We start from the raw sequence: 57502 nt of genomic DNA, 5'->3' as shown, positions 1-57502 counted from the left end.
GTATTATCTGAAAATGGGCGAGGAGGTTATCGTAGGGACGTCGCCGGAAGCGCTCGTTAAAGTAAACGGCGACCGGGTGGAAACCCGTCCGATTGCAGGCACCAGACCGCGCGGCAAGACGGAGGCAGAGGACAAGGAGCTGGAGCTCGAGCTGCTGGCAGACGAGAAGGAGCGCGCGGAGCATTTGATGCTGGTCGATCTGGGCCGCAACGACATCGGCCGCGTTTCGGAGTTCGGCACCGTCAAATGCGACTCCTTTATGGAAATCGAACGTTATTCCCATGTCATGCACATCGTTTCGAACGTGTCGGGTAAACTGAGCAAGGATAAAGATTTCTTCGATGCATTTATTTCCTGCTTGCCGGCCGGAACCGTATCCGGAGCTCCGAAGCTGAGAGCGATGGAAATAATCGCCGAGCTTGAGAATGAAGCAAGGGGAGCTTACGCAGGCGCGATCGGATATTTGGGATTCGGCGGCTCTATGGATACATGCATAACGATCCGCACGATCATCTTTAAGAATGGCAAGGCATACGTACAAGCCGGTGCGGGAATTGTATGGGACTCCGTACCGGAGAGCGAATACATGGAAACCGTGAACAAAGCAAAAGGCATGCTTAAGGCGATCCGCACCGCGGAAGCTTTGTTCGCCGGCCAGAGCCGGAAGACGGCCGGCTTCGGGGAAATCAACAGCGATTATTATGTCAAAGCGGGAGAGGGGCTCGGACAATAATGCAGGCTAGCGAAACGTATACCATGCAGCAGGCGCTTGGTCAGCTCATAGGCGGCAAGGACCTGAGCAGGGAGCAGGCCAAATCGGTGATGAACATTATCATGAGCGGGGAGGCGACGGCGGCTCAGATCGCGGGCGTCATTACGGCCATGAGAATCAAAGGCGAGACGAAGGACGAAATTACGGGCTTCGCCGAGGTGATGCGCGCTCATTCCGGCCGGGTGGAAGCGGAGCAGGAAGGCTTGCTTGATACTTGCGGCACCGGAGGCTCCGGCATTCACAAGTTTAATATTTCGACGGCTTCGTCGATCATAGCCGCGGCAGCGGGTATCCGGGTCGCCAAGCACGGCAACAGGGCGATGTCGGGGAAAGCCGGCAGCGCGGACGTGCTTGAAGCGCTCGGCGTGCAGATCAATATTGCCCCCGAGCAGGCTGCTCAGTGCTTGAACGAAATCGGCATTTGCTTCATGTTCGCCCAGCTGTATCATCCTTCGCTGCGCCATGCGGCCGTTCCGAGAAGGGAGCTTGGCATCCGAACGATTTTTAACATGCTCGGACCGCTAACGAATCCAGCAGGCGCGGACCGCCAGCTGCTCGGTTTGTATGACCGATCGAAAACGGATACGGTGGCCGAGGTGCTGCACGAGCTTGGCCTGAAGCGCGCCATGGTCGTAAGCAGTCATGACGGATTGGATGAGATCAGCATTTCTGCACCGACGCAGGTTTCCGAACTGCTGGAGGGCAAAGTGCGCACATACGATATTACGCCGGAGGAGCTCGGATTGACGCGGTACCCGATTACCGAGGTAATGGGCGGGGAGCCGTCCGTCAACGCATCGCTGATCCGTGCCGTCTTTTCGGGCGAGCAGCGCGGGGCATACCGCGATATCGTGCTCGCCAATGCGGGAGCATGCATCTATGTAGGCGGAAGCGCGGATTCACTGCGCGAAGGCGTACTCCTCGCTGCGGAGGTCATTGATTCGGGACAGGCTGAACGCAAGCTGGTCAGCCTCATTCAAAGGACGGGAGAGTTGGCTCATGTTTCTGGATAAAATCGTGGCAACCAAAAAAGCCGAGGTAGAGGAGCTGTCCGCCGGGTTTCAGCTGGCTGAGGCCGAGAAGTACATTGCGCAAATGGAAGCGTGCAGGGGCTTTGAGCGTGCGCTGTCGGCGGCCGGCCGCAAACGCGATATGGGGCTGATCGCGGAGGTGAAGAAGGCTTCGCCTTCCAAAGGGCTCATCCGCCCCGACTTTGAACCGGCCGTGCTGGCCGCCGCATACGAAGCTGCGGGCGCGGATTGCATTTCCGTGCTGACGGACCGGGATTATTTTCAAGGCTCGAATGAATTTTTGAAAGCTGTAAAAAGCACCGTTAACGTTCCGCTGCTCAGGAAGGACTTTACGATCGATTACCGTCAAATTTATGAGGCCCGCATGATCGGCGCGGATGCGATTTTACTGATCGCGGCGATACTGACTCCGGCTCAGCTTGGCGATTATCACGATTTGGCGAAGCAGCTCGGCTTGGACGTGCTCGTAGAGGTCCATAACCGCGAGGAGCTCGAAACTGTGCTTGAATTCGGCAAGGCGACGCTGATCGGCATAAACAACCGCGACCTGAAATCATTCGTCACCGATCTGCGCGTAACCGAAACGTTGATCGGCATGATGCCGGCCGGCGTAACGGTCATCAGCGAAAGCGGCATCGCAGGAAGGTCCGATATGGATTACCTGCAGCGGATCGGCGCTCACGGCGTATTGATCGGCGAGCATTTCATGCGCCATGACGACGTCGGCGGCGCTGTCCAAGATCTGATGGGCCCGGTGAAGGCGCGATGACGCAAAGTCCGCGGATCAAAATATGCGGGCTGAAAGACGTCCCGACCATCGAAGCGATGAACGGACTGCCGATTCACGAAATCGGCTTTGTGTTCGCGCCAAGCAAGCGGCAGGTTAGCAAAGAGACGGCTTCCCGGCTTATACAAGCCGTTCGTGCCCTTCAGGCTGCGGACGGAAAATCGCCGAGGACCGTCGGCGTGTTCGTGAACATCAGCTTGTCAGAATTAAAGTCGGTCATAGACGCCGCACCGCTCGATGTCGTTCAGCTGCATGGCGACGAAACGCCGGAATATTGCAACGAGGTCAGGAGAGGGTTAGGTGTTCAGGTGTGGAAAGTGTTTTCGATAAAAGGCGCGGAGACAGACGGGAAAACCTCAGCCGCCGAAGAACGGCTGGCCCCGTACAAAAATGCAGTCGACGCGATTTTAATCGATGCGCCGGGCGGCGGCACGGGACAAACCTTCGATTGGGATATGATCAATGACTATCGGCAGGCATCCGGTAAGCTGGGGCTAACCCTGTATGTCGCCGGCGGTCTGCACGAGGGCAACGTTCAAGAGCTGCTTAGAGCCTATTCCCCGGGCGGAATCGACGTGTCGAGCGGCGTAGAAACGAATGGAAGCAAGGATATCGATAAAATCCGATTATTTGTAAGAAGGGTGATGGAAGCATGACACAGGTGCCTGATCAGAATGGACGGTTCGGCAAGTTCGGCGGCAGATATGTTCCTGAAACGCTGATGAACGCATTACTGGAGCTGGAGGAAGCTTACCGGCATTATTCGAAGGACCCGGCGTTTCAGGACGAGGTCCGCTACTTATTGCATAAATATTCGGGAAGGCCTACTTCGCTTTATTATGCCGAGCGGCTGAGCCGCCATTTGGGCGGAGCGAAAATTTACTTGAAACGCGAAGATTTGAACCATACCGGCGCGCACAAAATCAATAATACGATCGGCCAGGGCGTGTTAGCCAAGCGGATGGGAAAATCGAAGATTATTGCGGAAACAGGCGCCGGTCAGCATGGCGTCGCATCGGCGACGATTGCGGCTTTGCTCGGGCTTGAATGTAAGGTGTTCATGGGAGAAGAGGATATGAAGCGTCAGCAGCTGAACGTGTTCCGTATGCAGCTGCTCGGCTCGGAGGTCGTTCCGGTTGTGTCCGGCACGAGAACCCTTAAGGATGCCTGCAACGAAACGCTCCGATACTGGGTTAGCCACGTCGATGATACGTATTACATTTTGGGCTCCGTAACGGGGCCGCATCCGTACCCGATGATGGTCCGCGATTTCCAGAGAATTATCGGTGACGAAGCACGCCAGCAAATTTTGACGGAGGAAGGCAGACTGCCGGACTACGTCGTAGCGGCGGTCGGCGGCGGCAGCAATGCTATGGGTATTTTTTACCCGTTCGTCCAGGATGAGGCCGTCCGCCTGCTCGGCGTCGAAGCGGCCGGACGAGGCGTCGATACGACCGAGCATGCGGCAACGATGACCAAAGGCCGCCATGGGGTATTCCAAGGCTCAATGAGCTACGTCCTTCAGGACGAGCATGGCCAGGTGCAGCCGGCTCATTCGATTTCCGCAGGACTCGACTATCCGGGCATTGGGCCGGAGCACTCTTACCTGAAGGATTCCGGGCGCGCCGAATACGTTCCGATTACGGATGCGGAGGCGCTGGAGGCGCTACAGCTGCTCTCCCGTACCGAAGGCATTATTCCCGCGCTTGAGTCCGCGCATGCGATCGCACAGACAATTAAGCTCGCGCCGACCCTCGATAAGGACAAAGTCGTCGTCGTAAGCTTGTCCGGACGCGGGGACAAAGACGTGGAAGCGATTATGGGCTATTTGGGAGGCAGCGTAAATGAATCTCATTGATACAGCGTTCGCACGCTTAAAAGCGGAAGGCAAGACGGCGTTAATTCCCTTTTTGACGATGGGCGATCCGGATCTTGCAACTTCGATCGATATAATCAAGACGCTGGAGGAAGCCGGAGCGGACATGATCGAGCTCGGCGTTCCTTATTCCGATCCGCTGGCGGACGGGCCCGTTATTCAGCGGGCGTCCGAGCGCGCATTAACGAACAGCATCACTTTGACGGACTGCATTCAAGTGGCGGAGCAAGCCCGCGAGGCGGGCGTGAAAATTCCATTTATTTTATTCACTTATTATAATCCCGTATATCAGTTCGGATTGGATGCGTTTTTCGAGCTGGTCAAAAGCAAAGGCATCAGCGGACTTATCATTCCGGACCTGCCGATCGAAGAGGACGAGGAGGTCAGGCAGCTTTCGGAGTCTGCCGGCGTCCATCTGATTCCGCTTGTGGCGCCGACCTCGAACGACCGCGTGACCCGCATTTCCCGCAAAGCAAAAGGCTTTGTCTACTGCGTTTCCTCGCTTGGCGTAACGGGGGAGAGAGCCGATTTCCATACCGGCATTAACGATTTCCTCGGGACGGTGCGACAGGCGACCGAGCTGCCGATCGCGGTAGGCTTCGGCATTTCGAGCAGGGAGCAGGTAAAGCGTTTCGAGAAGCTGTGCGACGGCGTCATCGTAGGCAGCGCAATCGTCCGCACGATCGAAGAGGCGATTCCGCTCCTGAAAGAGGAGAGCAGCCGGGCGGCCGGTCTTAAACAGATCGGCGATTTCGTAGCCAAGCTTAAAGGATAATATTTTGACTCTTACCAGGAGCCGTTCCGTTCGTCCGATTACTCGGACCCCGCGGAACGGCTCTCTTCGTTCAAATCGAGAAAAGACTTTAAAAGGCACAACAGATGTGAGACAATGAATGACGAACATAAGACCAGCTTATTATTAAAAAGAGGTGAAAGGCTCATGCAGCCCAAAAGCAATATCGTCCACCTCCCTGTGTATCAGCCGGGCAAGCCGGTTGACGACGTGAAGAGGGAGCTGGGATTAACCGAGGTCATTAAGCTTGCTTCCAACGAAAATCCGTTCGGATGCTCTGAGCAGGCTAAAGCGGCCGTGGTGGCAGAACTTGCGAACTTTAATATTTATCCCGACGGGGCAAGCCTTGAGCTGACGAATGCGCTTGCAAGGAAGCTTGGGGTCGATAACAACCAAATCATTTTCGGGGCCGGCTCCAGCGATATTATTTTAATGATAGCAAGGGCTTTTCTTGTTCCCGGCGACGAAACGATTATGGCGGACGAAACCTTCCCGCAGTACAAGCATAATGCCGAAATCGAGAATGCACGGATCGTTGAAGTCCCGTTAAAGGATGGAAAACACGATCTGCCTGCCATGCTGGCAAAAGTGAACGGCCGGACGAAGATCATCTGGATCTGCAATCCGAACAATCCGACGGGAACGATCGTCACGAAGAGCGAGCTGGACGAGTTCCTGAAGCAGGTGCCGAGCGACGTGCTTGTCGTGCTGGATGAAGCCTACGGCGAATACATCAGCGATCCCGAGTTTCCGGACGGCATTGAATTTCTGCGCGATTACCGCAATCTGATCGTGCTTCGAACCTTTTCGAAAATTTTCGGTTTGGCCGCGCTGCGGATCGGTTACGGGGTCGGCCATGCCGACGTCATCCGCTTTACGAACCAGGTTCGCGAGCCGTTTAATACGTCGAGAGCGGCCCAGGCGGCAGCAACAGCCTCGCTGGCGGACGATCAATTTATTGCATACTGCCGCGAACAGAACGCGGAAGGCCTTCGTTACTTTTGCGAGCAGTTTGACCGGATGGGTCTTAAGTACTTCCCGGCATACGGCAATTTCGTTATGGTCGATGTGAAGCGTCCATCGCCGGAGGTGTTCGACGCCCTGCTCCGCAAAGGAATCATCTCCCGCGCCCGCTGGACGTATTATCCGAACCATATCCGGATTACGGTAGGCACTCGCGAGCAGAACGAAAAATTCATACAGGCGCTGGAGCAAGTATTGCAGGAAGCGACGGTGCAAGGATAACGTTATGACAACTGTGGCGATTTTCGGGGTAGGCTTGATCGGAGGGTCGATCGCCCTTTGCTTGAAGGGCAAGCCGGATATTACGGTGATCGGGCATTCGAACCGGCCTTCCCAGGTTGACAAATATATACAGAGAGGGGTCGTCGATTACGCGACGACCTCTATGCAGGAAGCGGCAGAGCAAGCGGATTTTATATTTATTTGCGTGCCGGTCGGCAACATCGAGGAGTACATTGAGAAGCTGAGCAAGTTCCGGTTGAAGCCGGGCTGCATCATTTCCGATGCCGGCAGCACCAAGACGTCCGTCATGGCTTGTGCGGAAAGGCTGGATTTCGGAGGAGCGGTGTTTATCGGAGGACATCCGATGGCCGGCTCGGAGCGTTCGGGCGTGGAAGCGGCATCTTCTTATTTGTACGAGAACGCATTTTATGTTTTGACTCCTTCGGTCAATACGCCTGCCGATGCGCTGGATCGGCTCATCGGGCTGTTAAGCTATACGAAAGCGAATATCGTGCATGTAGACGCCAAGGAGCATGACGAAATCGCGGGAGCGATCAGTCATTTGCCGCATATGATCGCCGTGTCGCTCGTCAATCAAATTCGCGGATATAACGAACGGAACGGGTTGTATGAGTCATTGGCGGCAGGAGGCTTCCGTGATATTACACGAATCGCTTCGAGCGATCCGACCGTTTGGCGCGATATTTTGATCAATAACAGGTCGGTGCTGCTGCCGCTGCTTCAGGATTGGAATGCAGAAGTCAACAAATTCGTCCAAATGCTCGAATCTGCGGATGGAGAGGCAATCGCGCGGTCGTTCGCGCAGGCGGGACAATTTCGAAACCGCATGCCGGAGCGGCGCAAGGGGATCATCCATTCGACGTTTGATTGTTATGTCGACGTTCCCGACCATCCCGGCATCATCGGCAAAATTACGAGCGAGCTTGGCAACAGCCGGATCAATCTCAGCAATATTCAAGTGATCGAGAGCAGGGAGGACGTCCCAGGCATACTGAGGCTTTCGTTCCGTACGCAGGATTATTTGGATCAGGCTATTGCACTGTTGACGGCGAACGGCTATGACGTACACCTTTAGGGGTGTACGTTTTTTATTTCGTCTTAAAACGGTTGCAAAAATGTTCAAAGAAAAATGAAAACGCTTATTGACAAGTTGGAAGCGTATACATATAATAAAAGTACAGTATGGTTTCTCTCCACTCCTATCCAAATCCTTCGCACTATGTGCGGACCACCTTTATAGGTGGTTTTTTTTTGCCCTTTTTTCTGCGTGCAGGGCCTTTTCGCCTAGTCGTAAAAACCTTTTGTCGAAAGAAGCAGGAATTTAGTCGCGAAACTCGAATATGATAACTACTCGTGTTTTTTTGCATACTGACCGCAACTTTTCGTCCGCGGGCCGGTACAATGTAGTATACGGTCCGGGAATTATAATCCGCAGGTGGAGGAGGTTCGCCTGTCATGACTGATTCCCAATTGATACGTGAGATAAAGGACGGCAATGTCGAGCTCTATTCCGAGCTGATGCGGCGTTATCAACGTAAAATATTGGCTTTCATTTATCACATGCTAAAGAGCGCCAAACTGGAGCCGCTCGCCGAGGATTTGTGCTCGGAAACTTTTTATAAAGCTTATCGCAGTCTTCACTCGTTCCGCGAGGTGGATGCTTCCTTTTCGACCTGGTTGTACACGATCGCGCGCAATACCGTTCTAAGCGAGCTGCGCAAGCAGAAGTCGGGGCATATGTCGCTTGACGAATCGGGCTTTGAGCCGGTTGCCGCGCCGGACGCGGTACCCGAGCAGCACGTCCTTCGCAATGAACGGATGGAGATGGTGCGGGATGCCATCAACAATTTGCCGGAAAAACAGCGCTCTGCACTTATTCTTCGGGAATATGACCAGCTTGACTACCAGGAAATCGCGAATATATTAGGGCAAACGGTCAGTTCCGTCAAATCGCTGCTTTTCCGGGCCAGAGCAAGCGTGAAAACGCAGCTGGAGCCGTATTTCGGACGAACGCCGCTGATGGAAGAATTCGAGGGGATGAATACACGATGAAGTGTAACGAAGCGCAAGAAAAATTCGGGGAATATTGGGATCTGTCCGAGCAGGATCATGAACGGAAAGCGATTGATCTTCATCTGCTCGAATGCGAAGCGTGCGCGGAGCAATTTCGGGTCTGGGAGGAAAGCGAAGATCTGATCCGCTTCTTGTCCGAGGAAGAGAAATTTCTTGGTCCGACGGAGCACGTGAACCGCAGTGTGATGGAACGGATTTATGCGGAGGATTCATGGCTCATGCCTGCATCGCATAAGAGCTATCAGTTCACCAAATCGTTCCGCCGGAACCTTGCGATCATCATTGCGGCGTGCATGGCGATGTTTGTCTCCGCTTTTGTCGTATTTGTGTTCGACCATGAGGGCGGAGCGTCCAAGGTGGAAATTTCCGAGCTGTCCGGATTGATGGATACGGCGAATGTATCGGGGGACGGTGTGGTGGTGACCGCAGGCTTCTTTGCGGAAGTTCCGGTCGCAAGCATAAGCGATCCGTTTGTCCTGAAGGTCGTTCCGGCGTTTCCGCAGTATTATGTCGCCCTTTCCTTACTGGGTATTGTCATGACTTTGTTAATATTAAATTGGCTGTCGAGAACGCGCAGCTAAGAATACAGAATAAAAGCTCCCTCGGGAGCTTTTGCTGCATAGAGAGAAGGAGTTGACCGTCACTTTGTTAATCGGGCTAGTGCGTCACGGCAAAACGGATTGGAACGCGGAAGGGAGAATCCAAGGGCAAACCGATATTCCTCTGAACAAAGAAGGGATCAGGCAAGCCGAGGCATTGGCCGGCCGGCTGTTCCGGGAAGAAAGGGTTTGGGATGCCGTCGTATCCAGCGATCTGATGCGGGCGCGGGATACTGCGGCGATCATTGCGGAAAAGCTGGAAATTCCGCTTCTGGAAGGTGATCCCCGTTTGCGCGAAAGATATTTCGGCGAGGCTGAAGGGATGACGGAGGAGCAGCGGCTTGCACGATGGGGCATCAATTGGCGGGATGCCGCCGGTGGGGTGGAATCCGACGACGACATGCGCGCCCGCGGATTGGCGGCTCTACGCGAGTGGCAGCTGGAGCATCCGCAGCTTAAGCTGCTGGTCGTTTCTCACGGAAGCTTTCTGGCGGTTTTCATGTCTGAGCTGTGCAAGGAGCTGGAAGATCAGCATCTGAACAATCTGTCCTACTCGATCATGGAGCTGGATAACGGGAATTGGCAGCCGAAGCTTTATAATTGTACCATACACTTAAATATTTAGAAGTTAAGCGGAAAAGAGACCTTCGCGGCAGCGGAACGGTCTCTTTTTTTGTTGAAACATTATAATTTCCTGTTTGCTCCCGGTTATAAAATAGAACCGATCTTCCCATAATGGTACTAAATAAGGCTTATCCACCGCAAAATGGACTGTAGCAGCACGTTCCTCAGCAAAAAGAAGCGGAGCTTTACAGAAAGGAGAGAGCTATGAATTTATCGGATATGCTAGGTTATGCGGATATTCAGCAGCTTAGCAGAATTGCAGACGTTTACCGATGCGAGTGCAATGGAAACTCGAAAAACGATTTGATTCAATCCATTCTCTCTACCGTAAGTCGAACAGAAGTGTTTGAAGCGCAAATAAGCAGCATGAAGCTGGAGGATTTACGATTTTTAAACTCATTGTTGTTTGAGCCGCGAAGCTCTTACAGCCTGGAGGACCTGATCGCGCGCGTCCAGCAGTGCAGATTCGGGGAAGACGAAGCAAAAACGGCGGAGGAGCAGCAGCCCAAAAAATCCAGGCGGACCAAAAAAAACGCGGATACGGAGCCAAAGGCTGCAAGTCCTAGAGAAATGATCGCCAAATTCAAGCATCACGGATGGTTGTTCAACGGATACAGCGGACCAAGCAGGTATTTGTTTCAGGTGCCGAACGATCTGAAAGTAAGATTCCGCGAAACGCTGGCCAAAAGATTTGCAGCCGAGCTTCAATTTACGGAAGAGCCGCCCGTATACCGCGACGAGCAGCTGCTGATCCACGACGACATTACACATTTTCTCTATTATGCACGCCATAACGAAGTGCAGCTGACCGCTGACGGCTCGATGTACAAACGGTTTATGCTGCAAATTCTCGATAAATTCGGCGTACAGGAGGAGCTGCCGGGCAAAGGGGCCTGGCGATTCGGCTACGGCAAGCATTTTAACCAGTACCCGAACCGGTTCTCGTTCATCTACGATTTTTGCTGCTCCAATAAATATATAAGCGAGAACGATACACTTCTTGAGCTGACTGCCGCAGGAGAAGAAAGGCTGCTGTCAAGGCCGCCGGGCGAAGCCGAGCAGCTGTACCGCTGCTGGCTGAAGCTGTATAAGGGACCGATTTCGAATCTGCTCGCGCTGGCGCATTGGATGAACGCATTGGCAGCCGAATGGGTGACGGTCGAATCCTTGCGAAAGGTGCTCGTCTCTTATATCAAGCCGTACTACTATGACGATGCGGAAACGATTTTGGAGAAAAGAATCATAAGCATGATGGTCCATCTCGGGCTTCTCAGGCTTGGCGAGCATCCGGAGTTCGGTTCCGTAGTCAAAATGACGAAGGCGGGAACCGCTATCGTCTCCGGCGTCGGCTTGGATGAGCGGAAGCCGTCCGCTACCAATTAACCGCAGCAAGCTCTTGGTTCGAAATGAAATATAAGCTAGAGTATAAGTAAGACTCTTGCGTAATCTTATATTTTAATTTCAGAGGGAGCGATAGACGCATGTTACTGCCGTATAATGGCTTGATGCCAAAGATTCATGAAGATGTATACATAGCGGAAGGCGCTAAAATCGTCGGAGACGTGACCATTCTAGGCCAAAGCACAGTTTGGTTCAATGCCGTTTTGCGCGGCGATCTTGCGCCAATAGTGATCGGACAGCGCTGCAACATACAGGATGGCGTAATCGGACATGTCAATACGAATCAACCATTACAATTGGAAGATGAGGTTTCTGTCGGGCACGGGGCGATTGTCCACGGCTGCAAAATAGGCAGAGGCACATTAATTGGAATGGGGGCAATCGTACTTAACGGCGCAGACATCGGTGAATATGCTTTAATAGGAGCCGGTTCGATTGTTACAGAGAACAAAAAAATACCATCCTATACTCTATCTATCGGTTCACCTGCCAAAGTCGTAAGAGAATTGACGGACAGTGATTTGCAGCGTATGAGAAAGACGATGGAGAGCTATGTGACGAAAGGAATAGAATATAGGATCTCTTAACGCCGGTTTGGAGGTGTATCCTATGGACAAAATGAAAGTAACGTACGAAGCCATGCTTAGTCTGGCTGCCGAGTTCGTACTCGATGAAGCGGTGCTCAAATTTCAGACGAACCGGATCAATACCGCCATCGATAACGCGCTTGCCGCGAAAGACGAGGATACGTTCTATCGTCTGGCCAAACAACTGCATGACTTAAAAAGATAGCGGCTGCCGCAAACGTCTATTGGCGCGGAGGCAGAGCGGGGCTTCTTTGCAGCATTCGGACAACAGGTCCGCATGTAACGCAAAGAGGCTTTTTTTTGAACTCTAAGAATTATAAGTTTCACACTAATATCCGCTTAGAATTCTCCGCGAAACGAAGCTTCGCCGCCAGAGGACGGCGAAGCCGTATACGCTTGATTGTCGATGCTTTGTTCCGGGCTCGCCGGATTGGCAAAGAAGTGCAATTCGGAGTAACATAGATAGGGCAACAGGGCATAGATGATAAAGGAGTGGGATGGACAGGATGAAGTTTAGTGAAATTACGAGCGGTCAGTGGGAGGAACTCAGTCCCTATTTGGACACCTGCCTGCTTCCGTTAACGGGGATGTCCGGCGTCGAAAAACCTTTCGAAGCGACGGAGAAGCTGGAGCGTCTGCGCGACATCATGGATTTGATTGAAATTCCGTTTAAGGGCAGGGTGGTGACGTATCCGGCCTGGCATTACATATCCGGACGGCAGCCGTTCAAGGAGCTGCTTCAGGATTGGTGCGTATCGGCGAAAAACGGCGGCTTCCGCTTCGTCATCGCGGTAACGGCCGATCCGGCAATCCATAGCGACATCCCGGGTATCGATTTGTGGGTGAAGCCGGATGAAGGCGGCGCTCTTCCTTCCCAGGCGGAGGTATCGGCGGTCATTCGGGAGATGTGGAGCAGACAATCTACATAATCTTTAAGCTTTTGTCGCATAATGTAATCAGATTTAGGGGAAAACAAATGGCAGACAAGGTCAAATGTGACAAAATGATAACAAATTAATGAACGTCATTTTGTTAGCCGCGCAAATATCCGGCCATATTCTTGACGCTCCCAAGCACCTAGGCTATTATAAGTTATGTCCTAGTTCGTCATGCGTTTTTGCCGTGCGGCAAGACGCGAGATATGGTTGGCAAAGGGGGTTAGAATAGAAGATGAGTAACCATGAACATCACGAAAACGCGCATAAACCGGCTCAGCGCAAGGAAATGTCCCGGCGTCAATTTTTGTCGTATACGCTCGGCGGAACGACTGCTTTTATGATGGGCGGCGCGGTATTGCCGATGGTCCGTTTCGCAGTGGACCCGCTCCTTGTGAAGAAGGGCGAAGGCACTTATGTAAAGGTTGTTGAAGAGAGCAAGATTACGAACGAACCGCAGGAGTTTAAATTTACGGTTCATCAGATCGATGGCTGGTACGTAAGCGACCCGGAGCTTTCGGCTTGGATTTCCAAGGACGAGAACAATACGATTTTCGCTCTTTCGCCCGTTTGTAAGCACTTGGGCTGTACGATCGGCTGGAACGTGAAGGGCAAGAACGAATTCGATTGCCCGTGCCACGACGCGCGCTACACGAAAGACGGAAAGAACCTTGCCGTAGCACCGAATCCATTGGATGAATATGAAGTGAAGCTGGAGGACGGATTCGTATACCTGGGTCCGATCAAGCCGAACACGAGAGTATAAGGAGGGCGTACTGCAGATGTTTAAAAGTGTATACAACTGGATTGACGAACGTCTTGACATTACGCCGCTTTGGAGAGATGTTGCCGACCACGAGGTTCCCGAGCACGTTAACCCGGCCCATCATTTCTCCGCGTTCGTATACTGCTTCGGCGGCTTGACGTTTTTTATTACGGTCATCCAAATTTTGTCCGGAATGTTCTTGACTATGTATTACGTTCCAGACATCATCAACGCGTATGCAAGCGTTGACTACTTGCAGCACAAGGTCGCTTTCGGACAGATCGTCCGCGGCATGCATCATTTTGGGGCAAGCCTTGTTATCGTCATGATGTTCCTACATACCCTGCGCGTATTCTTTACGGGCTCCTACAAGGCGCCGCGCGAAATGAACTGGGTTGTCGGAATGCTGATTTTCTTCATTATGTTAGGCCTTGGCTTTACAGGCTACTTGCTGCCATGGGACAACAAAGCCTATTACGCGACTAAGGTCGGTGTTGAAATCGCCGCATCCGTTCCGGTGCTGGGCCCTTATATCGCTGACTTCCTTTACGGGGGCGATATCGTAGGCGCTCAAACGCTTACTCGTTTCTTTGCGATCCACGTCTTTTTCTTGCCTGGCGCATTGATTGCGATGCTTGCAGCGCACTTTATCATGATTCGGAAGCAAGGCATTTCAGGACCACTTTAAGCGGAGGAGGGTTTACTTATGGCGCATGGTCATCATTCGAACGAGAAGGTCGTCTACGTCGGCGACTCGCGTGTGAAGAAAAGCAACCATCCGAACATACCGCCCGACTACACTTCATTCCCGGGTAAATCGGAAGCGTTTATTCCGAACTTCCTCCTGAAGGAATGGATGGTCGGCTGCGTCGTGTTGGTCGGTTTTCTAGTATGGACGATTGCAGAGCCGGCACCGCTCGGTTATCCTGCAGATCCTACTAACGCTTCATTCATCCCGATGCCTGACTGGTACTTCTTGTTCCTGTATCAATTTTTGAAATATCCGTACGTTTCGCAGGACTACATCCTGCTCGGAACGATGGGTGTACCGGCCGTTATGTTCGGCGCTCTGCTGCTTGCACCGTTTCTGGACACAGGCAAGGAACGCCGCTTCTACCGCCGTCCGATCGCATCGTCACTCATGGGGCTTTCGCTTATCGCATCCATTTACCTGACAGTTATCTCCTGGGATCACTATCAGCATATTTTGGAGGCGAACGGCACAATACCTGAGCATATCGAGCGTGAAGAAAAAGCGCGCGAGGCTGCCGAGAAAGGCGAAGAACGGCCTAACTATACGCAGCCGAAGGAAGAAGCTTCACTCGTTGAGGCGAACGACCCGGCGATGGATATCGCGAAGCAGGCTCAATGCGTAGGCTGCCATGCCGCTGACCTGAAAGGTCAAGGCACTACGCCTTCACTGGTTGGAGTAGGCGACCGGTTGTCTAAGGAAGAGCTGGCCGAAGTCATTACGAACGGCCGGAACAACGGCGCAATGCCATCTTTCAAGGACAAATTGTCGGCGGAAGAAATCGACCAGCTGGCGACTTGGCTCTCGAAGCAGAAGGTTGCAGCGGAATAACAAGGGTAACAATGACTTAAGACCTGATCGTATTTATACGGTCAGGTCTTTTTAGAATGAACGGGCAAACGGGCTTTATTACATGCCGAAGGAGAAACGAAATGATTATTTCTTTTTTTTGGAGCAGAGACTTTTTGCTTAACCGCTCATTTTTGTGGCTGCTGTTTGCAGTGAATTTCGCCGGAACGGTATATGGATATATCTGGTACGAAGGCCAGCTGTCTGCTACATTAAACAATCATCCCTTGTGGCAAATCGTGTTTGTGCCGGATTCCCCGACAGCCAGCTTGTTTTTTACTTTGGCTTTGTTATATATGCTGTTTCCTGTAAGTCGAATGTCCCGTGTCGCCATGGCAGGCCGCAAAATAATTGAAGCGCTTGCGGTCGTCTGCTCGGTCAAATACGGCATCTGGGCGGTCGCCATGATCCTCGCAGGCGCCTGGCAGGGATCTGAGCTCGTATGGCAGCATTATATGCTGATGGTCTCCCATTTGGGAATGGCGTTCGAAGCGCTCCTTTATTTCCGGTTCATGAAAGCGGGTGCGGCGGCGCTGACCGTTGCGACGGGATGGCTGCTGCTTAACGATACCGTCGATTATACTTACGAGGTTTATCCTTATTTGGCCGACGAGCTCGATGACGATGTAGCGGCCGTACGCGCTTTTACCTATGGCCTGAGCTTATTCAGCCTAGCGGCGGCTTTACCATTATGGCTGCGTCGCCGGAAAAAAGAATAACCTGGGACATCCCCTCATAGATTGTCTATGGGGGGATGTTCATGAAGCTGCGAATTATCATTCCTTTCGTCATCTGTATCGTCATGACGATCGGTTCAGCGGGCGCCGTATGGGGGAGCTCTTTCGATGCAGGCCCGAATGCTGATGTAACGGCAATGAATTTGCAAAGTGAGCTGTCGCGGCTGGACGAGCTGGCAGGCTCGCTTTATCATGCGGCAAATATAAATAACCGGCAAGCAGGCTATGCCTACCTGCAGCAGCTGCAGCGTCTGCTCGAAGGCGGTCAAAGACCCGGCGGCATGAATGAGGGCTGGGAGTTTATGAAGCTGGATTCGGATGCGATCGGCCGAGCGCTGGTCAGCGGCGACGCTGCAGCCGGATGGACGCGTGAGGCAGCCAGGCTAAGACTGGCGGCGGATGCGCTCGTCAGGCCGGACCATGCTCTGTGGCTGCAATACGAAAGTTTGATGCTGGACGATTTGTCCCGGGTGGAAAAAGCGTGGAAGCGTCAAACCGGCGACGGAGCCGAAGCGGCAAGAGCGGCACTTGGCAGCTTGCAAAGCCATGCGGACCGGATCGAACCGGCCGTTGCCATCTTGTTCGGAAGCATGCATGCTGCCGAATTGAAGGGACGGATCCGTTACACGAATCAGCTGCTTGAATCCGGCACGATGAGTCCTTCGAGCGAGCATTTGGTCAATCAGTCGCTCAAGTCCTTAAATGCCTCAGTGATACGGCTGTTTGACCGGAGCGGCAGCGTAGAGGTGGAACCGGCAGTAGCTCCGATCGCTGCAGCCAATCCGATCAAGTGGACATTAATGCTGGGTGCCGTCATTTCGGCGGTCTTAACCTATACCGGCTGGAGAAAGTACAAAGCCGAGCCTTATGGAGTAAAGCCGATTACGTAAGGTTACTCCTCCTTGAAGCCTTCTCCGAGCACGTCATGCACCTCGTTTATAACAATGAAAGCACGCGGGTCGATATTGCGGACAATCGATTTCAAACGGCGGATTTCCTGCCTTTGGACGACGCAGTAGACGACCTGTTTTTGTTGTCCGGAAAATGCTCCTTTGGCCGGGATCAGCGTCACGCCACGTTCCAGCTCCTTCGTGATTGACAGCGAAATCGCCTCGCCTTGATCGGAGATGATGGAGAAGGCTTTTGCCGCGTAAGCACCGTCTTGAATAAAATCAATCAGCTTGGACGCAATGAATACCGTAACCAGCGTATAGAGCACCTTCTCAATGCTTATATAAAGAAGAGAAATGCCAATGATGACAGCATCAAGCGTTAAAATGATCTGCCCCATGCTTATTCCTCTATACCTCGACACGATGCGGGCAACGATATCGACGCCGCCTGTCGTCCCTCCGAAGCGGAAGACGATGCCGAGTCCCATACCGAGCGACACTCCCGCATATAAGGCGGCCAGCATGTAGTCCGAAGTGCTTTGAAACGGGACAAGAATTCCATTCTCGATCAAGCGCTCGATCAGCGCGAGAAAGGCCGATAAGGATACGACGCCAAGTAGCGTGTACATCATTTGCCCGCGGCCCAATGCTTTCCAGCCCAGCAGAAAAAGCGGAACGTTAAGAACCAGGGTGGACACGGAGAGCGGCCAGCCGGCCGCATAATTCAGCAGTACCGCAATTCCCGTCACGCCGCCTTCCATAAGCTGATTCGGGATGACAAAATAATGGAGTCCGAATGCATAGACGGCCGTGCCGATTAAGATAGGGATAATGATTCGAATTTGCTTCAGCGCTTTGGACATCAGGACGGCGCTCCCTCCGGTTCTATGATTTGGTTGCCTGACTAGCCTAGACGGCATACTACTAGCTAAGGGGTATTTTATGGATTTAACATTGATTTTATTTAGGCGTTTACGTTAACATAGGGATGTGCGGCTACAGATAGAAAGGAAGCTGGAACATGTCGGATAAATCGCTCGCAGATATTCAACGGGAAGTGGATGAGTACATTTCCCAGTTTAAAGAAGGCTACTTCAGCCCGCTGGCCTTATTGGCAAGGATGTCGGAGGAGGTAGGCGAGCTCGCGCGGGAAGTGAATCACTTTTACGGCGAGAAGCCGAAGAAGCCGGATGAAGCGGATAACTCCATAGAAATGGAGCTTGGAGATATATTATTTATTTTATCTTGCTTTGCCAATTCCCTTCAAATTGATTTAACGGAAGCTCACAACAAAGTCATGAACAAATTTGCTACACGCGACGCAAATCGCTGGACGAGAAAATGACCGAACAGTAAACAAGCTCCTGACATATGCTGTACCATCAACCTGTGTACAAGGAGGATGGGCGGATGGATGGAGAAAGCTGTATCCGCAAAGCATACGAATTTATATTTAACAGCGATTTTGAAGAAGCGATTCATTGGTTCGAGCTTGCGATCGAAGCGGAGCCGGACAATGCATCCTACTACCATAAATGCGCTGTATCCTGTGCCAGAAGTGGTAAGTGGACGAAGGCGAAGCAGTATGCGGAGGCTGCGCTAAAGCTGGATCCGGAACACAAGGAATACCAGTATCATTGGCAGACCGTTGAAGCGAGCGTGCTGCTCTCGGAAGCGGATGTGCTTCTTGTAGAGGTACCGCCCAAGCTGGCGGAGGCGGCTGAGCTCCTGAAGCGGGCGGCTTCGCTGGATCCGCTGAGCATGGACGCTTTTTATACGCTGGCAGTCGTATACGAATCGCTGGACCGGCTAGACGAAGCATTAGCGAATGCGCGGGAGGCCGTAAAGCTGGACCCGAGCCACTCTTCGGCAAGAAGGCTGTTCGCCGACTTGAACCGCAAGCGCCGATTGCGCCGGCTGCGCAAATAGGCACGAATAGAAAAAGGAACAGGTGATAAGCATGTCGACACAAAAGATCAAAGTAGCAGTAGCAGGCGCTAGCGGCCGAATGGGACGCGAGGTCGTAAAGATGGTGCTGGAGGATGACGCGCTTCAATTGGTTGCGGCAGCGGCTCCTTCGGCCGGCCCCGTCGATGCCGGGATTTTCGCCGGTAAACCGGAGACAGGCGTCATCGTACGAGCCACTCTCGAAGAAGCGCTGAACGGATCCGGTGCGGATGTGCTGGTCGATTTTACTGTGCCGGCTGCGGCATATGAGAATACGAAAACGTCGATCGCTTACGGCGTACGACCGATCATGGGCACAACCGGCTTTACGCCGGAGCAGATCGAAGAACTGGACAAGCTGTGCAAAGAGAAGGGGATCGGCGGTCTAATCGCTCCTAACTTCTCCATTGGGGCCATCTTGATGATGAAGTTTGCGGCCGAAGCATCCAAATATATGCCGCATGTCGAAATTATCGAATACCATGGTGATCAGAAGCTGGACGCTCCTTCCGGCACGTCGGTCAAAACAGCAGAGCTGATATCCGCGGTTCGTCAAGAGCTCCGCCAAGGCAATCCGAATGAGGAAGAAGTCATTGAAGGCGCACGCGGCGGCTATTACAACGGTTTCCGCATACATAGCGTCAGACTTCCCGGCGTGTTCGCCCAGCAAGAGGTCGTATTCGGCGGACACGGTCAGACGCTAAAAATCAGGCACGACTCCTACGACCGGGCCGGCTATATGCCGGGTGTGAACGTAGCGGTCAAGAAAGTAATGACGTACACCGGGATGATTTACGGCTTTGAACATATTATGGATTAGTTTCATTCGGCAGCGGGAGAGGGGAACGGCATGTTAAATATTGCATTTATCGCACATGATCGCAAAAAAGAGGAAATGGTAAATTTCGTTATCGCTTATGAAAATGTTTTTGTCCCTCATAAGCTGTATTCGACCGGCACGACCGGCACCCGGATTATGGAGCAGACGGACTTGACCATTCACCGTTTCATGTCCGGACCGCTCGGCGGAGACCAGCAAATTGGTGCTCTTGTCGCCCAGAACGAAATGGATCTTATTATATTCCTTCGCGACCCGTTGATGGCGCAGCCGCATGAGCCGGATATTATTGCACTGCTTCGTTTATGCGATGTTCAGGGCATTCCGGTTGCAACGAACGTTGCAACTGCTGAGTTGCTGGTGAAGGCGCTGGAACGGGGCGATTTCGCATGGCGGGAGCTTGTTCACAAATATAAGCCGGGAATTGAAGAATGAGCGAATCATTGGACTTATTGATTTTCGGAGCTCATGCGGATGACGCGGAAATCGGTATGGGAGGCACGATCGCAAAGCATGTGCAAGCCGGCTTCCGGGTTGGCGTTTGCGATCTGACTCAGGCTGAAATGTCTTCGAATGGCACGGTAGACAGCCGTATGCAGGAAGCGGCAGACGCTTCAGACGCGCTTGGACTAACCATGCGCACGAATTTGAAGCTGCCGGACCGCGGACTCGAGCCAACGCGCAGCCAGATCGAGCCGATCGTGGCGGAAATCAGGAAGTATAAGCCGAGGATCGTATTTGCGCCCTATTGGGTGGACCGGCATCCCGACCACGTCGCTTGCAGTCGGTTGATCGAGGAAGCGGTATTTAATGCAAAGCTTCGGCGGTATATGCCGGAGCTGCCTGCGGTACAAGTTGAACAGCTCATCTATTATTACATTAACGACGTAGACAACGTATCGCTTGTTATCGATATTAGCGACGTGTACGAAACAAAGAAGAAATCGCTGCTCGCCTATCGCTCCCAATTCGAAGCCGTCGGGGCGGGCGAGGATAGAGTCGCTACCCCGTTGACGAACAACTACGTGGGGCGGGTCGAAGCGCGCGATTCGCTGCTCGGACAAGCCCGCGGGTGGGCCTATGCCGAGGGCTTTGCTTTGAAGCGTCCTCATGCCGTACAATTATTTTGACAAATCGTACAGCTCTTGTCGAATACAATAGGATGACGTGACGAACACAGGAGGTGCGACAACGGTGGCAAGAAAGTTAAAGATCGGGATAACCTGTTATCCGACGCTGGGCGGGTCGGGCGTCGTTGCTACCGAGCTTGGCAAGCTGCTGGCTGAACGCGGACATGAAATTCATTTTATTACTCACAGCATTCCGTTTCGGCTCGGAAAATTTCATAAAAACATTTTTTTTCATGAAGTGGAAGTTACCGACTATTATGTTTTCCGATACCCGCCGTATGACTTGGCGCTGGCAAGCAAGATGGCGCAAGTAGCCAAGATGCAGCAGCTGGATTTGCTGCATGTCCATTATGCGGTACCTCACGCCGTATGCGCCTACCTGGCCAAGCAAATGAACGGGGACGGGCTGAAGACGGTTACGACGCTGCATGGTACCGACATTACGGTGCTTGCGCATGACGAATCGCTGAAGGATCTGATTCGTCTGGCGATCCATCAAAGCGATGCGGTAACCGCCGTTTCGGCGGACTTGATCAATGAAACGAGGCAGCTGCTGGATATTACAACGCCGATCGATCTCACGTACAATTTTGTTGATAAGCGTGTTTATTATCCGCGGGACACCTCGTCGCTTCGTTCGGATTTTGCTAAGCCGGACGAGAAAATACTTATGCATATTTCGAACTTCCGCCCGGTTAAACGGGTTGGCGACGTTATCGATATTTTCGAACGCGTAAGCAGAAACGTTCCTTCCAAGCTTCTGCTTGTCGGCGAAGGGCCGGAGCTGTCGAAAATGCAGTGCAAAATCCGCCAGCTTGGGCTGGAGGACCGCGTGCATTTCCTCGGCAAGCAGGAGGATGTGGCGCAGGTCATTTCGCTCGCAGACGTGCTGCTGCTGCCCTCCGAGAAGGAGAGCTTCGGGCTCGTGGCTTTGGAAGCAATGGCCTGCGGCGTTCCAACGATCGGCTCCAACGCGGGCGGGATTCCGGAGCTGGTTACGCATGGTGAAACCGGCTTTTTGTCGGATATCGGCAATGTGGAGGAAATGGCCCAAAACGTTGAGCGCTTGCTGAAAGACACGAAGCTGCACGAGCAGTTCAAGCAGGCTTGTTTGTTCAGAGCGAGAAACGAATTTTGTAATGATGTGATTACAACCCAATACGAGCAAATCTATTATCGCGTATTAGGCATCGATGCGGACCTGCCGATGGCGGTTTGCAGCGATTAATCCATACATGCCGTGAAAGGCGGTGTCCGGAATGAAGTTTCCGCTGCCGGAGCCTATCCATGCGGCTTTGCCTATCGTAAGACGGCTTCGGGAGCATCATTTCGAAGCCGTCTTTGTTGGCGGCTGCGTAAGGGATACGGTGCTTGGCTTACCGATCAAGGATGTCGATATCGCGACCTCGGCCCGCCCGGAGCAGGTGCTGGAACTGTTCGACCGTTGTATCCCGACCGGGCTGCAGCATGGCACGATAACGGTGCTGCTGGACAAAACCGGCTACGAGGTAACGACGTTCAGATTGGAATCCGCTTATGAGAAGCATCGCAGACCGGAATCGATCCAGTACATAAACAGCTTGGAGGAAGATTTGCTCAGGCGGGATTTTACGATTAACGCAATGGCATTAAACGAGGAAGGCGTGCTGCTCGATCCGTTTGGCGGCATTAACGATTTATCGGCCTCGGTTCTGCGCTGCGTGGGGGACGCTGACGCCCGGTTTCAGGAGGATGCCCTGCGGATGCTTCGAGCGGTCAGATTCATCGGGACATACCGTTTGAGTCCCGTTCTTGGGACATGGAGAGCGCTGGTTCGCTACAAGCGGCTGATGAATTTCATTGCAATGGAACGGGTTCAGGCGGAGCTGGACAAAATGCTGGCAGGCAAGTCGCCGCAAAGGGCGCTTCACACCGCCGCTGCGAGCGGACTGCTTCTTCATTTAAGAGAACCTTTACCGGCCGAGGTGACGGACGCTGTTGCGGCTGCATACCGGAATAACCGTAATAACCGTAATAACGATACTGGATGCCTAATCGCCCGGCTTGACCGGTTGAACGGCACCGACTGCAGATGGGCGGCTGTCGCCATTGCGCTGAAATTATCCGAGCATGCCTTGATGCAGACCATGAAAGCGCTGAAGCTTTCGAATACAAGAATCAAGCAAATTTCGGATATCGCCGCGATAGCGCGGGATTTCGAGATCGCTGCTGCCCTGGACGAAGCGGAAAGGCGAAAATGGTGGATACGGACGGTCATCCGCTACGGCAAGCAGACGACTACCGTTTGGCTGGATATTATGCGGCTGGCGTATGATACAGATGAAAGCAAGCGAAACGGCCAAGTGGATGAGCTTGTCCGATGGCATGAACAGATCCCGTTGACATCCGTTAAGCAGCTAAAAGTGAACGGCAGCGATCTAAAACGTTATTTTAACCGGAAGCCGGGCCCATGGGTGAGTGAAGTGCTGGCCGAGCTTCTGCTGCTCGCCGCGGCCGGGCAAATTGAAAACGAAAAACAGATTCTGCTACTTAAAGCGGCAGAATGGGACAAAGAGGGCGCAGAGCATGAATCATGAACTTTTGCTGAAATTGTTTGAAGCAAATAAAGGGGAATACGTTTCCGGCGAAAGCATCAGCCATGCGCTCGGCGTCAGCCGTACCGCGGTATGGAAGCAAATCCGCAAGCTGGAGGCGGCCGGCTACAGGTTCGAAGCCTCCAGGCGGCTCGGTTACCGGCTGCTAAGCATTCCGGACAGCTACGATTCCGCCGAATTGTTTAATGTGATGAATACGAAAGTATTCGGACGGAGACTTGAGCTTCACGACACGGTCGAATCCACGCAAAATTTGGCGCGGGCGGCAGCGGAGGCTGGAGCAGCGGAAGGGTCGCTCTTCATAGCGGAGCAGCAGCTGAGCGGCAGAGGCCGAATGGGCCGCGGATGGATTTCGCCGAAGAGCAAAGGAATTTGGATGAGCATGGTGCTGAGACCGTCCGTTCCGATCCATTTTGCGCCTCAGCTCACATTGCTGACGGCGGTAGCGCTGTGCAGAAGCTTAAGCAGGGTCACCTCGCTTGAAATCGGAATCAAATGGCCGAATGATCTGCTGATCGGCGGAAAAAAAATAAGCGGTATTTTGCTGGAATCCGCTGCGGAGGACGAAAGGCTGCGTTATGTCATAGCAGGCGTCGGTATCAGCGTAAATCTGGAGGAATCCGATTATCCGGAGGAGCTGCTCGAAAAAGCGGTATCCTTGCGAATGGCCGGCGGCCGCAAATGGGACCGTACTGCAATCGTAGCCGATTTTTTGGGCGAGTGGGAGAGGCTGTATTTTCTTTATCAGGAGCAAGGCTTCGGACCGATCGTAACGTTATGGGAAGCTTTGTCCGTCTCGCTTGGCAAGCAAGCTAGACTGATTACTCCGCAGGGAGATATTATCGGCGTACCGGTAGGCTTGGAGGAAAGCGGTGCGATCAGGATCCGGCTGGCTGACGGCACCTTGAAGTCCGTTTTTTCGGCCGAAATGGGAGAGCCTCAATAATACGACATCTTTCGTTTACGGGAACGGGGATATTTGTTACACTACAGATATCGGGCGGCATTTATCAAGAAGCTGCACTGATCTGCAATTCAATTAAGTGAATGATTGGAAATGCACACTCTGCTCTGAGCCGTCGGGACCGAGACAGAAGGAAGCACGACAAGCAAACGTTTCCTTTTCCGTTTGGGGACCTTTTTAGCAGCGGCTAAAAGGTTTATTTGTGCTTATCCTATCATTAGAACGGGGGATGAAGCTGATGAGGAAACGACTGACGATTACGAGTATGAAGAAAATGAAGCAGGACCGCAATGCGATTTCCGTACTGACAGCTTACGACTACCCATCGGCAAAGCTTGCCGAGGAAGCCGGCATTGATGTTATTCTGGTCGGAGATTCGCTCGGGAACGTCGTCCTGGGTTACGAGACGACGATTCCGGTAACGATCGAAGACATTATCTATCATACAAGAGCGGTGGCAAGAGGAGCTCAGCAAACGTTTATCGTTGCGGATATGCCTTTTATGACTTATGGCATCGGGAGAGAAAGCACGCTCCGGAATGCAGCCCGCATCATGCAGGAAGGCGGGGCGCAAGCGGTAAAGCTGGAAGGCGGGGAGGATATTGCGTCCGACGTATCCGCGCTAGTGAAAGCAGGAATACCGGTTATGGGCCATATCGGGCTGACGCCGCAGTCCGTCCATCAGCTTGGCGGATACAAGGTGCAGGGAAAGCTGGATAAGGAAGCGGAGAAGCTGGTTCAGGACGCCAAAGCCCTTGAAGAGGCCGGCGCTTTCAGTATCGTGCTGGAGCTTGTAACCGAGCCGCTTGCCGAGCTCATCCGGGATACCGTATCGATACCGGTTATCGGCATCGGCGCAGGCCGCGGCTGTGACGGTCAAGTGCTGGTGTATCACGATATTTTGCAATATGCATCGCCTTATTTCGAGAAAAAATTCGTAAAAGTATATGCCGATATCGGCTCTACGATCCGGGATGCAATCGGCTCGTATGTAAGCGACGTGAAATCAGGCTCGTTTCCGCAGCAAGAGCATGTATTTGGGGCCCAGCAGCAGAGCTCGGTAGCCACCCTTTATGGCGGGTCTGAGCAAAGCGGAGAGAAAAAAGCTCCATCAAGCGGCATGCAGGCGAAAGGAGTACCGTCACCATGAACATTGCACGTACAAAAGCGGAGCTCAGAGCTTTGATCGCCGAAGCGAGAAAAGCCGGCCGCAGCATCGGCTTTGTCCCGACGATGGGATTTCTTCATGAAGGCCATGCCAGTTTGCTGCGTCAGGCCAGGAGCGAGAACGAAGTGACTGTACTCAGCATATTCGTGAACCCGCTTCAGTTCGGACCAAATGAGGATCTGGACCGTTATCCGCGCGACGAGGTACGCGATTTGGCGGTTGCCAGGGAAACGGGCACGGATATCGTATTTATCCCCTCCGTACAGGAAATGTACCCGGAAAAGCCGCTTACAAAGGTTATCATAAGCCAAGTAACCGAACAGCTGTGCGGTGCCTCGAGACCCGGCCATTTCGACGGTGTCGGCACGGTCGTCAGCAAGCTGTTTCATCTGGTACAGCCTGACAAATCATATTTCGGCATGAAAGACGCTCAGCAGGTGGCGGTTATTCAGCAAATGGTGGATGACCTCAATTTCCCGGTCGATATCGTGGCTTGTCCGATTGTCAGGGAGCCGGACGGTTTGGCTCTAAGCTCACGGAACGTTTATTTGGGACCGGAGCATCGGCGTCAGGCGGTTGTCCTGTCCAAGACGTTAAAGGAAGCCGAAGAGTGGATCGCACATCCTGGCATGACGGTCGAACGGCTGACCGAAATGGTGAAAAGCCGGATCGGCGAAGCGAGCGAGGCGGTATTGGACTACGCGGAGCTTCTGTATTATCCGGGTCTTCAGGCACCGGACGGAAAAGCTCGTGTATGTGAGCTGAACCAGCCGCTGCTTCTCGCGTTAGCCGTGAAGTTCGGCTCGACGAGATTGATTGACAACCGTTTATTTGAAAAGGCGGAGGTGATGGAAATTGTTCAGAACGATGATGAAATCGAAGCTGCACAGAGCGACCGTAACGGAAGCGAACTTGAACTATGTGGGCAGTATAACCATTGATGAGGACTTGATGGATGCGGCAAACATCTGGGAGAACGAAAAAGTACAAATCGTTAACAATAATAATGGCGCCCGGTTCGAAACGTATGTCATTACAGGTGAGAGAGGCTCGGGCGTCATATGCTTGAACGGAGCAGCGGCGAGGCAGGTTCAGCCCGGCGATCAGGTCATTATCATATCGTATGCGATGATGACTGACGAGCAAGCGAAGGAGCATAAGCCGATCGTGACCATTCTCGACGAGAACAACCGGCCGCTTAAGCTGCTGAATGCCGAGCTTCACTCGACCATCCTTTAGTCTCCATCCGTGTCCGGCAAGCCCCTGCTTTATGTAACGGCTGGCATACCGTATGAAAAACGAAGCGAAAACAAAAAATGTACCTAACACTCCTTAATTCAATGACGAAGGCGGGATGAGGTATGTTTCAGCATATGTTTGCATCGATGAACGAAATGCTCGACTGCATTATCGAGGGCTACGGCAGCGCTAAAGGAAAAGATAAAGAGCAGCTGGAGAAGCAGCTGTCAGAGCTTAAGAACATGAGCGACGCGTTCATTGAACAGTGGCTTGAGTTTGAAGAAAAGTTCGCCGATTTTAAGGAGAAGCATTTGGATCAAAAGGGCATCGGGTCTTCGCAAGTGGATTTGGAGCCAAAAGGAAGCAGCGTACCACATGCTGCCGATAAACCGCCGGTCTCGTCCGTATCCGTGTGCAATGCTGCGGATTTGGAAATACCGGACGAAGCGGCCATGATAATAAGCAGAGGACAAGGCTATTATAAGCTGTTTATGTTTCCGCAAGCGGCGATGCAATTTCAAGCCGCGATGAATCAGGCGCCGGAATGTAATCTGGCAAGGCTGTTTCTGGGCATGACCTATATGCATCTTCAAAACTGGAGTGAAGCGCAGCGTCATTTTCAATTATTAATCGTACTCACGGACTTCCCTAAATGGCTTGCAATGGGCTATAATGCGCTTGGGTGCATTCAAGCCGTGCATATGAATCTTGCCGGGGCCGAGCAATTGTTCATGAAAGCCTATAATGTGTGCCCGAGCTTTAAAGATCCGCTTAATAATTTGCGTTCTTGCCAAGAAACCCCTTCGCAATTATCGTTATATTTTGGTAGCACGGAGCTGTGCTGTTTGTGAGAGGAACGAACCAGAAATGAAATTTGCAGTATTGGATTTAGAAACGACGGGTCACGGCTCGGACGATGATATTATTCAGGTTGGACTGGTCCTTGTATCGGAAGAGCTTGAAATTATCGATACCTTCAGTTCCTTTGTTCGCCCTCATATCCCAATACCTGCTTTTATTAATCAATTGACGGGAATAGGCGATTCGGATGTCGCGGAGGCTCCCGGACTCGAGGAAGTGCTGATCAATCTGATTCCGCTGCTCGATGACGCGATTTTGGTAGCCCATAATGTCGGATTTGATTCCGGCTTCCTTAATCATGCCTTGAACCGCTGCGGCTACGGCCGCTTTGCGGGTCGTAAGCTGGATACGATCGATCTGCTTCGCATTTTATATCCGACCATTAATACGTATCAGCTTGGCGCAGTTTCCGAGCTATTCGGCATCTCCCATGAGCATCACCACCGCGCGGACAGCGACGCGATGGCAACTGCGCTGTTGTTTATCGAATCGGTCAGGAAGCTACGCCAATTGCCGCTGCTTACTTTGCAGCGGCTTTCCGTGCTTATTGATGACGGCAGCGATTTAAGCTGGTTTCTAAAGGAAACGCTTCAAGTCATGGAGTACCGGACGGTATTCGAATCGAACGAATACGATTATTTCAATCAGTTTGCTTTGAAGGTCAAGGAATGGTCCGAGGAGCAGCCGCCGCGATTGGAAAGCGCCGAGGAGCCTTTCCGGGATGTGTCCTTTAACGAGTACCTGGATGAGGTTAGAGCCGGATTTAAACAAAAATTCGAGCAATACGAAGAGCGCGAAGCCCAAAGCGCAATGTTCCAGGAGGTTTACGGCGCGCTCAGCAGCAACCGCCATTTGCTGATCGAAGCGGGAACGGGAACGGGCAAATCATTAGGCTATCTTATTCCGGCTTTATTCCACGGGATTAAAAACGATAAAAAAATCGTTGTAAGCACACACACGATTAATTTGCAGGAGCAGCTGAGGCAGAGGGATCTTCCTTTGCTCGAGGAAGTGCTTCCTTTTCCGTTTAAAGCTTCCATCTTTAAGGGCCGCGGCAATTATTTGTGCCTGAGGAAATTCGAGGGAAAAGTGAATGCGAAGGATTTGGCATCGCCGGTCGAGGATTCTGTAACAGCCGCTCAAATGATCGTCTGGCTCGGAGAAACGGAATCCGGCGATCAAGAGGAGCTGAATTTCGGCAATAAAGGCGCGGAGTTTTGGTCGACTGTCGCTAGCGACACGGATTCCTGCCTGAATAGAGCTTGCCCGTGGTTTAAAAGATGCTTTTACCACCGTGCCAAGCATGAGGCGAACATTGCCGACGTATGCATAACGAACCACTCTATGCTGTTTACCGATATACAAGCGGAGCATCGGCTGCTGCCGTCCTATACCCATTTGATTATCGACGAGGCTCATCATGTGGAGGAGGTCGCGGGCAAGCATTTGGGTATGCAGATCAATTATTTTTCGTTGACGCAGGCTCTTACCCGTCTCTACAAGGATTCCCGTTCGGGACTGCTGCCGGCGCTGCGCCAGAAGCTGATGTACGAGGACGATGCACATCAGGCGTCTTGGCTGGAGACGATCGATACCGTCATTCCGGTCTTTCAGGAAGTGCGGGAGCACTGGGATAAGCTGTTCGAAATGTTTTATGGATTCACGGACGCTTCGGGCGAGCTTCCAAACGATAACGGCCAAGCGGTTTGCCGGTTGAAGAAAAACGAGCTGCCTGCCGGATGGGATGATGCGGCGGGTGCAGAAGGCAACGTACATACGGAGCTGGGACGCGTTGTCCGCACGGTCGAAAAAATGATGAACGATGTGAAGGAGCGTGCGGACGATATTTCGATCCAAGCCGTACTGACGGATCTAAACGGGGCGATCAGGGATTTGACGCGCGTGAAGGATGAATTGCGCTCCTTCATCAAACTGGAGCTTGCCGATTCCGTCTTCTGGATTGAGGCCAGCAGCGTTTACCGATACCGTTCGGTCCAGCTTTACGGCGTGCCGGTCGATGTAAGCGCACAGCTGCAGAAATATTTTTTCGATGTCAAAGAAAGCATCGTATTAACCTCCGCCACTCTTTCGGTGCAGAAATCGTTTCAATACGCCGCGGAGCAGCTCGGATTAAGCGGCTACGAGGAGCAAGGCAGATTGAAGACCGTGCAGCTTCCGTCTCCATTTAACTATAGGGAGCAGGCGCTGGTCGTCATTCCCCGCGATTTTCCGGTACTGAAGGGCGCATCGGTCGACTCCTCGTATTTGGATATGCTCGTACGCTCGCTTGCGGCTTCCGCGCAGGAAACGAAGGGGCGAATGCTGGTACTGTTCACTTCCTACCGGATGCTGAAGCAAGTTTATGAGCCGCTTAAGGAGCAGCTGGCAGAGCACGGCATTCAGGTGCTTGGCCAAGGCATTGACAGCAGCAACCGGACAAAGCTGACCCGCAGGTTCCGCCAAACGCCCGAGTCCGTTCTGCTTGGTACGAGCAGCTTTTGGGAAGGCGTCGATATCCCGGGTGAAGCCTTGATTTGTTTGGCGATCGTACGGCTGCCCTTTCAGCCGCCCAGCCATCCGCTTGCGGAGGCGAAAGCCGAAATGCTGCAAAGGCAAAAGCAAAATCCGTTCATGAAGCTGTCGATCCCGCAGGCGGTCATCCGGTTCAAGCAAGGCTTCGGAAGACTGGTCCGCAGCTCGCAGGATAAAGGGATCGTTATTATTTACGATACAAGAGTCATTGATACGTTTTATGGAAAGCATTTCTTATACTCCCTGCCGGGACCGAAGATTGAGACTATGCATACCGACCAGATGACGATCAGAATGCGGGAATGGTTAAGGGAAGAGAATACTGCCGTTACGGAGGAGAAGGAACGATGAAGCAATCCAAAATATCCGAGGCTGTCGTCAGGAGACTTCCCATTTATCTTCAAGTGTTAAACGAATTGCACACCCGCGACGTTCAAACCGTTTCCTCGCAGGAGCTAGGAGTCAAGCTCGATTTGAATCCGGCGCAAATCCGCAAGGATTTGGCGTATTTCGGCGATTTCGGGAGAAAGGGCGTCGGCTACGACGTTTTCTATCTGATCGAAAAGATCCGGCAAATTTTAAAGGTGGATCAGACGATAAAAGTCGCTTTGGTCGGTGCGGGCAACCTGGGCCATGCCTTATGCAATTACAATAAATATTCGAAAGACAATATGAAAATAACAGCCGTATTCGACGTGCATCCCGGCAAGATCGGCTCCGACATCAATAATTTAAAGGTGCTGCCGATGAGTGAGCTCGCAACCGTCGTTGCCGAACAGAAGATCAGAATCGGCATCATTACGGTGCCCGCGCCGGAAGCGCAAAACGTAGCCAACCAGTTCGTGGAAGCGGGGGTTGAGGGCATACTGAATTTTGCGCCGGCTATCCTGCGGGTGCCCGAATCGGTACGTATTCATAATGCCGATTTTACGAAGGAGCTGCTAAGCTTAGCCTATTATTTAGCCAGTGAAGGAGTAGAGCAAAATGAACCAGATTTGGATTGAGAACGGGACCTTCGTCACGTTGGACGTCTCCAATCACGTTATTAAAGGACATATGGTCGTTACAGGGGACCGTATTTCTTATTTGGGAGCGGATGCCCCTCAAAACCTTGAGGAAGATGTACAGAAGCTGGACGGAAGCCGGCTTGCCTTTATGCCGGGCTTAATCAATACGCATGGACATGCGGCAATGAGCCTCCTGAGGGGTTATTCGGACGACCAAAATCTTCAGGTTTGGCTGGAGCAAAAAATGTGGCCGATGGAAGGCAAATATATCGATCAGGATACGAGAGCCGGCAGCGCTCTTGCCATCGTTGAAATGCTCAAGTCTGGCACGACCGCATTTGTCGACATGTACGACCGGATGGATCAAGTTGCTCAAATGGTCGAGCAGGGCGGCATCCGCGGGATTTTGACGAGAGGAGTTATCGGACTATGCCCGGTGGACGTGCAGGAAGACAAGCTTGCGGAGGCGATCGCCTTTGCCCGTGATTGGAACGGCAAAGCGGACGGGCGGATTTCGACGATGATTTCGCCTCATGCTCCTTATACATGCCCGCCGGCTTACATCGAACGGTTCGTTCAGGCTGCGCACGATTATAATTTGCCTGTTCACACGCATATGTCCGAAACGATTGCCGAAGTCGAGCAAAATGTGAAGGATTACGGCTGCAGGCCGGTTGAGCATCTGGACAAGCTGGGCTTTTTCTCGCGTCCCGCGTTAGTGGCGCATGCCGTTCATCTGAACGATCAGGAAATTGAACTGCTTGCAGCCAAGGGTGTATCCGTCTCGCATAACCCGGTCAGCAATTTGAAGCTGGCAAGCGGGATAGCCCGTGTACCGGAGCTTATTCGCGCCGGAGTGACGGTGTCGCTCGGCACCGACAGCGCAGCGAGCAACAACAATCTGGATTTGTTCGAGGAAATCCGGTTAGCGGCGCTTCTTCATAAAGGGGTGTCGGGAGATCCGACCGCAGTCCCCGCTTTAGATGCGCTTAAGCTGGCTACCGTACAGGGAGCGAAAGCGATTTGGCAGGAGGATCAAATCGGCGTGCTGCGTGCAGGCATGAAGGCGGATTTTATCGCAATCGATATCGAGCAGCCGCACTTTTATCCGAAAACGGATATCGTGTCGCACTTGGTCTATTCCGCTTCGGGACGTGATGTCAAGCATGTATGGGTTGACGGACGTCAGGTTGTCCGGAATAGCGAATGCACCCTGCTTGACGAGGAGAAAATCCGTTATGAGGCGCAAGCCAGCTTCGAGCGGTTGCTACAGGCATGATGCGAGTCATTACAAGGAAGCGGCCGGCATTCATGACGCCTCACCGCTGGATTTTTGTCATAACGGCCACCATTCTGCTGCTAGGTACAGCATTCGGCGTCTATTTCCGGGAGATTCAAATGCCGGAGTGGACTGCCGAAAGCGAAGCCGAGCGGAGGGCCGTCGACGAAGCGGGCCTTGCCGTCGCCGATCGTGTGTATCATCATATTTGGCATCAGGAAAGCTGGATCGTTGAAGGCATCGACAAGACGGACAATGATGTGTTCGTCTGGATTACGGAAGGCAAGCCGCCAAAAGTGATTGCCGAGGACGACGGCGTATCGCTTAGGCAGCTCAAAAATACGTTTCTCGTCGAACAGCCGGATGCAAAGCTCAAACGGATTCAGCCGGGCTTGTTCGACGGCGGGCCGGTTTGGGAAATTTTCTACAGTATCGGAGAAAAGCCGGAGCGTTATTATTACGATTTTTATACCTTCGACAGCGGTACGTTTATTGACAGGTACCGTCTGCCGTCCAAAACGGAGCCGTGAGGCTCCGTTTCCTATTTTTACACCGACCTTGCAGGCTATAAGTATGATATACTTTCGTATAGCGGTGTTGATATACGACTGTCTATCATATACAATAGTAATTATAAATAGCAAGGAGGAAATGAATTGATGATGAGACCACGAGTTATTCCTGTGCTGATTACTGCGGCGATAACCGCTTCCGTTCTGTTCGGGGGCTGGGCTATATATAACCAGGTGGCGATTGCGGCTCCATTGGATAAAGTCGTTAACGATGTGGACGGCGTCATTTCCTCGGGGAAACCGGTTATGACAAAGGATAATGTCGTTATTGACGTCGTGCTTGATCCGGATGCAAACGTCAGAGCGGTTTATGAAGCGATTGCCGCGAACGGCAGCGGCGTCTTCGGCGACCGCAAGCTTGAGCTTAACATTGAAACGAAATCCGACAAGCAGCTGGATGACATCTGGTCGAAGGCCTTATTCCAGGTTGCGGAAGCGATGGAGACAAAAACGTACTCCAACATTCCAGGTGCGGTGAAGGAAGCCGCGGCAGGTTCCGTGGACGTATCCGTATCGACTGAAATGGACGACAACAACGTTTACGTCACATTAAAAAATGGAGATACCGTAAAATATATCGTTTTGCCTCGTAATCCTGCCATGCTGGAGGTGTGGTAAGATGAGAAAATATGTACCTGAAATTTTGATCGGGGCCATCCCTGTCGTGCTGGCTTTTCTCCTGTTTCTCGGACAAAATGTCGTTCCGGTGCTGATGTTCGCGGTGCTGGGCTTCGTTGTGTTTTACGCTTCACGCGGCAGGGGAAAGCTGACGGCACTGTCATCTCAGCAGCGCAGGCCAAGCAAAAAGGAGAATCCTTTCACCTTTGAGCAGATCGGCGGGCAGGAGAAAGCGAAGCAGGAGCTTGTCGAAGCGCTGGATTTCCTGGTGCGTCAGGAACAGATCGCAAAGCTGGGCATCCGGCCGTTGAAAGGCATTTTGCTGGCCGGCCCCCCGGGAACGGGGAAAACGCTGCTTGCCAAAGCGGCCGCTCATTATACGGATTCCATTTATTTGGCGGCATCCGGCAGCGAATTTGTCGAGATGTATGTCGGTGTCGGCGCGGGCCGCATTCGTGATCTGTTTAAAGAAGCCCGTAGTAAAGCGCAGAAGGAGAAAAAAAGCAGCGCCGTCATCTTTATTGATGAAATCGAGGTTATCGGAGGTAAGCGTGACGGCGGTCAGCAGCGTGAGTACGATCAAACCTTAAATCAGCTGCTGACGGAAATGGACGGCATTTATGCGAACGAAGCGCCGCGGATTTTGCTCATCGCCGCGACGAACCGGAAGGAAATGCTGGACAGCGCGCTGCTTCGTCCCGGACGCTTTGACCGTCATATTCAAGTCGATTTGCCCGACAAAAAAGGCAGATTGCATATTTTGAATATTCATGCCAGCAATAAACCGATTGCCGATACCGTCGATCTGGAGCGGATTGCAGCCGAATCGTTCGGCTTCTCGGGCGCCCAGCTCGAAAGCGTCATGAACGAAGCGGCGATTTACGCGCTCCGCGAGGAGCACGAGAAGATCGACGAGAAGCATTTGTCCATGGCCATCGACAAGGTGATGATGGGCGAGAAAACGGATCGTGAAGCTTCGAAGGAGGAGCGCGAGCGCGTAGCGCTTCATGAGCTTGGACATGCGATTATGGCCGAGATCATAAGACCGGGCAGCGTGTCCCAGGTTGCGTTGTCTCCACGCGGAAAGGCGCTTGGTTATGTTCGGCATAATCCGCTGCAGGACCAGTACCTTTATACGAAAGCATTCCTGAACGGCCAGATTATGATCGCCTTGGGCGGAGCAGCAGCCGAAGAAATGTTCTACGGCGAGAGGAGCACCGGCTCGCGGGGCGACTTCGATCAGGCGATGGATATTGTGAAGACGCTGGTCGAATCGGGCTTGACGGAGCTTGGCATTATCGATGCTTCCATGATGACTAAGGAAGCGTGGGCAAGCATTACGCGCACCATTCTGGATGAATTGATGGGTCAGACAAAAGAGACTCTAGAGGCCAAACGCGAAGTGTTTACTCTGTCACTGCAAACGCTGATCCGCGAGGAGACGCTGAGCGGCGAGGAATTCAGACAGCTGCTTAAAGAGAATGCAGCGGCTTGAAGCGTTTACAATATTACAATTTGAAGGCGGAGCAGCTGTCCGCCTTCTATTTTTTTTGAAAACCGTTATAATAAGATTTGACTATAATTGCTGAAAAATCATAATCACAGGTTATAAGTAAATTTTCCAACAACATAAAGGAGCTAACACTTTGAACATAAAAACGGTTGGAGTTATTGGCGCGGGAACGATGGGGCAGGGCATTGCGGAAATGCTTGCATCCAAAGGCTTGGAGGTTATCATCATTGAATGTTCCCGGGAACGCCTCGATTACGGGAAACAAATGATTGAAATCAATCTGGATAAGCAAATCGAGAAGTGGGCGCTCACGCAAGCGGAGAAGAAGCTGATCATGAACCGGATCGAGCCTGCGCTAAGCTACGATCGGCTGTCGGATTGCGAGCTGATCATCGAGACGATAACGGAGGATCTGGACAGCAAAAAAGCCGTCTTTGAACAGATCGACCGGATCAGCAGCCCGAAAGCGATTTTGGCCAGCAACACCTCCACCTTGAGCTTGACCGAGCTTGCCAGCGTGACGGAACGGCCGGATCGGGTCATCGGTTTGCATTTTATATATCCCGTTTCGAAAATCGATCTCGTTGAAATCGTCAGGGGGCTGAAAACGTCCGAGGAAACGTTCGCAGCCACCAAGTATTTCGTTGAGGAGGTTATCCATAAGAAAGGGGTTATGGTATTCGAATCGCCCGGGTTTGTCACGACACGCCTCATCTGCCTGTTCATCAACGAAGCGCTTCATGTGCTTGAAGAGGGCGTAGCGTCGGCCGAGGACATCGACAATGCGATGAGAATCGGTTACTCCTTCCAGCACGGACCGTTTGAAATGTGCGACCGGTTCGGACTCGACTCGGTGCTTGCGGCACTGGAGCGGATGTTCCGCGAGTACGGCGAGTTGAAGTACCGGCCGTCGATCGTACTCAAAAAGATGGTTCGCGCGGGTCATCTCGGCGCCAAATCCGGCGTCGGCTTCTTTAAATACGATAAGGACGGAGATCGGATCCAATGAAAGTACTTGTCATCAATGCAGGGAGCTCATCCTTAAAATATCAGCTATACGACATGAGCAGCGAGGAGGTGCTCGCCAGCGGCCGCGTAGAGCGCATCGGCATGGATTCCTCAATCGTGACCCATGAGCCTTCCGGCAAGCCGGAGGTTCGCAGCGTCAGTGAAATTCTCGATCATGTAACGGCGGTCAAACGAGTGACGGATATGCTGACGAATCCCGAATACGGCGCTATTGCCAATCTGGACGAAATTGAAGCCGTCGGGCACCGCGTCGTACACGGCGGCGAGGCGTTCAGCAGCTCTGTGCTTGTAACCCCCGAGGTGAAATTGGAAATCCGCCGTCTGTTCGATTTGGCGCCGCTTCATAACCCGGCTCATATGATGGGAATTTCGGCAGTGGATACGAATTTGCCGAACGTACCGCAGGCGGTCGTCTTCGATACGGCTTTCCATCAATCGATGCCGAATACCTCGTATTTGTATCCGATTCCGACCGTGCTTTACAGAAGGCATAAAATCCGCCGTTACGGCTTCCACGGCACGTCTCATTCTTATGTAAGCGGACAGGCTGCCGATTATTTGAAGCAGCCGCTTGCCTCGATGAAGATGATCACGTGTCATATCGGCAACGGCGCCAGCTGCGCCGCCATTCTGGACGGCAAATCGTTCGACACGAGCATGGGCATGACGCCTCTGGAAGGGCTGATGATGGGTACACGCAGCGGCGATCTTGATCCCGCGATCGTTCCTTTTGTCATGAACAAAGAGGAATTGACATTAAACGAAGTAAATTCTATGCTTAACAAACATAGCGGAATGCTCGCCATATCCGGCATAAGCAGCGATATGCGCGAAGTGACCGAAGCAATGAACGACGGGGACAAAAACGCCAAGCTGGCGTTCGATATGTATGTATACCGGCTAAAAAAATACATTGGCGCCTATGCCGCAGCGATGAACGGGGTTGATACGCTCGTATTTACGGCTGGGGTCGGCGAAAATTCCGCGGCGCTGCGGAAAGCGGTATGCGAAGGGATTACGTTTCTTGGCATCGAGCTGGACGAGGAGCGAAACGCGCTCAGAAGCAAAGATACGCGAGAAATTTCGACCGATGCTTCAAAAGTGAAGGTTCTGGTCGTCCCGACGAACGAGGAATTGTTGATCGCGAGAGATACGTACAATCTCGTCAAGCAGTCCCAGTCTTCATAACCGCTGCCAATACGGGAGGATTGCAAGCTTTGAATAACGAGATTTGGAAGGCTTATTCGCACGGTATGGCCGCTGCGCTCCAGGAAGGCGGGGTATATGTGTCGGCGATGATGCTTCGCACGTACCGCCTGCTTGACTTGACGGATTCGGAAGCGATGCTGCTTTTGCAGATCATGGCTTACGGGGAGGCGGACAGGAATGAATTTCCGACGCTGGAGGAGCTGGCCGGCAGGATGGGGCTGACGGTGCGTGAAATCGGCCAAATGCTGGCCCGTCTGATGAAAGAGGATTTTCTCGCCATCGATGAATATGTCGACCCTATTACCGGCATGCAAGCCGAGCGTTACAACTGGAGCGGCTGGCTGCATAAAGCGGCTCAACTGACCGCAGAGCAGAAGCGGGAGATTAGAAAGGCGGAGCGGCAGCCGGTCAAGCCGATGACGGCACCGGCTTCAGATTTATTCAGCGTGTTCGAGCAGGAGCTTGGGCGACTGCTGTCTCCGACGGAATGCGAGATTATTACGGGCTGGCTGGATGAGGACCGCTACACGGACGAGATTATCCGGTTTGCCTTGAAAGAAGCCGTTTTTGCAGGCAAGCTCAGCTTGCGTTATATCGACCGGATTTTGATCGAATGGAGCCGCAACCGGGTGACGAACGCGGACGAGGCGCGCGCCCATTCGCAGAAATTTCGGGGAGGAAGAGGCTAAGCCGCCGGGCTTAGCCTCTTTTTTGGTCATCGGCCGCTTCGCTGAAGCAGCTCCAGCCGGTATACATATTCGAAAATGAACTCAAACGCCTCCAGATGGCGCTTCGCTTCGAAAGCATTGGCGCCCCAGGCATAGATGCCGTGCTTGCGCAGCAGGATTCCCGGAATCGTCTTATCGATCCGCTCCGTCACCTCGGGCACTATGGACGGAATATGCGCAAAATTGGAAACGATCGGAATATCGATATGCGCTTCCTCATCCCAAATGTTAAAGCCTTTAATCAGCTCGACGCCGTCGACGGGAACCGATTTACGGTCCCAGAAGTATTCGGAAATGACGCTGTTAAATACGGTATGAACATGAAAAATAGCGCCTGCGCCCGTCAACTTGTAAATTTCGCAATGAATGAGGGTTTCCGCGGAGGGCTTAAGGCGCGTAGCCTCGCAAGGCTTGCCGCTCTGGTCGACGAACAAATAGTCCTCCGGCGTATGAACGGTTTTGTCCTTGCCGCTCGCCGTTACGGCAAAGTGGAACTGCTCCGGCGAGTAATCGCCGATGCGCACCGAGAGATTGCCGCTTGTGCCCGGAAACCAGCCGCGCGAAGCGAACAACTCCTTCACTTCGCGCAGCTCGGCCAATGCGCGCTGTTTGTCTTCCAAAGTAATTTGGTCAAAGCTCATCATCAATCTTCCTTTCGGCATTCATATCGTTAATAATATCGAAGAAGGTTTCGAACTCCCGGTGAGACAACCCCAGCTCCTTGCATTTTGAGGTCAAATGGGAACGCGAATAAACGATATCCGCCAGCTTGGCGCCTTCAAAATCGGTAACGCTGTCGCCGATGATGATCCGTTCGTAACGATCGGCGGGAAACCGCCGCATAATGGCCGTTTTGCACATTCCGCAATCGTTGCTGCAATGCTCGTCGCAAGGATTCGGCCATAAAATTTCGATCCGCTCGCCGCTAAAATCACTACTGTTGCAGTAGATATGATCCCGGTCGATTCCGAACGGCTCAAGAACCGGATAAACAAAAAAATCAATGCCGCCGCTCGTCACGTAAAACTCGATGTCCTGATCGCGGCAGTAGGACAAAAATTCGGCAAAGCCTTCGCGGATGCGAGCGTTCGAAATTCCGAACTCGACAACTTCCTTTTGCAGGGAGGAGGGGAGGAGCCGGAACAGCCGGCCGACTCCGTCCTTCACGGAAAGCTCCTGGGATATCGTCTGCTTGACGATCTTCTCCCAGCCTTCAGGATTAAAATGCTTGATGATTGCGATAATGTTGTCGTTTACCGTAATCGTTCCGTCGAAGTCGCAAAATACGATGCGTTTCATAGCTGTCTTTGCTTCCTTCATGATTCCTTGATCCCCCACGCATCGATTGCGGCCTTAAGCGGCTCATTGCCCGGATGCTCCGCGGCTTCCCTAAGCGGTACGTTGCTTAAGGATGCATGGATGGCCTGACGGAACGCTTGTCCGCCTGCCGCCGTGCCCATCGGATGGCCATGGATGCCGCCGCCCGCATTCACGACAACGTCGGTTCCGAAATCCTTCAGGATCAGCGGAACAAGACCGGGGTGAATGCCCGCGGACGGAACCGGGAAGCTTGTGCGCAGACCGTGCAGCGGAGACATGAGGGCATCCTTTACGGCCAGATTTTCCTCCTTCGGCATGACGACGGAGCCGTAAGGCGAAGGGAAAAGGACTAGGTCCGCGCCGGCGAGGCGCATCAGCTTGCCAAGCAGCAGCGAAGCGCTGATTCCGTAATGCGGCGACGGATAGATCGCACCGGCCATTGCCGGATGCGCTGCGATCGGAACATTGATGGCCGGATCGCTGCTCAGCTCATGCAGCACGTCGAAGCCGTAAGCGAGCACGTTGAACAAAAGGGCATTAGCGCCGGCTTGTATCGCTTTTCGTGCATTTTCGGCAAGCCGGGAGGTCGGACCGGTCAAATTGACCGCATACAGCAGCTTTTGACCTGTCTCTTCTTCGGCTTTACGCGCGGCAGACATACATGCCTCGACGCGTTTCTCGAGCGGGGTCAGCGGATTTTCGAACAAAATTTCATCGTCCTTAATCAGATCGACGCCGCCGAGAGCCTGTTTATAAAATTGATCCTGCAAATTGGCGAGGTCATAGCCGATAACCGATTTGAAAATGCTCATGAGCAAAGGGCGATCCTGGACGCCGAGCAGCTCTCTTACCCCGTTCAGGCCGAATTTCGGACCGGGGAAAGCCGATGCGAAATGTTCCGATACCTCCAGATCAAGAAGCTTAATCCGGCCGTCCATGGACAGCTTGCCAAATACCGTAACGAGCAGCGCGGGAAGGTCGCGGCTGAAGTTAAGATCGGGATAAGCGATTTTAATATCCGCGTACCGTTCGCCCGGAGCGGCCCCGGCCGGCTCGTGCGCATCAATGGAAATAACCTTGCCGAGATGCTTCTCCATATTCGCCTTTTGCGTCTCGGGAAGCTCGGTCCAGCTTCCGACGGTCAGGCCGACGGCGATGGAAAGCGCCTTTTTGCCGAAATCGGCTTTATCGTCGTACGCCCGATAGGTTGCGATGCAATATCCGTTCATTTGTTTATGCTCCTCTCAATAGCTTCGCCCAGCTCGCGCGCGCGTTCTGCGGAGCGGTGCACGGCCTTGACGACTGTGTCTGAAAACCGGTGCTCCGCCATAAGCTCCAGCGCGGCTTGCGTCGTGCCGTTCGGCGAAGTAACTTTTCTGCGCAGCTCCGCCGGCTCCTCGCCCGTCTGCCTGACCATCTCGGCAGCGCCGAGCACCGTTTGCACGACTAGATCCTTGGCCGATTGCTCGGATATGCCGAGCTTTACCGCGGCTTCGATCATCGCTTCCATGAAGTGGTAGACATAAGCGGGACCGCTGCCGGATATGCCCGTAACGGCTTCCTGAAGAGACTCCTCAACGACTGCGTTAATGCCTACGGAGCTGAAAATGGTTTCCGCAAGCAGCTTCTGCTGGGGAGTAACGGACTCCGAATAGCTGATGCCCGTCGCTCCAAGCCCGATTGTGCTTGAAGTGTTGGGCATGGTGCGCACAATGGCCGCCGAATCGCCCAGCAATTGGCCGATCGATTGGATGGAAAGTCCGGCGATGACGGAAATGATCAGCTGTTTATCGGAAATGAAAGGCTTGATTTCAGCCAGTGCAGAGGCGGCGTCCTTTGGCTTCATTGCAAGAAAAATGATATCGGCGCCGCGCAAATAAGCTTCATTGCTTGAACCTTGAATGACGGTTTGGATGCCGTAACGGTCGTGCAGCTCGGCAAGCCGTTCTTTGTTTTGTCTGTTAAGCATGGAAATCCGGTTCGGCTCCACCAGCTTCTGATTGACCAAGCCTCTTACGATAGCTTCCGCCATTGAGCCTGCGCCGTAGAAGCTCAGCTGCAGTGAAGAAATGCCGGTTTGCGTTAAAATGGACATATAAAAATTCCTCCGTTTTATGCCAAAGTCATCGATCGGCAGCATATCTGCGGGATTATCCCCGGATTTGGCCGTTTCCGTAAATGCGGTATTTCGTCGAAGTGAGGGCAGGCAGACCCATAGGACCGCGGGCATGAAGCTTCTGCGTGCTGATGCCGATTTCTGCGCCGAATCCGAACTCAAAGCCATCGGTAAAGCGGGTGGAGGCGTTATGGTACACGGCGGCTGCATCCACTTCCTGCAGGAACCGTTCCGCGTTGCCGGCCTCGCCGGTCACAATGCACTCGGAATGCTTCGTGCCAAAGCGGCGGATATGCTCCAGAGCTTCATCCAGGCCGTTAACGATGCGTATATTCAAAATGTAATCATTATATTCCGTAGCGTAATCCTCATCGGAAGCAGGCTCGGCGGATGGCAGCAGCTCCAGCGTGCGCAGGCAGCCTCTCAGTTCGACGCCCGATTGGATGAAGCGATCGGCCAGCGCTGCCAAGTGCTTATCGGCAAACGCTTCGTGAACGATCAGAGTTTCCATCGAGTTACAGACGGAAGGGCGCTGCACTTTAGCGTTAAACGCAATGTCGGACGCCATTTGGAAATCGGCGGTTGCGTCAACGAACGTATGGCAAATGCCTGCGCCGGTCTCGATGACCGGCACCGTCGCGTTTTCCACGACGTTCCGGATGAGAGAGGCGCCGCCGCGCGGAATGACGACGTCCAGCAAGCCGTTCAGCTTAAGCATCTCGTTCACGGAGGCCCGGTCCGAATCCTCGATCAGCTGAATGGCCGAGCGCGGCATATCCGTAGCGTCCAGCGCTTCCTGAAGCACCTCGACGATTTTGCGGTTCGACTCGATGGCGGCTGATCCGCCGCGCAGCACGACGCTGTTGCCGGTTTTGAGGCACAGTCCCGCCGCATCGACCGTTACGTTCGGCCGCGCCTCGTAAATCATGCCAATCACTCCAAGCGGCACGCGGATTTTTTCGACCTTTAAGCCGTTGGGGCGGTCAAAATGCTCAAGCCGCTCGCCGACAGGATCGGGCAGCTCCACGATTTGGCGCAAGCCCTCTGAAATGGCGGCGACCCGGTCGCCGTTCAAAGCCAGCCGGTCCAGCAAGGAAGGGCTCGTGCCCTGTAAGCGTCCGCGCTCCAGATCAAGCCCGTTCGCTTCAATGATAGCCGCTTGATTCGCGAGCAGCGCCTCCGCCATATGTAGAAGGGCTTTGTTTTTCTGTTCGGTCGTCAGACGGTTCATAATGGCCGCCGCATCCTGAGCCAGCTTTGCCTTTTGTCTCACTTCACTCATGTCGTTCGTTCCTCCTCGTTATTTTAAGGTTACCCATTCGTCGCGGTGAATGACTTCGATTCGCGAAATATCGATTCTCCGCTTCACTTCGTCGGTGGAAAGTCCGGCGACAGCCTGGATTTGCCATGCCGCATAATTGACGACGCCGCGGCCGAGCGTTTCCCCGTAACGGCTTTTGACCTCTACGACGTCACCGGGCAAAAACTCGCCTTGAATGTCCGTTACACCGGCAGGCAACAGGCTTTTACCGCCTTCCAGCAGCGCGTTCGCCGCGCCGTCGTCGACGATGATCCGCCCTTGCGGCATCGAGTGGAAGCCGAGCCATTGCTTCTTCATCGGCAGGCTGTGGAGCTTCGTATCGAAATAAGTGCCGCGGCCGTTTCCTTCCACCGCGCGCGGCAGATCGCCGCTGTCCTGAACCTTGCCGATAAAGGTTTGAACGCCGCCGCGCATCGCGATGCGCGCCGCTTCGATCTTGGAGCGCATGCCGCCGGTCCCGACCGCGGAGCCCGCGCCTCCGGCAAGCTTCATGATGTCGGGCGATATTTGATCGACCCGTTCGATTTTGACCGCTTGCGGATTTTTGCGGGGATCCTCCGTGTATAACCCGTCCATATCGGTTATGATGACAAGCTTTGAAGCTTTCGTCATGGCGGCCACCAAAGCCGACAAGGAATCATTGTCCCCGAATTTAAGCACCAGCTCGTCGGTCGCAACGGTGTCGTTCTCGTTGATGACCGGGATAATGCGCTGTTTGATCAACTCTTCGATCGTCATCTGCGCGTTCTGGATGCGGCGGCGGTTCGAGAAATCCGCCCGAGTCAGCAAAATTTGCGCTGCAACGATTCCAAAGCCGCTGAACGCGTCCTGATAAGCCTGCATCAGGAGCGCTTGCCCGACAGCCGCCGCGGCCTGCTTCTCGTGAACGACCTTCGGACGCGACGAATAGCCGATTTGCCGGAATCCGGCGGCAACGGCACCCGACGTCACGAGCATGACGTCGCAGCCGCCCAGGTGGAGCGCGGCCAGTTCGGAAGCGAAGAAGCGAATCCGTTCCCGGTTTAGTCCGCCTTCCTCCGACGTCAGCGAGCTGCTTCCGATTTTGACTACGATTCTTTCTGGCATAATTGATCCCATCCTATGCTTGTTTCGTGACGGCAAAAAGGCCTCCGTCCATAAAGGACGAAAGCCTCTGCTTCCGCGGTACCACCTTCGTTGATGATCGAATGTAAGGCCGATCACCCAGCTTGAGCCTATAACAGAAGGCGCTGTCCGGCTCATCGCCGGCCGCTCGGAGGTAGGTTCAGCAAGCGGCCTTCGGTAAATTCTCGCAGCCCGTGGAATTTACTCTCTGATCGCGACCTTTCCTGCTTACTAGTCCCGTCATCACGTTTCATGTTCAATTCCTTTAAGCATATCACGATCGATTAGGTCTGTAAAGCAAACGGACAGCCTGATTATCGCATCTTTATCCATGTTCGAGCTTATTTATGGAATAAATTCAGTTTGCCGATCCGCATGACCGCTTCCTGCAGCCGGGCTTCGTTTGTCAGCAGTCCGAGTCTGACATAGCCTTCGCCATGCTTGCCGAAGCCTACGCCCGGAGCGACAACGACGTCGGCCTCCTCCAGGACCAGGTCCGCAAACGATTCGGAGGTATGGCCTTCCGGCACCGGCAGCCAGCAGAAGAAGGAGCCGCCGGGGCGCGCCGCTTTCCAGCCGATTTGCTCGAGCGCGGCGAACAAGGCTTCGCGTCTGCTTTCGTATTTTGCCCGCAGCTCTTCAACGCATTGCTGGGGACCGGTTAAGGCGAGAGCGGCCGCCTCCTGAATCCCGCCGAACAGGCTGCAGTAATAGTGGTCCTGAATCAGATTGATCAGTTTGATGACTTCGGCGTTGCCGAGCGCGAAGCCGACCCGCCAGCCGGCCATGTTGTAGGTTTTGGACAGCGTATAAAATTCAACGCCGACCTCTTTGGCCCCCGGGGTCTGAAGAAAGCTGACCGGCTTCAGGCTGTCGAACCCGATGGCGCCGTAGGCAAAATCGCTGGCGATAACAATATGATGTTTCTTCGCAAATTCGACCGTCTCGGCATAAAATTCGCCGCTTGCAACGGCGCCTGTCGGATTGTTCGGATAGTTCATGAACATCAGCTTGGCGCGTTTCGCAATTTCAGGGCTGACCGCCGAAAAATCAGGCAGAAAACCGTTCTGCTCCGTCAGCGGCATAAACGACATTTCTGCGCCTGCAAGCGCCACTCCCGACCAATAATCGGGATAGCCGGGATCCGGCACGAGACAGACGTCGCCCGGGTTAAGCAGACACTGGCTAATCTCGACAAGCCCTGTTTTGCCTCCGAACAAAATCGCCACTTCTGTGGCCGGATCGACTTCAACGCCGTAATCCTCCATGTAGCGCTTCGCAATGGCTTCCTTCAAAAAAGGATAACCGCTGAATGGTGGGTATTTATGGTAAAGCGGGTTCGCCGCAGCTTCCTGCAGCTTCGCAACAATATGGGGAGGGGTCGGCTGGTCCGGATTGCCTTGTCCCAGATTGATGACATCGCGCCCTTTGGCCGTCTGCGCATTGGCTTTTGCAACCAGCTTGGCAAAAAACTGCGTCGGAAGACCGTTCATCCGATCCGCAGGCTGAAAATGATGTTGACCGATTTGCGTATCCATTCTTCACACTCCACACTGACATTATCGCTATCTCTATTATGCAATAGCTTAAATGTAGCATGAATGAGGAGAGATGAGAAGCGTACCTCTACAAGGCGGGAAGACCGACTTTTTTGACGAATGGGGTGATGTCGGCGCTGAAAAGGAACAAATACGGCTTGCGCTCGCTGTCGAACATAAGTAGAAGCGGCGGCTTGTCCTTGCAATAGAACAGAAACAGGTCGTCGGAGGTTACGGTTATTTCGTTTGCCTTTACCGTAACGGGCTTATCAAGGGGCACCCGATATACATAGCTGCAGCTCGGATCGCTCGTAATTTGCGGCGCGAGTCCCGTTACAGAACCGGTCCAGCCGGCTGCCATGCTTTGGAATTCCGGATCGTTCGGAATCATTTTGACAACCTTCCCGGCGGCGATATCGAATACCTGCACAGGCTTTTGCCCCGGCTCGGCGGATACTTTACTTGGCTTTGAAAAATCGGCCGAAGCGGAAGCGAGCTGTGCGAACAGCAGCAGCGAGCAAATGGCGAGGAGCGCGGCGCTCCATTTTTTTAACGGCATATCGGACATTCTCCTTTGTTTGAACGATTGGGTGTGTTAGGCTCTTCCTTAAGCTTCCCATCTTGACACCATTCCATGAGAAGGTATCATTAGGGAAAAAAAGCAATGCTGGAGGAATGAATGATGGCGGACAAAATGCGGCTTGCTTTGCTGCAAATGCATATAGAGGCCGGGAATCCGGAAGCGAATTTCGCAAAGCTGTCGGCGATGCTGGAAGAGGCGGTAAATGGCGGGGAAAAGCCGGACGTGATCCTGTTTCCGGAAATGTGGAACACCGGCTATGCCCTGACGGAAATCGAAACGCTTGCGGATAAGGAGGGAGCGCGGACGAAGGCATTTTTGTCGGCGTTCAGCCAAAAGCATGGAGTCCATATTATCGGAGGCTCGATTGCGGAGCTGAAAGACGGAAAGGTGCTCAATACGATTTATGTGTTCGACCGTGAGGGAAATGTCACGAGCGATTATTCGAAAATACATTTGTTCCGCTTGATGGATGAAGAAAAATATTTGGCTGCGGGCGATAAGCCGGGCAAACTCCAGCTTGAGGGGGAGGAGGCCGGCATGATGATCTGCTACGACATCCGGTTTCCAGAGCTGGCCCGGAAGCTGGCGCTTGGCGGAGCGAAGCTGCTTTTCGTTCCAGCGGAGTGGCCGCACCCGCGCCTGCACCACTGGCGTACGCTGCTGACGGCGCGCGCAATCGAGAACCAGATGTACGTGGTAGCCTGCAACCGTACGGGCGAGAGCGGCGATACCCGGTTTTTCGGCCATTCCCTTGTGCTCGATCCTTGGGGCGAGACGGTGGCGGAGGCCGGGGAAGAGGAAACGATCGTACGAGCGGAGATCGATTTGTCGCTTGTCGATGCGGTACGGGCCAAAATTCCGGTATTCGAGGACCGTCGGCCAACCATTTATGAAGCGTAGGCCGTCAAGGATCGTCAGGAGCGTATGCTGTTGATCGTCTTGTTAAGCGTGCGGATGAACGCTTCCGCCGCTTTGGACAGGTAACGGCCTTTGCGGCTGGCGACAACAAGAGTTCTTGTCGGTCGCGGATTTAAAGGCAGATAGACGGGAGCGAATTCAGCGCCTTTGGCCCGGGTCAGCATTTTCGGAACAAAGGCGATTCCCATGCCGCCGGCCACCAGCGATTGTATCGTTTCCATATTGCTGCTCTCAAACACGATCTGCGGGGTAAAGCCGGCCTGCTCACACAATTCCACCGTAATTTGGCGGAAGCCTTGCCCCCGCTTGAGTCCAATGAAGGGCTCCTCCTGAAGGTCGGCGATATCCACTGCGCCTTCCCGTCCGGCCAGCGGATGCTGGGGCGAGACGGCCAGGCAAATCTCTTCCTCCATAAAGGGCTCGTAGGATAGCGAGTGGTCGATAAGCGGAAGGGACAACAGGCACAAATCGGTTCCGCCGCTTGCCGTCAGCTGTTCGAGCTTTGCCGTCGTATCCTCGACGAGAACAACCTCGATCTGCGGATATTGAGCGCCGAACACCGGCAGGACGAACGGTAAAATATGCGAGCCTGTTATAGGTAGCGTGCCTACGACAAGCCTTCCGCGCCTCATTTGGGCCATGTCGTCCATTTCCTGCTTCAGCTGCTCGACCGCATCAAGAATCGCCTGTGATTTGTCTACGAATACTTGACCGGCTTGCGTCAGCTCGACGGAGTTAGTCGTTCTGCGGAACAGCAGCACGCCGATTTCCTGTTCGAGCTTGGACAGCTGCTGGCTGAGAGAGGGCTGCGCGATGTGCAGCTTTTCCGCCGCGCGGGAAAAGTTTTTTTCGTGTGCGATCTGAATAACGTAATTCAGCTGTCTAAGCTCCATTTCATTCAATCTCCTTAAAGTGAATGTTCGAACTTCCATTATAGTTATTACCTATAGTCGTTATAGATATTATATCTTGGATCAATGAAGAAAGAAATGCTATAGTAGGTTCAGTTAAGAAACGCAGAAGATTTCATGAAACGATGGGGTGAGCATAATGACGAAAAAGACAATGTTTGAGAAGATCTGGGATAATCACGTCATTCATCAAGAAGAGGGTAAACCGAGCGTTATTTATATCGACCTGCAGCTCGTGCACGAGGTAACGTCGCCGCAAGCGTTCGAAGGCCTTCGCCTGAGCGGCCGTAAAGTCCGCCGTCCGGACCTGACGTTCGCAACGATGGACCACAACGTACCGACGAAGGACCGTTTCAACATTACGGATCCGATCTCAAAGCAGCAAATCGATACGCTGACGCAAAACTGTAAGGACTTCGGCGTAACGCTGTTCGATTTGGACAGCATCGACCAAGGCGTCGTGCACGTTATGGGCCCTGAGCTTGGCCTGACGCATCCTGGCAAAACGATCGTCTGCGGCGACAGCCACACTTCCACGCACGGCGCGTTCGGAGCGCTTGCTTTCGGTATCGGTACAAGTGAAGTAGAGCATGTCCTTGCGACGCAATGCCTTCAGCAATCGAAAGCAAAAACGATGGAAGTTCGCTTTAACGGCACACGCAAACCGGGCGTAACGGCGAAGGACTTGATTCTCGGCGTCATTGCGCAATATGGTACCGACTTTGCTACCGGCTATGTTATTGAATATACTGGCGAAGCGATTACCAGCTTGACGATGGAAGAGCGTATGACGGTTTGCAACATGTCCATCGAAGCAGGCGCTCGCGCAGGCCTGATCGCTCCGGACGAAACGACTTTTGAATACTTGCGCGGACGCGAATACGCACCGGCTAACTATGACGAAGCCGTTGAAGCCTGGAAGCAGCTGACGACGGATGAAGGCGCCGTATACGACACAGTCGTCGAATTCGACGTAGACGCCCTTATTCCACAAGTTACTTGGGGCACAAGCCCTGGCATGGGAACAAGCATTACTTCGTCCGTGCCATTCCCGCAAGACCTTCCGACCGAGAACGAGCGCAAGGCTGCAGAAGCGGCGCTTGAATATATGGATTTGAAGCCGGGCACGCCGATGACCGATATCGCTATCGATTATGTCTTTATCGGATCCTGTACGAACGGCCGTATCGAGGATTTGCGCGCCGCTGCAGAAATTGCCCGCGGCTACAAAGTAAACGAGAAGGTAACGGCTATCGTCGTTCCTGGCTCGGGACGCGTTAAAATCCAAGCCGAGAAAGAAGGCCTGGACAAAGTCTTTACAGAAGCAGGCTTTGAATGGCGCGATGCCGGCTGCTCGATGTGTCTGGCGATGAACCCGGACGTTCTTAAGCCGGGCGAGCGCTGCGCTTCGACGTCGAACCGGAACTTCGAAGGCCGTCAGGGCCGCGGCGGACGCACACACCTTGTTTCTCCTGCGATGGCTGCAGCGGCAGCGATCAAAGGCCATTTCACGGATGTGCGTGACTGGGAAGTTAAAACTGAAGTGTTGAACTAATCGGAAGCGAGAGGGGTATATATCAATGGAACCGTTTAAACAACTTACTGGCATCGTCGCCCCGGTCGACCGGGTCAATGTCGACACTGACGCAATTATTCCTAAACAATTTTTAAAACGCATCGAGCGCAGCGGCTTCGGACAATTTTTGTTCTTCGAATGGCGCTTTCACGAGAACGGCGAGGTAAATGCGGAGTTCGAACCGAACAAGCCGCGTTACGAGGGAGCATCCGTACTGATCTCCCGCGCCAACTTCGGCTGCGGCTCTTCCCGTGAGCACGCTCCTTGGGCGATTCTCGACTACGGCTATAAAGTAATCATCGCGCCATCTTATGCCGATATTTTCTACAATAACTGCTTCAAAAACGGCATTTTGCCGATCAAGCTCAGCGAAGAGCAGGTAGAGGACCTGTTCCAGCGCACAGCTAAGCACGAAGGCTACAAGCTGACGGTCGATTTGGAAAACAAACTTCTGACCGACGAGTACGGCTTGTCGATTTCCTTCGATCTTGACGAGCACCGCCGTCAATTTCTGCTGCAAGGTCTTGACGACATCGGTCTGACGCTTCAGCACGAGGACAAAATTACCGCTTACGAGCAAAAGCACGCAGCTCGCCTGGGTTAGAACGGGTGCTGTCATAAAGGGCAATTCGGCCAATACGGGCGAATTGCCCTTTTTTTCCTCCAAACGCAACTTTTTCTGACAAGCCGCGTCTATAATTTAGTCTGTATTAGTCGAATGCACTCATTCGATGCGGGCAATTTCAGTCATCGAGGTGGGAAATGAAAAGATTTTTGTCCATGTTGTTGTTTATGTCCGTTTTTTTCACGATGTTTGCCACGGTCGGACAAGCTGCCGAAGTCGTCCCCAAGCTGTTCTTAAACGGCAAGCTGCTGTCCTCCGCCGTCAATCCGCAAATCGTCAACAATTCGACGATTGTGCCGGTGCGAACCATTTCGGAAGGGTTGGGCTACCCGATCGAATGGGATAACACCGTCAAGACGGTAACGGTTAATAACGGCAAGGACATGATTAAGCTGAAGCTTAATGACAGCGTTGCATTCGTGAACGGACAGCCGGTTCAGCTGGATACGCCGGTGTCGATTGTGAAAGGGACAACGCTCGTACCGCTGAGATTCATCGGCGAGCATTTCGGCTTGAATTTCGAATGGAAGCAGGCCGAGAAAGAAGTACATATGTTTGAGAAAGAGACGGAGCCGGAAGTGCCGGCAGAGCCTAAAGGCGTGATTACGGAAGTCGCATTCGACGGAATCAGCGCTTTGAAGATCAGCTACACCGGCACGGTGAAAGCGAACGAGCCGCTTTATTTGGACAATCCGAAGCGGATCGTCTTTGATTTACCGGATACGGGCTACTCCGATGAAGTCAGCCTTCTGTTCTCGAATGGACAGGCGGAGAGCATCGTGGCGGACAATCCGTTGCTGCTCAAGTACCGGTATTCCGAATATTCGAGTTCGCCGACAGTGGCGAGGCTGGTGCTGGAGGTCAGCGAGAGCACGGGCGTCGTCAAAACCGAAAGCAACGGTGAAATCCGCTTCGATCTTATGCCTGAAAGCGAATTGCCGGAGCCGGAGAAGCCGGTCGACCCACCGGTTACAGAGCCCGAGAAGCCGGTTGAGAGCGGCGTGTTCGACATCGTAATCGATGCAGGGCACGGCGGCAAGGATCCGGGCGCGGCCAGCGTTCTGAAGAGGACGGAGAAGGAGTTTAATTTAAGCATCGCACTCAAAATCAAAGCGCTGCTCGACAAGGAAACAAAGCTTAAAGCCCATCTGACTAGAACAAACGATACGTTTGTCGAGCTGGAGGACCGGGTATTGTTTGCCGAGAAGCTGAAAGCGGACTTATTTATTTCCATCCATGCCAACGCCATCAACAATTCCTCGGTTTCGGGAACAGAAACCTATTACTACAAGGCGAACAGCAAAGCGTTTGCGGATACGATTCACAAGCATCTGCTGGTGGGAACCGGGCTTAGAAACCGTGGAGTCAAACAGATGGGCTTCAAGGTCATCAAGCAAACGACGATGCCTGCTATATTGCTGGAAGCGGGTTATTTGACAAATTCAGGCGATTCGAAAGCGCTGTATTCCGAAACGGTGCAGAACCGTATCGCTTCTGAAATCGTCAAAGGCATTAAGGAATACTTAAAACTTAAATAGAAAGCAGGTGTCAGCGATATGACAACATCAAAAACGCGGGGTCTGCTTGCTTTCATCGTCCTTTCCTGTGCATTGGCAGGCTGTGGCGCACAGGATAAACCTCTTGAGAATACAGGAGCGGCAACGGATCAGCCGACGGCTTCCGTCATGCCGAGCGCAACTGCGTCGCCCGAGCCTAGCCCAAGCGCGGAGCCGACGCCGGCCGTCAAGGAATACGACGCTACGATCTATTACACCGATGCCGAGCTGCTTGAAACAATCGAAAAGCCGGCCAAGCTTCAATACAGCAATGATGAAGAGCTGATAAAAGCCGCGGTAGAGGCTTTGCAGATGGATGCCGGTGAAGGCGCCGAATCCTTGTGGAAACCGATTGAAATTCTCTCCGTACAGCTGAAGGACGGACTGGTGACGTTGGACGTTCAAATTCCGGACGAAGCCCGGTTAGGCGCTCCAGGCGAGCTTCTGGTGATCGAGACGCTGCAAAAAACGCTTTTTCAATTTGAGTTTGTCAAATCCATCGATATTCTCGTCGGCGGCGAAGCCGTCGAAAGCCTGATGGGCCATGTGGATCTCGAGCATCCGATGAACAAGACTTCATAACGTAACCTGATGTGGCCTCCTTGGCCGTTTGACAACGAACGGATAAGGAGGCCGAATTTACTTTTGGGGGAGAAATCATATATGCCATTGCAGAAAACGGGCAAGAAAATCATTATTGGAGCGTTAGCTTTTTCGCTTGTCGCCGGGAGCGGAACCGCAGTTATTCCGGCATCAGTACTCGCTGCCGCGGCTCAGACGACTCCGTTTACGGATATCGTTGCCGGACATTGGGCCGAGAAACATGTGGCCAAGCTGTCCTTGCAGGGGATTATCACCGGATACCAGGTCAGCGGGGGAACATTTGAATTCAGGCCGAACAAAAACGTAAGCCAGGAAGAAGCCGTACTGATGGCGCTGCGTTTCGCAGGCCTGGAAGACGAAATCGACGAAGATACGCTGATCGGATTTCCGGATTCGTTTTCCGTAGGCGCTTTTTTTAAGCCTTATATTTTGCTGGCTTTTTCTTCGGGATTGCTGGACCAGCAGGAGGAATTTGACCTTGCGGCAGAAAATCCGGACGCTGCCTGGGGCTCGAAGCCGGCGTCGCGCGAATGGGTGACGAAGCTGATGATCCGCGCGATCGGACAGGGAGAGTTGGCTGAACAATTGGAGGGCGTCGATTCGTCCTTTACCGATGCCGATGAGGTTGACGGACGATATAAGGGTTATGTCAATGCTGCAGCCAGCTTGGAGCTGGTGAAAGGGGTTACGGCCGACAAGTTTGCCCCGAAGTCTGACGTGACAAGGGCAAGCCTGGCGACATTGATCAGCCGAGCGCAAGCCAAGTTCCCGGTCGAATACGAAGGACAGAGCAGCGGAATCGTGTCGCAGCTTACGGACTCCCGGATTACGCTCTATAAGGACGGAAGCGAGAGCTCCTACACGCTTGACGACAGCACGCTGTATTACGAGAACACGTCGGAGACGCCCATTTCGAAGGAGCGGCTGCCGTTATACGGCGACGTAACCGTCATCGCCAAGGACGGAAATGCGAAATATATTGAGGTTACGGGCGTAACCGCTCATACCGAGCTGATCAGCGGGACGCTGGACCGGGTCATCGCTTCCGAGAGCAAGCTGTATGCTTGGGTCGATAACAAGCCGGTAGAGTTCCGTTACGATTCCGCATTGACCGTTACCGACAACACCGGCGCAGCCGTAGCTTTAAGCGAGCTGAAACGGGATACGCCGATCACCATTATGAGAGATACGTTCCGCGAGCAGCCTTTGGCGCTGAAGATCGTCGCGACGCCGCAAGCGGCTTCCGCTTTTGCTGTCGGCGAGTACTACGGCTCGGACGGAGAGCTCATTACCGTCAAATCGGAGGAGGGCCTCGTTACAAAGTTTTTGGCCGACGGAGTGGCGGTTGAAATTGAAGGAATGACCGGAACGACAGTCGCCGATCTGATGAAGGAATCGGATAAGGTGGAGCTTTCGTTAAACGCCGACGATCAGGTAACGAAGATCAAAGTCGTCAACCGAACTGTCAAGCAGCTTACCGGCGCAAAAATTTCTACATACGATGCGGATAACAAGCTGCTTACGGTTATCGACGAGAATAACGGAGCGTCGGCGCTGTATGTGAACGACCGGACGAAATTCGATTTCGGCGGAAATGCGATGACACTGGAAGCGGCCAAAACGCTGCTGACCAAAAACCGCAAGGTTATCGTCTCGTATACGGGAAGCACGATCGTATCCCTTCAATTCGTAAGCAAATACGAGGGCACGCTAGTCTCCCTCAATTCCATTACGAATACGCTGACGCTGCGGCTGGACAGCGGAGCGACGGTGTCCGTGCCGTACAACACCGCGATCGTCGAAATCGCAGGCGGAGCGCTGGCGTCCTATTCAAGCCTGAAGTCCGGCGACAGGCTGACGCTGCTGCTTAACGCCGACCAGGACAAGGTTGCGACAATCAAGGCGCATCGCAGCCTGCAGTACGAGATTGTATCCGTCGATTCCGCGGGCAAGAAGCTGACCGTAAAGAACGGGGCTGCGACGGACGTTGTCGTGCCGCTGTTCAATGTCGACGTCTATAACGAAGCCGGCTCCAAAATCGCCATAAGCGGGCTGCAGCCCGGCATGCTGATCAGCGCAGCATATGAAGGCTCACTGCCGGAATCCGTCAGAATCGTTACCGCAACATACGGTACTGTACAAGCCGTTACAGCGGGAAGCGTCACGATTACGAATCAAGCGGGCCAATCCGTCGTTTTGAGCGGCGAGAAGGGCTTTGTCATCTATAAAGGCGCGGTTCAAGACAGCGTGACGAACCTGTTAACAGCCGGCGATTATGTGGAGGTTCTGAAAACCGAAGACGGCAAAACACAAATTACCGCCGCCCAAGGCGAAACCAGGACGTTTGCAAGCTACAATTTGCTGACGGGGCTGGTCGTGACGGAGAAAACCTCCGCTTCCGACACACGCAACGCGTTTAAGGTAACGGCGCTAACGAAGTACTATCAAGGCGGCAGCGCCGTCACGGCTTCCTCGTTCAAGTCCGGCGACCGCATTACGGTTTATGCGTTCCGGAATACGGCTATTGCCATCGTCAAGGCCTAAAAACCAGCCCAAATCGGCCTGATAAGACGGAGAAATAAATATTTTGTGAAAAAACTGCCCGCCGAGGCAGTTTTTTTATGGAATATGCCTGTTTCTAGTTGCTAACCGTAACAAATTTCGCTACACTTTGAACGATAGTGTTTCGATTAGGGGAGAGGACGATGAGCGCCAAACAGAGAATGCGCCATGTGCTGGATATCATTGCCGAGATGTTTCCGGACGCGCACTGTGAGCTTAATCACAGCAATCCATTCGAGCTGACGATCGCGGTACTGCTATCGGCCCAATGCACGGACGAGACGGTCAATAAGGTGACGGCGGCTTTGTTTGAGAAGTATAAGCGTCCCGAGGATTATTTGGCCGTTCCGCTCGAGGAACTGGAGCAGGATATTCGCCGCATCGGTTTATTTCGGAGCAAAGCTTCCAATATTCAGAAGCTCTGCCGCATAATCATTGATAAATATGACGGGGAAGTACCCGAAAGCCATGAAGGGCTGACGGAGCTGCCCGGAGTTGGCCGGAAAACGGCGAACGTCGTCATGTCTAACGCCTTTGGAGTTCCTGCAATCGCAGTAGATACGCACGTGGAGAGGGTTTCGAAGCGCCTCGGCTTCGCGAAGCCTGATGACTCGGTGCTGGAGGTCGAGACGAAGCTGATGAAGCTCGTGCCGCGCGAAGAATGGACGCTGACGCATCATAGGCTCATTTTCTTCGGGCGCTATCATTGCAAGGCCCAAAGCCCGCAATGCCCGGTCTGCCCGCTGCTTGAAGGATGCAAAGAAGGCAAGCAACGTATGAAGCCAGCCGCAAAAACGAAAAATAAGACTAAAAAACCGAAAATAGCCAGTGAAGGATGATGAACATGAAATGTATTTCCGTGTACACGAACAATTTTGAGCTTTTCTCCGATATTTACGAGCAAGTGCTCGAATCCCCCCCGCAGGAGCATGAGGATATCGTCGTGGAAGGCGTTACGGTAAGCGGCTCGGGCGACGTTCCCGATCAATATATCGAACGCATGCGCGCGAAGCCTGAGGTTGTTGTTATGAGGGAGAAAGAGCGCAATATTATGATTTTGCAGCACGGCAACGTGTTTGAAATTTGTTTGCCGTCTAACGAAGAGGAAGCGGTGTAAGAAGCAAATGACTGAATTGACGGTGCAAACCATAGCGGGAGCTATATCCGAAGCAGCAGGCGCAATGGCCGCCGCTGGAGATACAAGACATGCGAGGCAAGCACAGGAGCTGCAGAGTAAGCTGACCGACGGTCGGCTTACTGTCGCTTTTTGCGGGCATTTTTCGGCAGGGAAGTCTACGCTGATCAATCGGCTGTGCGGAGCGAAGCTGCTTCCGTCAAGCCCGATTCCGACAAGCGCGAACGTCGTATCCATCAGGGGCGGCGAACGGGCTTATGCGGCCGTAGAGACGATCCGCAGCGGGGTGGAATCGAAAGCCGAGGTTGCAATTGACGAGCTTGACCGCTACTGCGTGGACGGGGAGCAGTTCACCTCCGTTTCCATCGTGTACCCGAGCGAGCTGCTCGGCGACCATACGGTACTGCTGGATACGCCGGGCATCGATTCGACCGACGACGCCCACAGAATGGCGACGGAATCGGCGCTCCACCTTGCCGATGTCGTGTTTTATGTCATGGATTATAATCATGTCCAGTCCGAAATTAATTTTGCTTTTGCCAAGCAGCTGAAGGACTGGGGCAAGCCCTTATATTTTATTGTGAATCAAATCGATAAGCATCGCGACAGGGAGCTGTCGTTTGCAAGCTATCGCAAAAGCGTGGAGGAAGCGTTTCATGCCTGGCATCTGGAGCCGGCGGGGATCGTTTATTTGTCGTTACGCGATCCCGGGCATCCGCACCAGGAATATGAATCGCTGATCGAGCTGCTGGACCGGCTCCGGCAAATTCGAGAGCCGCTTTGCATTTACAGCGTCGACGCATCGCTGCGGCATGTGGTGAAGGAGCATATTAAGGAGCAGCGGCTTGAAAGCGAGCGGGAACGCGAGCGGCTGCTGGCGGAGGCCGGCGGGGAAGAAGCGGCTGCAGGCTTGCGGGCCGAAATGGACCGTTTGAACGTCCGGCTGCGGGAAATTTCCGAGGAGAAGGAAGTATACCGGACAAACCTCCGGACGGAGCTGCAGAAGCTGCTGGATAATGCGAATATTACGCCGGCGGGGCTTCGGGATTTGGCCCACTCGTTTCTGGAAAGCCGGAAGCCTGGCTTCAAGGCGGGCTTCCTGTTCGCGGCGTCCAAGACGGCGGCTGAGCAGGAGCGGCGGCTTCAGGCGTTCAGCGACGAATTGAACAGCTTGATCAGCGCATCGATCGATTGGCATGTCAAGCATCTGCTGCGGGTAGCCGGCGACCGGGCAGGCTACGATACGGACCGGCTGGAAAGCGGGCTTACGCAGAAGCTAGGCTGGCTTCCGGAGCCGGAGTGGCTCGTGGAGCGAGTAAAGGCAGGAGCAGTCATCGGCAATGAATATACGATGACGTACAGCCGCGAGCTTGCCGCGGAAGTGAAGGGCGTTTACCGCCAGCGCGCGCTGGAGCTTATCGACGCGCTGGCCGAGCACACGGCAGCGGCGGGCGAAGCCGCCGCCGCCGCAGCGCAGGCGCGGCTTGCCGAGCTTCGCTCGCAAGCCGGCGCCTTCACGGCGCTCTCCGCGCTGGCACAGCGCGCGGAGGAGCGCGAGGCGCGGCTCGCGTCAGCGCTGCCGCAGCCTGCGGCGAAGCCGCCGCTGCCGGCGCCGCGCGCAGCCGGCGGCGGGGCCGCTGCGGCACGCGAAGCCGCCGCAGCCAGC

General features: G+C 53.3%; 60 protein-coding genes (1 of these 60 cut by a window edge). 50 read left to right on the top strand and 10 right to left on the bottom strand.

Going from position 1 to position 57502, the window contains the following annotated elements; all coding sequences use genetic code 11:
• The 20 genes from trpE to KP806_RS05000 all read left to right on the top strand — a co-directional run.
• Positions 1 to 733, top strand: the 3' portion of a protein-coding gene (gene trpE / locus KP806_RS05095; RefSeq protein ID WP_224722497.1) for an anthranilate synthase component I. The gene continues 839 nt to the left of window position 1, outside the view; the window shows 733 of its 1572 coding nt (coding positions 840-1572); its start codon lies beyond the left edge, outside the window; its stop codon occupies positions 731 to 733.
• Positions 733 to 1785 carry an anthranilate phosphoribosyltransferase gene (gene trpD, locus KP806_RS05090; protein WP_224722496.1) on the top strand — a complete coding sequence of 351 codons (1053 nt, stop codon included), beginning with the start codon at positions 733 to 735 and terminating at the stop codon, positions 1783 to 1785. Before trpE ends, trpD begins: the two co-directional genes overlap by 1 nt.
• On the top strand, positions 1772 to 2572 hold the full coding sequence (trpC, locus tag KP806_RS05085) for an indole-3-glycerol phosphate synthase TrpC (protein ID WP_224722495.1): 801 nt from the start codon (positions 1772 to 1774) through the stop codon (positions 2570 to 2572). The genes trpD and trpC overlap by 14 nt, the downstream gene beginning before the upstream one ends.
• Entirely contained in the window at positions 2569 to 3246 is a 678-nt protein-coding gene (locus KP806_RS05080; protein ID WP_224722494.1) for a phosphoribosylanthranilate isomerase, read from the top strand. The genes trpC and KP806_RS05080 overlap by 4 nt, the downstream gene beginning before the upstream one ends.
• A complete protein-coding gene (gene trpB / locus KP806_RS05075; RefSeq protein ID WP_224722493.1) occupies positions 3243 to 4448 on the top strand; it encodes a tryptophan synthase subunit beta in 1206 nt (401 codons plus the stop codon). The genes KP806_RS05080 and trpB overlap by 4 nt, the downstream gene beginning before the upstream one ends.
• Complete coding sequence (gene trpA, locus KP806_RS05070; protein WP_224722492.1) at positions 4435 to 5241, top strand: tryptophan synthase subunit alpha; 807 nt, start codon at positions 4435 to 4437, stop codon at positions 5239 to 5241. Before trpB ends, trpA begins: the two co-directional genes overlap by 14 nt.
• Before the next feature lie 165 nt (positions 5242 to 5406).
• A complete protein-coding gene (hisC, locus tag KP806_RS05065) occupies positions 5407 to 6504 on the top strand; it encodes a histidinol-phosphate transaminase (protein ID WP_224722491.1) in 1098 nt (365 codons plus the stop codon).
• Between the two features lie 4 nt (positions 6505 to 6508).
• Positions 6509 to 7600 carry a prephenate dehydrogenase gene (locus tag KP806_RS05060; RefSeq protein WP_224722490.1) on the top strand — a complete coding sequence of 364 codons (1092 nt, stop codon included), beginning with the start codon at positions 6509 to 6511 and terminating at the stop codon, positions 7598 to 7600.
• Positions 7601 to 7980: 380 nt separating this feature from the next.
• Complete coding sequence (locus tag KP806_RS05055) at positions 7981 to 8577, top strand: RNA polymerase sigma factor (RefSeq protein ID WP_224722489.1); 597 nt, start codon at positions 7981 to 7983, stop codon at positions 8575 to 8577.
• Complete coding sequence (locus KP806_RS05050; RefSeq protein ID WP_224722488.1) at positions 8574 to 9179, top strand: anti-sigma factor family protein; 606 nt, start codon at positions 8574 to 8576, stop codon at positions 9177 to 9179. Before KP806_RS05055 ends, KP806_RS05050 begins: the two co-directional genes overlap by 4 nt.
• A gap of 64 nt (positions 9180 to 9243) precedes the next feature.
• Entirely contained in the window at positions 9244 to 9822 is a 579-nt protein-coding gene (locus KP806_RS05045; RefSeq protein ID WP_224722487.1) for a histidine phosphatase family protein, read from the top strand.
• 203 nt (positions 9823 to 10025) lie between these two features.
• Entirely contained in the window at positions 10026 to 11204 is a 1179-nt protein-coding gene (locus tag KP806_RS05040; RefSeq protein WP_224722486.1) for a hypothetical protein, read from the top strand.
• Positions 11205 to 11302: 98 nt separating this feature from the next.
• Positions 11303 to 11809, top strand: coding sequence for a gamma carbonic anhydrase family protein (locus tag KP806_RS05035; protein WP_224722485.1), 507 nt, complete (start codon positions 11303 to 11305; stop codon positions 11807 to 11809).
• Between the two features lie 22 nt (positions 11810 to 11831).
• On the top strand, positions 11832 to 12014 hold the full coding sequence (locus KP806_RS05030) for an IDEAL domain-containing protein (RefSeq protein WP_224722484.1): 183 nt from the start codon (positions 11832 to 11834) through the stop codon (positions 12012 to 12014).
• Between the two features lie 301 nt (positions 12015 to 12315).
• Entirely contained in the window at positions 12316 to 12738 is a 423-nt protein-coding gene (locus tag KP806_RS05025; RefSeq protein ID WP_224722483.1) for a DUF2487 family protein, read from the top strand.
• Positions 12739 to 12979: 241 nt separating this feature from the next.
• Positions 12980 to 13510 (top strand): Rieske 2Fe-2S domain-containing protein, encoded by a 531-nt coding sequence (locus KP806_RS05020; RefSeq protein WP_224722482.1) that lies wholly within the window; start codon positions 12980 to 12982, stop codon positions 13508 to 13510.
• Between the two features lie 16 nt (positions 13511 to 13526).
• Entirely contained in the window at positions 13527 to 14198 is a 672-nt protein-coding gene (gene qcrB, locus KP806_RS05015) for a menaquinol-cytochrome c reductase cytochrome b subunit (protein ID WP_224722481.1), read from the top strand.
• An 18-nt stretch (positions 14199 to 14216) separates the two neighbouring features.
• Positions 14217 to 15092: a menaquinol-cytochrome c reductase cytochrome b/c subunit gene (locus KP806_RS05010; RefSeq protein ID WP_224722480.1), complete on the top strand. Its 876-nt coding sequence runs from the start codon at positions 14217 to 14219 to the stop codon at positions 15090 to 15092.
• Between the two features lie 101 nt (positions 15093 to 15193).
• Positions 15194 to 15829 (top strand): DUF1405 domain-containing protein, encoded by a 636-nt coding sequence (locus KP806_RS05005; RefSeq protein WP_224722479.1) that lies wholly within the window; start codon positions 15194 to 15196, stop codon positions 15827 to 15829.
• Positions 15830 to 15870: 41 nt separating this feature from the next.
• The gene (locus KP806_RS05000; RefSeq protein ID WP_224722478.1) at positions 15871 to 16737 is read left to right on the top strand and encodes a sporulation protein YpjB; all 867 of its coding nucleotides are present in this window, start codon (positions 15871 to 15873) and stop codon (positions 16735 to 16737) included.
• Between the two features lie 2 nt (positions 16738 to 16739).
• Here the strand turns inward: KP806_RS05000 and KP806_RS04995 are convergent, their stop codons facing one another.
• Positions 16740 to 17603: a YitT family protein gene (locus KP806_RS04995; protein WP_224722477.1), complete on the bottom strand. Its 864-nt coding sequence runs from the start codon at positions 17601 to 17603 to the stop codon at positions 16740 to 16742.
• A 158-nt stretch (positions 17604 to 17761) separates the two neighbouring features.
• Here KP806_RS04995 and KP806_RS04990 point away from each other — a divergent pair, with 158 nt between their 5' ends.
• From KP806_RS04990 to KP806_RS04890, 21 genes are all read left to right on the top strand, one after another.
• Positions 17762 to 18085 carry a nucleotide pyrophosphohydrolase gene (locus tag KP806_RS04990; RefSeq protein WP_224722476.1) on the top strand — a complete coding sequence of 108 codons (324 nt, stop codon included), beginning with the start codon at positions 17762 to 17764 and terminating at the stop codon, positions 18083 to 18085.
• Between the two features lie 65 nt (positions 18086 to 18150).
• A complete protein-coding gene (locus tag KP806_RS04985; RefSeq protein ID WP_224722475.1) occupies positions 18151 to 18669 on the top strand; it encodes a tetratricopeptide repeat protein in 519 nt (172 codons plus the stop codon).
• Positions 18670 to 18700: 31 nt separating this feature from the next.
• Complete coding sequence (gene dapB, locus KP806_RS04980; protein ID WP_224722474.1) at positions 18701 to 19507, top strand: 4-hydroxy-tetrahydrodipicolinate reductase; 807 nt, start codon at positions 18701 to 18703, stop codon at positions 19505 to 19507.
• 30 nt (positions 19508 to 19537) lie between these two features.
• Complete coding sequence (gene mgsA, locus KP806_RS04975; RefSeq protein ID WP_224722473.1) at positions 19538 to 19960, top strand: methylglyoxal synthase; 423 nt, start codon at positions 19538 to 19540, stop codon at positions 19958 to 19960.
• Positions 19957 to 20655 carry a bacillithiol biosynthesis deacetylase BshB1 gene (gene bshB1, locus KP806_RS04970; RefSeq protein WP_224722472.1) on the top strand — a complete coding sequence of 233 codons (699 nt, stop codon included), beginning with the start codon at positions 19957 to 19959 and terminating at the stop codon, positions 20653 to 20655. Before mgsA ends, bshB1 begins: the two co-directional genes overlap by 4 nt.
• A 64-nt stretch (positions 20656 to 20719) precedes the next feature.
• Positions 20720 to 21883, top strand: coding sequence for an N-acetyl-alpha-D-glucosaminyl L-malate synthase BshA (gene bshA / locus KP806_RS04965; protein ID WP_224722471.1), 1164 nt, complete (start codon positions 20720 to 20722; stop codon positions 21881 to 21883).
• Positions 21884 to 21914: 31 nt separating this feature from the next.
• Positions 21915 to 23231 carry a CCA tRNA nucleotidyltransferase gene (locus tag KP806_RS04960; RefSeq protein ID WP_224722470.1) on the top strand — a complete coding sequence of 439 codons (1317 nt, stop codon included), beginning with the start codon at positions 21915 to 21917 and terminating at the stop codon, positions 23229 to 23231.
• The gene (locus tag KP806_RS04955) at positions 23221 to 24195 is read left to right on the top strand and encodes a biotin--[acetyl-CoA-carboxylase] ligase (protein WP_224722469.1); all 975 of its coding nucleotides are present in this window, start codon (positions 23221 to 23223) and stop codon (positions 24193 to 24195) included. Before KP806_RS04960 ends, KP806_RS04955 begins: the two co-directional genes overlap by 11 nt.
• Positions 24196 to 24451: 256 nt before the next feature.
• Entirely contained in the window at positions 24452 to 25363 is a 912-nt protein-coding gene (gene panB, locus KP806_RS04950; RefSeq protein WP_224722468.1) for a 3-methyl-2-oxobutanoate hydroxymethyltransferase, read from the top strand.
• Positions 25360 to 26322, top strand: a complete 963-nt coding sequence (gene panC, locus KP806_RS04945) for a pantoate--beta-alanine ligase (RefSeq protein WP_224722467.1) — start codon at positions 25360 to 25362, stop codon at positions 26320 to 26322. Before panB ends, panC begins: the two co-directional genes overlap by 4 nt.
• On the top strand, positions 26237 to 26620 hold the full coding sequence (gene panD, locus KP806_RS04940) for an aspartate 1-decarboxylase (RefSeq protein ID WP_224722466.1): 384 nt from the start codon (positions 26237 to 26239) through the stop codon (positions 26618 to 26620). Before panC ends, panD begins: the two co-directional genes overlap by 86 nt.
• 122 nt (positions 26621 to 26742) lie before the next feature.
• On the top strand, positions 26743 to 27471 hold the full coding sequence (locus tag KP806_RS04935) for a hypothetical protein (protein WP_224722465.1): 729 nt from the start codon (positions 26743 to 26745) through the stop codon (positions 27469 to 27471).
• A gap of 16 nt (positions 27472 to 27487) precedes the next feature.
• On the top strand, positions 27488 to 30364 hold the full coding sequence (gene dinG, locus KP806_RS04930) for an ATP-dependent DNA helicase DinG (RefSeq protein ID WP_224722464.1): 2877 nt from the start codon (positions 27488 to 27490) through the stop codon (positions 30362 to 30364).
• Complete coding sequence (locus tag KP806_RS04925) at positions 30361 to 31017, top strand: redox-sensing transcriptional repressor Rex (RefSeq protein WP_224722463.1); 657 nt, start codon at positions 30361 to 30363, stop codon at positions 31015 to 31017. Before dinG ends, KP806_RS04925 begins: the two co-directional genes overlap by 4 nt.
• Positions 30998 to 32299, top strand: coding sequence for an amidohydrolase (locus KP806_RS04920; protein WP_224722462.1), 1302 nt, complete (start codon positions 30998 to 31000; stop codon positions 32297 to 32299). Before KP806_RS04925 ends, KP806_RS04920 begins: the two co-directional genes overlap by 20 nt.
• The gene (locus tag KP806_RS04915) at positions 32296 to 32829 is read left to right on the top strand and encodes a DUF5590 domain-containing protein (RefSeq protein WP_224722461.1); all 534 of its coding nucleotides are present in this window, start codon (positions 32296 to 32298) and stop codon (positions 32827 to 32829) included. Before KP806_RS04920 ends, KP806_RS04915 begins: the two co-directional genes overlap by 4 nt.
• A gap of 129 nt (positions 32830 to 32958) precedes the next feature.
• Positions 32959 to 33489, top strand: coding sequence for a hypothetical protein (locus KP806_RS04910; protein ID WP_224722460.1), 531 nt, complete (start codon positions 32959 to 32961; stop codon positions 33487 to 33489).
• 1 nt (position 33490) lies between these two features.
• Entirely contained in the window at positions 33491 to 34984 is a 1494-nt protein-coding gene (locus KP806_RS04905) for an AAA family ATPase (protein WP_224722459.1), read from the top strand.
• 151 nt (positions 34985 to 35135) lie between these two features.
• Positions 35136 to 36011 (top strand): 3-hydroxyacyl-CoA dehydrogenase family protein, encoded by an 876-nt coding sequence (locus KP806_RS04900; protein ID WP_224722458.1) that lies wholly within the window; start codon positions 35136 to 35138, stop codon positions 36009 to 36011.
• Positions 36008 to 37219, top strand: coding sequence for an acetate/propionate family kinase (locus tag KP806_RS04895; protein ID WP_224722457.1), 1212 nt, complete (start codon positions 36008 to 36010; stop codon positions 37217 to 37219). The genes KP806_RS04900 and KP806_RS04895 overlap by 4 nt, the downstream gene beginning before the upstream one ends.
• Before the next feature lie 29 nt (positions 37220 to 37248).
• On the top strand, positions 37249 to 37929 hold the full coding sequence (locus tag KP806_RS04890; protein ID WP_224722456.1) for a DnaD domain protein: 681 nt from the start codon (positions 37249 to 37251) through the stop codon (positions 37927 to 37929).
• A gap of 26 nt (positions 37930 to 37955) precedes the next feature.
• Here the strand turns inward: KP806_RS04890 and mtnB are convergent, their stop codons facing one another.
• From mtnB to KP806_RS04850, 8 genes are all read right to left on the bottom strand, one after another.
• Positions 37956 to 38609 (bottom strand): methylthioribulose 1-phosphate dehydratase, encoded by a 654-nt coding sequence (gene mtnB, locus KP806_RS04885; RefSeq protein ID WP_224722455.1) that lies wholly within the window; start codon positions 38607 to 38609, stop codon positions 37956 to 37958.
• Positions 38599 to 39288 (bottom strand): 2-hydroxy-3-keto-5-methylthiopentenyl-1-phosphate phosphatase, encoded by a 690-nt coding sequence (locus KP806_RS04880; protein WP_224722454.1) that lies wholly within the window; start codon positions 39286 to 39288, stop codon positions 38599 to 38601. Before KP806_RS04880 ends, mtnB begins: the two co-directional genes overlap by 11 nt.
• On the bottom strand, positions 39285 to 40517 hold the full coding sequence (locus KP806_RS04875; RefSeq protein ID WP_224722453.1) for a 2,3-diketo-5-methylthiopentyl-1-phosphate enolase: 1233 nt from the start codon (positions 40515 to 40517) through the stop codon (positions 39285 to 39287). The genes KP806_RS04880 and KP806_RS04875 overlap by 4 nt, the downstream gene beginning before the upstream one ends.
• Complete coding sequence (gene proC / locus KP806_RS04870; protein ID WP_224722452.1) at positions 40514 to 41383, bottom strand: pyrroline-5-carboxylate reductase; 870 nt, start codon at positions 41381 to 41383, stop codon at positions 40514 to 40516. The genes KP806_RS04875 and proC overlap by 4 nt, the downstream gene beginning before the upstream one ends.
• A gap of 55 nt (positions 41384 to 41438) precedes the next feature.
• Positions 41439 to 42686: a glutamate-5-semialdehyde dehydrogenase gene (locus KP806_RS04865; protein WP_224722451.1), complete on the bottom strand. Its 1248-nt coding sequence runs from the start codon at positions 42684 to 42686 to the stop codon at positions 41439 to 41441.
• Between the two features lie 18 nt (positions 42687 to 42704).
• Entirely contained in the window at positions 42705 to 43811 is a 1107-nt protein-coding gene (gene proB / locus KP806_RS04860) for a glutamate 5-kinase (protein WP_224722450.1), read from the bottom strand.
• 359 nt (positions 43812 to 44170) lie between these two features.
• The gene (locus KP806_RS04855) at positions 44171 to 45367 is read right to left on the bottom strand and encodes a pyridoxal phosphate-dependent aminotransferase (protein WP_224722449.1); all 1197 of its coding nucleotides are present in this window, start codon (positions 45365 to 45367) and stop codon (positions 44171 to 44173) included.
• 88 nt (positions 45368 to 45455) lie between these two features.
• On the bottom strand, positions 45456 to 45926 hold the full coding sequence (locus tag KP806_RS04850; protein WP_224722448.1) for a hypothetical protein: 471 nt from the start codon (positions 45924 to 45926) through the stop codon (positions 45456 to 45458).
• Positions 45927 to 46046: 120 nt separating this feature from the next.
• On the opposite strand from KP806_RS04850, the gene KP806_RS04845 reads away from it, so the two are divergent.
• Complete coding sequence (locus KP806_RS04845; protein ID WP_397376359.1) at positions 46047 to 46850, top strand: carbon-nitrogen family hydrolase; 804 nt, start codon at positions 46047 to 46049, stop codon at positions 46848 to 46850.
• Positions 46851 to 46864: 14 nt separating this feature from the next.
• Here the strand turns inward: KP806_RS04845 and KP806_RS04840 are convergent, their stop codons facing one another.
• Complete coding sequence (locus KP806_RS04840) at positions 46865 to 47761, bottom strand: LysR family transcriptional regulator (protein ID WP_224722446.1); 897 nt, start codon at positions 47759 to 47761, stop codon at positions 46865 to 46867.
• A gap of 157 nt (positions 47762 to 47918) precedes the next feature.
• Here KP806_RS04840 and leuC point away from each other — a divergent pair, with 157 nt between their 5' ends.
• The 8 genes from leuC to KP806_RS04800 all read left to right on the top strand — a co-directional run.
• Complete coding sequence (gene leuC, locus KP806_RS04835; protein WP_224722445.1) at positions 47919 to 49334, top strand: 3-isopropylmalate dehydratase large subunit; 1416 nt, start codon at positions 47919 to 47921, stop codon at positions 49332 to 49334.
• A 25-nt stretch (positions 49335 to 49359) separates the two neighbouring features.
• Entirely contained in the window at positions 49360 to 49959 is a 600-nt protein-coding gene (leuD, locus tag KP806_RS04830) for a 3-isopropylmalate dehydratase small subunit (protein WP_224722444.1), read from the top strand.
• Between the two features lie 158 nt (positions 49960 to 50117).
• Positions 50118 to 51518, top strand: coding sequence for an N-acetylmuramoyl-L-alanine amidase (locus KP806_RS04825; RefSeq protein ID WP_224722443.1), 1401 nt, complete (start codon positions 50118 to 50120; stop codon positions 51516 to 51518).
• 18 nt (positions 51519 to 51536) lie between these two features.
• Positions 51537 to 52118: a GerMN domain-containing protein gene (locus KP806_RS04820; protein WP_224722442.1), complete on the top strand. Its 582-nt coding sequence runs from the start codon at positions 51537 to 51539 to the stop codon at positions 52116 to 52118.
• An 81-nt stretch (positions 52119 to 52199) separates the two neighbouring features.
• Positions 52200 to 54683 carry an S-layer homology domain-containing protein gene (locus KP806_RS04815; protein WP_224722441.1) on the top strand — a complete coding sequence of 828 codons (2484 nt, stop codon included), beginning with the start codon at positions 52200 to 52202 and terminating at the stop codon, positions 54681 to 54683.
• A 161-nt stretch (positions 54684 to 54844) separates the two neighbouring features.
• The gene (gene nth, locus KP806_RS04810; RefSeq protein WP_224722440.1) at positions 54845 to 55540 is read left to right on the top strand and encodes an endonuclease III; all 696 of its coding nucleotides are present in this window, start codon (positions 54845 to 54847) and stop codon (positions 55538 to 55540) included.
• Positions 55541 to 55545: 5 nt separating this feature from the next.
• Positions 55546 to 55818, top strand: a complete 273-nt coding sequence (locus tag KP806_RS04805) for an NAD/NADP transhydrogenase alpha subunit (RefSeq protein ID WP_224722439.1) — start codon at positions 55546 to 55548, stop codon at positions 55816 to 55818.
• Positions 55819 to 55825: 7 nt separating this feature from the next.
• On the top strand, positions 55826 to 57502 hold a 1677-nt coding region (locus KP806_RS04800), incomplete at its 3' end, for a dynamin family protein (protein WP_224722438.1).

This window comes from Paenibacillus vietnamensis, from assembly GCF_020169515.1.
In the GTDB taxonomy this organism is placed as follows: domain Bacteria; phylum Bacillota; class Bacilli; order Paenibacillales; family Paenibacillaceae; genus Pristimantibacillus; species Pristimantibacillus vietnamensis.
Note: the sequence above shows the minus strand (reverse complement) of the source record. Positions and strands in the feature narration are given on the sequence as shown.

Coding starts and splice junctions, on each gene's coding strand:
- trpD (WP_224722496.1), top strand. CDS start 733: ATGCAGGCTAGCGAAACGTATACCATGCAGCAGGCGCTTGGTCAGCTC.
- trpC (WP_224722495.1), top strand. CDS start 1,772: ATGTTTCTGGATAAAATCGTGGCAACCAAAAAAGCCGAGGTAGAGGAG.
- KP806_RS05080 (WP_224722494.1), top strand. CDS start 2,569: ATGACGCAAAGTCCGCGGATCAAAATATGCGGGCTGAAAGACGTCCCG.
- trpB (WP_224722493.1), top strand. CDS start 3,243: ATGACACAGGTGCCTGATCAGAATGGACGGTTCGGCAAGTTCGGCGGC.
- trpA (WP_224722492.1), top strand. CDS start 4,435: ATGAATCTCATTGATACAGCGTTCGCACGCTTAAAAGCGGAAGGCAAG.
- hisC (WP_224722491.1), top strand. CDS start 5,407: ATGCAGCCCAAAAGCAATATCGTCCACCTCCCTGTGTATCAGCCGGGC.
- KP806_RS05060 (WP_224722490.1), top strand. CDS start 6,509: ATGACAACTGTGGCGATTTTCGGGGTAGGCTTGATCGGAGGGTCGATC.
- KP806_RS05055 (WP_224722489.1), top strand. CDS start 7,981: ATGACTGATTCCCAATTGATACGTGAGATAAAGGACGGCAATGTCGAG.
- KP806_RS05050 (WP_224722488.1), top strand. CDS start 8,574: ATGAAGTGTAACGAAGCGCAAGAAAAATTCGGGGAATATTGGGATCTG.
- KP806_RS05040 (WP_224722486.1), top strand. CDS start 10,026: ATGAATTTATCGGATATGCTAGGTTATGCGGATATTCAGCAGCTTAGC.
- KP806_RS05035 (WP_224722485.1), top strand. CDS start 11,303: ATGTTACTGCCGTATAATGGCTTGATGCCAAAGATTCATGAAGATGTA.
- KP806_RS05030 (WP_224722484.1), top strand. CDS start 11,832: ATGGACAAAATGAAAGTAACGTACGAAGCCATGCTTAGTCTGGCTGCC.
- KP806_RS05025 (WP_224722483.1), top strand. CDS start 12,316: ATGAAGTTTAGTGAAATTACGAGCGGTCAGTGGGAGGAACTCAGTCCC.
- KP806_RS05020 (WP_224722482.1), top strand. CDS start 12,980: ATGAGTAACCATGAACATCACGAAAACGCGCATAAACCGGCTCAGCGC.
- qcrB (WP_224722481.1), top strand. CDS start 13,527: ATGTTTAAAAGTGTATACAACTGGATTGACGAACGTCTTGACATTACG.
- KP806_RS05010 (WP_224722480.1), top strand. CDS start 14,217: ATGGCGCATGGTCATCATTCGAACGAGAAGGTCGTCTACGTCGGCGAC.
- KP806_RS05005 (WP_224722479.1), top strand. CDS start 15,194: ATGATTATTTCTTTTTTTTGGAGCAGAGACTTTTTGCTTAACCGCTCA.
- KP806_RS05000 (WP_224722478.1), top strand. CDS start 15,871: ATGAAGCTGCGAATTATCATTCCTTTCGTCATCTGTATCGTCATGACG.
- KP806_RS04995 (WP_224722477.1), bottom strand. CDS start 17,603: ATGTCCAAAGCGCTGAAGCAAATTCGAATCATTATCCCTATCTTAATC.
- KP806_RS04990 (WP_224722476.1), top strand. CDS start 17,762: ATGTCGGATAAATCGCTCGCAGATATTCAACGGGAAGTGGATGAGTAC.
- KP806_RS04985 (WP_224722475.1), top strand. CDS start 18,151: ATGGATGGAGAAAGCTGTATCCGCAAAGCATACGAATTTATATTTAAC.
- dapB (WP_224722474.1), top strand. CDS start 18,701: ATGTCGACACAAAAGATCAAAGTAGCAGTAGCAGGCGCTAGCGGCCGA.
- mgsA (WP_224722473.1), top strand. CDS start 19,538: ATGTTAAATATTGCATTTATCGCACATGATCGCAAAAAAGAGGAAATG.
- bshB1 (WP_224722472.1), top strand. CDS start 19,957: ATGAGCGAATCATTGGACTTATTGATTTTCGGAGCTCATGCGGATGAC.
- KP806_RS04960 (WP_224722470.1), top strand. CDS start 21,915: ATGAAGTTTCCGCTGCCGGAGCCTATCCATGCGGCTTTGCCTATCGTA.
- KP806_RS04955 (WP_224722469.1), top strand. CDS start 23,221: ATGAATCATGAACTTTTGCTGAAATTGTTTGAAGCAAATAAAGGGGAA.
- panB (WP_224722468.1), top strand. CDS start 24,452: ATGAGGAAACGACTGACGATTACGAGTATGAAGAAAATGAAGCAGGAC.
- panC (WP_224722467.1), top strand. CDS start 25,360: ATGAACATTGCACGTACAAAAGCGGAGCTCAGAGCTTTGATCGCCGAA.
- KP806_RS04935 (WP_224722465.1), top strand. CDS start 26,743: ATGTTTCAGCATATGTTTGCATCGATGAACGAAATGCTCGACTGCATT.
- dinG (WP_224722464.1), top strand. CDS start 27,488: ATGAAATTTGCAGTATTGGATTTAGAAACGACGGGTCACGGCTCGGAC.
- KP806_RS04925 (WP_224722463.1), top strand. CDS start 30,361: ATGAAGCAATCCAAAATATCCGAGGCTGTCGTCAGGAGACTTCCCATT.
- KP806_RS04920 (WP_224722462.1), top strand. CDS start 30,998: ATGAACCAGATTTGGATTGAGAACGGGACCTTCGTCACGTTGGACGTC.
- KP806_RS04915 (WP_224722461.1), top strand. CDS start 32,296: ATGATGCGAGTCATTACAAGGAAGCGGCCGGCATTCATGACGCCTCAC.
- KP806_RS04910 (WP_224722460.1), top strand. CDS start 32,959: ATGATGAGACCACGAGTTATTCCTGTGCTGATTACTGCGGCGATAACC.
- KP806_RS04905 (WP_224722459.1), top strand. CDS start 33,491: ATGAGAAAATATGTACCTGAAATTTTGATCGGGGCCATCCCTGTCGTG.
- KP806_RS04895 (WP_224722457.1), top strand. CDS start 36,008: ATGAAAGTACTTGTCATCAATGCAGGGAGCTCATCCTTAAAATATCAG.
- mtnB (WP_224722455.1), bottom strand. CDS start 38,609: ATGAGCTTTGACCAAATTACTTTGGAAGACAAACAGCGCGCATTGGCC.
- KP806_RS04880 (WP_224722454.1), bottom strand. CDS start 39,288: ATGAAGGAAGCAAAGACAGCTATGAAACGCATCGTATTTTGCGACTTC.
- KP806_RS04875 (WP_224722453.1), bottom strand. CDS start 40,517: ATGAACGGATATTGCATCGCAACCTATCGGGCGTACGACGATAAAGCC.
- proC (WP_224722452.1), bottom strand. CDS start 41,383: ATGTCCATTTTAACGCAAACCGGCATTTCTTCACTGCAGCTGAGCTTC.
- KP806_RS04865 (WP_224722451.1), bottom strand. CDS start 42,686: ATGAGTGAAGTGAGACAAAAGGCAAAGCTGGCTCAGGATGCGGCGGCC.
- proB (WP_224722450.1), bottom strand. CDS start 43,811: ATGCCAGAAAGAATCGTAGTCAAAATCGGAAGCAGCTCGCTGACGTCG.
- KP806_RS04855 (WP_224722449.1), bottom strand. CDS start 45,367: ATGGATACGCAAATCGGTCAACATCATTTTCAGCCTGCGGATCGGATG.
- KP806_RS04850 (WP_224722448.1), bottom strand. CDS start 45,926: ATGCCGTTAAAAAAATGGAGCGCCGCGCTCCTCGCCATTTGCTCGCTG.
- KP806_RS04845 (WP_397376359.1), top strand. CDS start 46,047: ATGATGGCGGACAAAATGCGGCTTGCTTTGCTGCAAATGCATATAGAG.
- KP806_RS04840 (WP_224722446.1), bottom strand. CDS start 47,761: ATGGAGCTTAGACAGCTGAATTACGTTATTCAGATCGCACACGAAAAA.
- leuC (WP_224722445.1), top strand. CDS start 47,919: ATGACGAAAAAGACAATGTTTGAGAAGATCTGGGATAATCACGTCATT.
- leuD (WP_224722444.1), top strand. CDS start 49,360: ATGGAACCGTTTAAACAACTTACTGGCATCGTCGCCCCGGTCGACCGG.
- KP806_RS04825 (WP_224722443.1), top strand. CDS start 50,118: ATGAAAAGATTTTTGTCCATGTTGTTGTTTATGTCCGTTTTTTTCACG.
- KP806_RS04820 (WP_224722442.1), top strand. CDS start 51,537: ATGACAACATCAAAAACGCGGGGTCTGCTTGCTTTCATCGTCCTTTCC.
- KP806_RS04815 (WP_224722441.1), top strand. CDS start 52,200: ATGCCATTGCAGAAAACGGGCAAGAAAATCATTATTGGAGCGTTAGCT.
- nth (WP_224722440.1), top strand. CDS start 54,845: ATGAGCGCCAAACAGAGAATGCGCCATGTGCTGGATATCATTGCCGAG.
- KP806_RS04805 (WP_224722439.1), top strand. CDS start 55,546: ATGAAATGTATTTCCGTGTACACGAACAATTTTGAGCTTTTCTCCGAT.